The sequence below is a fragment of the Asaia sp. A2 genome (assembly GCF_057319415.1).
The window spans coordinates 1-57554 of record NZ_JBXWTO010000005.1 but is presented as its reverse complement, the minus strand read 5'-3'; the positions used below and the strand labels follow the sequence as shown (position 1 = coordinate 57554).

Below are 57554 nucleotides of genomic sequence, written 5' to 3'. Positions count from 1 at the left end.
CCCACCCGAAAGCTGGCTGAGCGGTTGCCGGGCCAGGGTTTCCGCCCCCGTGAGAGACAGAGCAGCCGCGATACGCGCGTTCAGTTTCCCACCCCAGCCCGGCAGGCCGAAAGAGGCCCCCCGCCATGAGGCCGCCAAGAGCGCATGGCCGGTCATCTGTGGCGCAGGCAGCCGACGATCCTGAGGCATGTAACCGATCTGCCCTCTTATGGCGGCAGGATTGCGGCCCAGTACCTCAATTCGCCCCTGCTGAGGGCGGTGCAGGCCGAGCAACGTGCGCAGCAATGTCGTCTTGCCATGACCGTTCGCCCCGTCCAGCACGGTGAAGCTTCCGGCCGGCAAGGTGAGATTTGCCTGCGCAAACAGGACCCGGCTGCCATGGGCAAGGGTTACATCATGCAGGGTCAGGGCAGCGGGCAGATTAGTCATGGCCAATCAGTTACGAATGTCCAGCGCGGCTGCAAGCCGGTTGAGCCGCACCGTCATCCAGTCCTGCCACAGCAAAGGAGGGGCTGGAAATTCGTCAAAGGCCACGACAGCAATACCGGAGCGATGGGCCAGCGCGATCAGGCGCGAGATGGACGGCGTTTCAACGGCCGGGTTGATGACAAGCGCCTTGACGGTCTTCTGCTGGAGGGCCTCTTCAAGCCGCGCTACATCGCGCGGCGCAGGATCGACATGATTCATGACGGCCAACGCAAAGTCCGGATCGATAATCTCCAGACCAAGCGCGGCAAAAACAGGCCCCCCAACGGGCTCGGTGACAGCAATCTTCATGCCCTGCGTCCGGGGGCGCAAGATTTTCAGCCGGGCATTGAAGCTATCGAGCATCCGGCGAAACCGCGCCTGTGCGGCGGCAATATCGTCTGCCTTGTGGGGAAGCAGCGCGGCAAGGTCACGGGCAAGGGCATCTACCACCCGGCCGACAGCCTCGGGGTCATCGAAGAGATGCGGGTTGTCACCCGACGTCAGCCCGGCAAGATCGAACGCCGATATGATGCGACGCGCGGGATTGGGCTGGGCATCCAGCAGCGGGGTCATCCAGTCATCATAATGACCGCCCGTCATCACCACGAGACTGGATTGCGCCAGAGTACGCGCCATATCAGGCGTGACCTGAAAATCATGCGGGTCGACGCGTGGTGAGATCAGGACACTGGCAGGGCTGACAGAATCCCCCCCCAGCCCTGTGGCGAGATCGCACCAGAGCGCTTCGGCACAGAAAATCCGGACCCTGGGCGGCTGCGTTGCTGCCAGCGTACCGGCAGCAGACTGCGCCCGGCTGGTTCCGGCAAGGCCGTGCAGGGCAAGGGCACAGAGCATGATGAGCAGAAGCTGGCGCAAAAAAGTCGCCTTTAGTTATATTATAACGACTGGGATACGCGATATAGAGGCGGAACTCTGGTCAGGACAAGCCGGAAAAGGAATTTCCAGATGCTCACCCTTACGGCAACGACAGATCAGCCCGGGTTTTCCGCAGACACTCAGGCCCTTCTGGACCGTGCAGCGTCTTTCTGTGCGACGCGTGCCAGCCGTCTGACAGAAACCAGACGTCTGGTGCTCGGCCTTATTCTGGAAAGCAGCAAGCCGGTAGGTGCCTATGAGATACTCGACCATCTCAGGCAGTATCAGCGCAATGCCGCCCCACCCACTGTCTATCGGGCACTCGACTTCCTGCTTGCACAAGGGCTGATCCATCGTATCGAGCGTATGAGCGCCTTCATTGGTTGCGCGCATCGTCTGGAGTGTCATCATGGTCACGGGTGCGGCCATCGCGCCCAGTTTCTAATCTGTAGTGGCTGCGGCATGGTGAGCGAGGTGGAGGATAGCGAAATCTCCCACGCCATTGCGCGTGCTGCCGCAAAGATCGGGTTCAGGCCGCACCAGTCCACGGTCGAGATCGAGGGGCTGTGCGCAACGTGTCAGAAAGGCTGATCGGTCAAAGCCGCTTCTGATGGCCTCCTCGGGAAAGCTCCCCTTTACCGATGGCGAAAGCCGATCGCGCCCTGCCGATCGCCACACACGCAGGACGCCACCCGGACCGACGTTCCCTGACAGCACCCAGCCCGACCTTTTCGATTATGTACCGCCTGTCAGACGCGCCCGTCTCGACCCCGAGGAGGCTCCCCTCCTGCTGGTCACGACAAGGGCCTTTTCCGACCGGGAGAAAGATGATGGCTGGCTTTACTGCCTGACGAGCGCTGAAGCTGGCGAGGCATTGCTTCTGGACGGGCTTCCCCTCAATGCACGCCATCCCCTCCTGCTATGCGCCCGCCCCGCCGTGCTGGCGTTGCTGATCGACCACGCGCAGACAGAAGATGGGACGCAGGTTGTTCTTCTGCGTGTGCGCCATGCCCATGTCGCACCTTGGCTCGAAAATGACCCCGACATGAGTGCGCGTCTGGGCGCATCCTGCTATCTGCTGTCGAGACAGACACCGCTCGGCTGAGTCCGGGCCCTTCCAGCTTTCAAGGAAACCGTCATGGACGATATCGCTATCGCCGAAGTCACACGCGGCGGCCGTGTTGAATCACGTCACCTCGGGCGCATTGCTGTCATGGATGATGCCGGTCGCGTCGTTCATGGTCTGGGTGCCATCGACAAGCCCGTCTTTCCACGCTCGACGGTCAAGGCCCTGCTGGCCCTGCCGCTTGTCGCCACAGGCGCGGCCGATCGTCTTGGCCTGACTGACGCCGAGCTTGCTCTGGCCTGTGCCTCGCATAATGGCGAGCCCCGCCATGCCGAGACGGCGGCTGCCATGCTCGCCAGGGCGGGTCAGGGTCTGACCTGTCTGGAATGTGGGGCGCACTGGCCCACCTATGACAAGGCAGCACAGGCGCTTGCCGCCTCGGGCGGCGTGCCAAACGCGCTGCACAACAACTGCTCTGGCAAACATGCCGGACTGATCTGCCTCGCCATTGACCAGTCTCTCGATCCGAAGGGGTATATCGATCCGTCCCACGAGGCGCAGCGTCAGGTGACCGAGGCACTTGTCATGGCGACCTCGACCCCGCATAACGACGAAAATCGCGGGTTGGATGGGTGTTCCATGCCGACCTACGCCGTTCCGCTGGCGGCGCTGGCCACGGGTTTCGCCCGATTTGGCACAGGCAAAAATTTTTCACAAAGCAATGCGTCGGCAGCGTCACGCTTGCGTTCAGCAGTCGCGTCCAATCCCTTCATGGTGGCAGGGAGCGGACGTTTTGATACGACATTGATGACGCATTTCGGTAACCGAATCTTCTGCAAGATGGGTGCAGAAGGGGTCATGGTCGCGTCTCTGCCCGAGCTGGGGTTGGGAATTGCGATCAAGACCGATGACGGAGCAAACCGGGCAGCCGAAGTGGCACTTGCCGCCCTTCTGCTCAACCTGGAAGGCGTGCACTGGTCTGACCATGACCGCGACGTGCTTGCCGGATTGTCGTATCAGGTCATGAGAAACTGGAATGGACGAGAAGTCGGCACACTGCGTGCCGCCGGTAAAGGATAAGACCTAAAGATGGCGATAGATACAGATGCCGGAAACTCAGATGGCGTGCTGGCGTCGGTTTTCGATGCAACCAAGTTCAAGATCCTCGTAATCGGGGTACTGGCCGCCCTTGCGGGTTTGATGTCAGGTCTTGATATCGGCGTGGTTGCCGGTGCGCTCGATTTCTTCGCCAAGCAGTTCAATGCCTCGACCTTTGCCCAGGAATGGGTGGTGAGTTCCATGATGGCGGGCGCTGCCGTAGGCGCGCTTGCTGCAGGCTGGATGTCTCATGCGCTCGGCCGCAAGCGTTCGCTTATCGCTGGGGCCTCGATCTTCGTGATCGGTTCGATCGGCTGTGCCCTCAGCTGGTCCATTCCTTCCATGATCACCTTTCGTGTGGTCATGGGGCTGGCGGTCGGTATTTCTGCCTTTACCGCCCCGCTCTACCTGTCGGAAATCGCCAGTGAGGCGACACGCGGTGCGATGGTGTCGACCTATCAGCTGATGGTGACCGTCGGTATTTTCCTCGCCTTCCTGTCCAACACCTATTTCTCCTATAGCGGCAACTGGCGCTGGATGTTCGGTGTGGCTGCCATCCCGGCTGGTCTCTTCCTGATTGGCGTGCTTTTCCTGCCCTACAGCCCGCGCTGGCTGATCATGCAGGGGCGTCACAAGGAAGCCCGGGAAGTGCTGCTTTCGCTGCGCGAAGACCCGCTTGAGGCCGCGAAGGAAATCAAGGCCATCCGTGAGCAGCTCGAAATCAAGCAGCACGGCTTTGAACTGCTCAAGACGAATTCGAATTTCCGTCGCTCGATTGCACTTGGCATCATGTTGCAGGCCATGCAGCAGCTCGCCGGCATCAATATCATCATGTATTACGCGCCGAAGATCCTCTCGAGCGCCGGATTCGATGCCACATCGCAAATGTGGTGCACGGCCATCATCGGTCTGGTGAACATGCTCGCAACGTTCATCGCGGTTGGTCTTGTCGATAAATGGGGCCGCAAGCCCATTCTCTATATCGGCTTTTCCGTCATGGCACTGGGTATGGCCGCGCTTGCCATGCTGCTCAACACGGACATGTCCGGAGAGACGTCGAAATTCATCGCCATCTTCCTGCTGCTGCTGTTCTGCACGGGTTTCGCTATGTCGGCTGGACCGCTCATGTGGGTGCTCTGCTCCGAAATCCAGCCCATGCAGGGCCGTAATCTGGGTATCTCGCTTTCGACGCTCACCAACTGGATCACCAACATGGTTGTGGGTGCGAGCTTCCTGACGTTGATGAACACCTTTGGCACCTCAGGTACGTTCTGGCTTTTCGCGGGTCTGAACGCCTCCTTCATCGTGCTCACCTTCCTCTTTGTGCCGGAAACCAAGGGCATGTCGCTGGAAGTCATCGAAAAGCGTCTTATGGCAGGCGAGAAGCTTCGCAAGCTCGGACGCTGAATTCACTTTCCCCAAGGGGTGCCAACGCGCCCCTTAGTCAGGCCAATCGTACGATACCTCATCCCGAACCGGGGAGATTTTCGATTTCTCCTGACCGCTACTGAACGGCACAAGCTTTTTCCTATATCTCTGGAACATGACGCGCACATTTCGGGTGGTATCGCAGTTAGCCGCGGCTCTATCACCCAGAGACAGAGCCATACCGACAAGAACAGAGGACTGATTTGTAAAACGCCCCTTCTCAGACACATGATGCCCGGCGACGGACTGATGATATCAGGGATTGCCTGAAGGACAACGTGCCAACCTCCGGGCAGAACGAATAGAGAATGAGAACGGATCCCGCCGCTGGTACCCGAGCCGAGGCACATAAATCGCCCACGCGAGGCTGCATCCCGTGAGGTGATTAAAGCAGGGTGCTGTCTGGTCCCCTCATGCTGGGCTTTGCAAATGCTGCCGATCCATTATGACCACTGGCGAACGGGCCGTGGCTGGTTCGGGAAATAAGTAGGTGGTTCCTGCACTCTCCATCCACGATGTCGAACTCATCCTTGCTGCAATCCGCAACCGCTGATCCTCGCAAAGCATCAGTTTGCCGACTGGGCTTTTGACCCACTGCAAATAATGGACGAGGAGCTTATATGACCTTCGTCGTCGAGATGACCCGCTGACGGGAAGAAGCGCAGGGCTGCGGGGCTCCACTTTGTCAGGATTGCTATCCCCCTTTCCCGCAATCATGAAGTTTCAGAGAAACCCTGCGTCAAAGTCTTTCACGAAACGCGACGCTGGCAGAGAGTGGGAGCGTCCTGCTGCAAAGGCTTCCTGATCGATGCTTCACTTTGCTCCTTCCTCCACGGAATCGCTGATCATGCTCGCGATCTGCTTCCTGCTTGTCTGCATCTTCGAATTTGCCAATGGCTTTCACGATACGGCCAACGCGGTTGCAACGGTGATCTACACCAACGCGCTCAAGCCCCGTGTGGCTGTCATCTGGTCGGGACTCATGAACCTGCTGGGTGTGCTGCTGGGCGGCATTGCCGTGGCGTACGCACTGGTCGAACTGTTGCCGCCCGATGTGCTGACACCCCCCAATGGCAACCCGGCGGTGCCGATGCTGGTGGCGCTTTTCGGCACGGCACTGGCCTGGAATCTCTGCACCTGGTGGTTCGGGATTCCAAACTCGTCCTCGCATTGCACGATCGGGGCGCTGATCGGCATTGCCATCGGAGATTCGTTTCTGCATGCACGTGATCTGGGTCATAGCGTGGATTGGGGGCAGATCTGGAAGGTTCTGCGCGCGCTGGCCATCTCGCCTCTGCTCGGTTTTTTCCTGGCCGGGCTGCTCTATCTGCTCATCCGCTTCGCTGTGCGGATGCCAGCCCTTTTCACTCCCCCCAAACCTGATGAGAGCCCGAACCCGATTGTCCGGGCGCTGCTGATCCTGACCTGCACCTCCGTCAGCTTCTCGCATGGCAGCAATGATGGGCAAAAGAGCATCGGGCTCATCATGCTGACAATCATCGGCCTGATGCCCGCCACTTATGCCATGAACCCGGACCATCCGACGGATCGCGCGGCTCTGGCCCAGATGGCGCAGGAGGCAAGGCCCCTGATCGCCCAATATGACCGCTACAGCTTCAAACCGGACGCCCTGGCCTCCATCGACCGCCTGAAGATGGTCACCACACCCGCAACGCCGGCCCAGATCCGCGGCGACGTTTATGAAATTCTCTCGGGACTGCGGGATGTCAGTGCCAATCCGGCCTCCTCGTCGCAGGAAAAACAGACGAGCACCCAGCTTGCCAAGGCGCTTCGCCCGACTGTCGAATATGCGCCCTACTGGGTCCGTGTGCTCAGCGCCCTGTGTCTTGGTGTCGGCACGATGGTGGGGTACCGCCGCATCGTCAAGACGCTGGGAGAGGGCATCGGCAAGCAGCATCTGACCCCCGCACAGGGGGCTGCCTCCGAACTTGTCGGCGCTGGCCTCATTGCCTCGGCGGGCTATACCGGATTGCCGGTTTCGACCACGCATATCATCACGTCAGGTGTAGCAGGCACGATGGTTGCCGCCGGATCGGGCATCAACATGCGTATGCTCGCAAAAATCGCCCTAGCATGGCTGCTGACTCTGCCCGTCACAATCACGATTTCGGCTTGCGCCTTCTACCTTTTGAACTGACCGCGTGATCGCAAACTGACTTCGGTCAGGGCGCGATTAGCGTGAACTGCTCCTATCCGTCTGGCACAAGGCGATCGCAGCAGACACGCCCATCGGGCAAGGCGCACATAAACTGCCCGACCCATTCCCTTTTTGCCGGTTGTCACAAAAATAATTGCTCTGCCCGATTCGGAATCACCAACTTGTGAGCATTCCTTGCGTTCGGGATGGCGCGTAGTCGATGCGGGAGGGCAGCGCAATGATGGCATCATTCTGGGGAAGCGGGAAACGCAAGGCGTGCATTGGCTGCAGCGATGGCGCAGGGTTTGATATTCCAATCACCATGGCCTTTCAGCCAATTGTCGACCTGTCGACCCGGCAAATCTTCGCTTACGAGGCGCTGGTGCGAGGCGAGAATGGTGCCAGTGCACAGGAGATCCTGTCACGCGTCACTCCTGAAAACCGTTATGCTTTTGATCAGACATGCCGGGTAACGGCCATCACCCTGGCGTCAGAGCTCGGGCTGGCAGAGCAGGGCGCGCTTCTCTCCATCAATTTCCTGCCCAATGCCGTCTATGATCCAGCGACCTGTATCGGCGCGACGCTTGAAGCGGCGGAGCGCGTCAACTTTCCCACTGACAGGATCCTGTTCGAGTTCTGCGAAAACGAAACGCTGGATACCGAGCATCTCCTGCACATTCTCCAGACCTATGATCGCATGGGATTCAAGACGGCTATCGATGATTTTGGCGCGGGCTACGCGGGGCTTAGCCTGCTGTCACGTTTTCAGCCCGACTATGTCAAACTTGATATGGGCCTGTCCCGTGCCATCGACACTACGCCGGTCAAGCAGGTCATGATGCGTCATACCATCGCCATGCTGGAGGGGCTGAACGTCACTCCGATTTGCGAGGGCGTCGAAACCCCGGGAGAAGCAGGTGCTCTCTCTGATCTCGGAATCTCGCTGCAGCAAGGCTACATCTATGCCAGACCAGCCTTGGCCGAACTGCCGATGCTGCATTGAAAAGGTGCAAGGTGTATCCTGTGAGATATCATCCGCGGTGCACTACTTACATAGGGCGTTTCTGTTTTTCTTCTTTTTGACCACGAACTTACCATAGTCTTACTATCCGTACCGACAGCACGCCACGGCAGTCGAGGGCGATGAGATTGGGCCGGACCACTATCTACGTGACCCCGAGAGCGTTATCGGTCTAACCTCATAAACGTTTTGTCGCTCTGTACGAGCGATGCGACGCAAAGAATAGGGCGTTCGGGCACAAGAACTTATCCAGGTCTGATCATCGTCAGCTATGAGGATTGATGCAGGTATGGATGTCTTGTGCGCAAGGGGAAGACAGGTAGGCCATTGTCTGCAACCGTCCCGAAGAGAGCGGAGAAGTGGCAATCCTGCCCGCTAATCAAGTGCGCCTCATTTGGCGTTTGATTGTCCGCCGCGTCATGGTGCCGGGTGAGGGATTTGAACCCCCGACCTTCGGTTTACAAAACCGCTGCACTACCACTGTGCTAACCCGGCATGGCGCATGAACGGGATGCTTTTCGTCGCTAATCGCAGATTCGTCAAGATCTTTCCCGCGTAACGATGATAACGAACTGCACAGCCCCTCACATCTCCTTGGTGCGTTCCCTTATCGGGGGTCATTGCTTTCGCGGCATGCCGTGAATTTGACAGCAAAGCAAATTGTAGCCCGGCATGTATGCCGATGATGGTGACGCCAGCAACCCGATCTCTGGTGACTCCGTGCCAGTTCCGTCCGCATACAGACGGTCATATCCGACCGCTGAGGGTACTGCCGCAGACTATCTGGTCGCAAACGCGAGCAATGCCTCGACTCTCGCCTCTCGCCTCTCGCCTCTCGGTGAAACTGGTATCCCTCCCAGCACTGCAACGCCCAGAACAGAACCAAGCACCTGTACCTGTACCTGTACCTGTACCTGTACCTGTACCTGTACCAGACTTGCCGACAGATCGCCCGCGCCACCATACCGATAACAGGCATTCTCGGGGCCTACCTCAACTGCGCCATTGATGATTGCCCCCCTGGCCTGGATTCTGATTGTCAGAAAAAGGCCCGCGCTCCTCTTGGCAGCCCATCCAGCCAGTCCTGATGGCTGTTGAGCATCGGGTTGGGCCGGTTGGCCGCCAGTGCCTGGGCGGGTGCCCCGTTCTGGGGCTCCTGCATCAGAACGCGCAGGCGGTTGCCAGCCGACATCTCGACAAGCCAGGCATGATGGCAGTCAAGCCGCGTCTCAGTGCCCTTCTCTCTCGCCCAGCCAGGCCAATCTGCCGGTTCTCCCGTGTTCGGGTGCCACATATTCCATCACGCGGGCCTCAACAGGGAAACCGACGGTTTTGAAAGCAAAGTGACATCCAGCCAGCAATTGCGGGCCATCACTCTTGTGAATACGCGGGGTGGCGAAGTTGGCAGAGTAGCGGGGCCACTCGTCTGGATGGGTCAGAAGTGTCCAAACGCAAAGCAACGGCACGTCAGCCACGATGCACTCATTGGAAACAACATTATCCGCCTGCCCGGGAGGGTACGCGTCAGGCTGGAGAATGGCGTTCATCACAGGATAGGGGGGCGTTGCGGCGTCTCCTCTTTACTGTCTCCTGAACTGTCAAATGTGGTCCATCAGGAAAATCATGGTTGATGACCTGACCGGGGAGGCAGCGCAGGACCATCTTGAACGTGGAACTCTCGACTGGGCGTTGCTTGCCGGCGACGCCTGCACGCCGGCGCTCCATGCGCAAAAGCTTTTTCATGAGACATGGCTCTGTGCGACCCGTCTTGGGCATCCCACCCTCTCCGGAGGCATGACACTCGACCGGTTCTGCAAGGCTGATCATGTGGTGGTATCGCCGGACGGAGGCGGCTTCGAGGCCATGACCGACGCTGCGCTGCGTCGTTTGAACCTGAAACGCCACGTGGCCGTTTCGGCCTCGGGCTTTCTGACCGTGCCCGATCTTCTGACCCGCACAGATCTTGTCGCCGTGCTACCCTCACGCCTGCTGGCGACACGTCATGATCTGGCGGTTTTCGCGCCACCTGCGCCGCTCGTCCTGCCGGGTTTCGACAAATATCTTGTCTGGGGAGAGCGCACCCATCTGGATCCTGCCCACCGCGCCTTGCGTAAGCTGCTATCCGATACGTGCCATGACCTGGCACTTCCCTCTCCCAATCAGCACGGCCACAGCCTGACAACCGAAGTCATGCCAATGCACGCAAGGTGAGAGAAATAGTGCAGACATAAAAAAAGCCCGGCGCGAAGGCCGGGCTTTTTCCTCGGATCAGACCGAGTAGTACATTTCGAACTCGGCCGGGTGCGGCGTGTGCTCGAACTTGTAGACTTCTTTCCACTTCAGCTCGATGTAGCTCTCGATCTGGTCCTTGGTGAAGACATCGCCTTCGAGCAGGAACGCGAAATCGGCTTCAAGGGCCTGAAGGGCTTCACGGAGCGAACCGCAGACCGTCGGGATCTGGGCCAGCTCTTCCTTCGGCAGTTCGTACAGATCCTTGTCCATGGCTTCGCCCGGATGGATCTTGTTACGGATGCCATCGAGGCCAGCCATCAGCATGGCGGCGAAGGCAAGGTAGGGGTTGGCGGTCGGATCCGGGAAGCGGACCTCGATGCGCTTTGCCTTCGGGCCTACCGAGTACGGAATACGGCATGAGGCCGAACGGTTGGCAGCCGAGTAAGCGAGCAGAACGGGGGCTTCAAAGCCCGGGATCAGACGCTTGTAGGAGTTGGTCGACGGGTTGGTGAAGGCGTTCAGCGCCTTGGCATGCTTGATGATGCCGCCAATGTAGAACAGCGCATCTTCCGACAGGCCGGCATACTGGTCACCTGCAAAGAGCGGCTTGCCATCGCGCCAGATCGACTGATGCACATGCATGCCCGAGCCGTTATCGCCAGCGATGGGCTTCGGCATGAAGGTGGCCGTCTTGCCATAGGAATGGGCGACGTTGTGCACGCAGTACTTGTAGATCTGCATGAAGTCGGCCGACTGCACCAGCGTGGCAAACTTTGTGCCCAGCTCGTGCTGCGACTGTGCCACTTCGTGGTGATGCTTTTCGATCGGCAGGCCCATCTCACCCATGGTGGAGAGCATTTCGGCGCGCAGGTCGCCTTCGCTATCGACCGGAGCAACCGGGAAGTAACCGCCCTTGACCACCGGGCGATGGCCCATATTGCCTTCCGGGTAGTCCTTCATCGAGGCGTCGGGGCCTTCGATGCTGTCGAGCTGGTACGTGCCGTAATTCGGGCCCGTGCCGAACTTGACGTTGTCGAAAATGAAGAACTCGGCTTCCGGACCGAAGAAGGCGGTGTCACCCAGGCCTGTGGTCTTCAGATAGGCTTCAGCAGCCTTGGCCGTCGCGCGCGGGTCGCGAGCGTAGAAATTGCCGGTGCGGGGCTCGACGATATCGCAGATCAGGATCAGCTGCGGCTTGGCCGAGAACGGGTCCATGACGGCCGAGGTCGGGTCAGGCAGAAGCACCATGTCGGATTCATTGATGGCCTTCCAGCCAGCAATCGACGAACCATCAAACATGAAGCCTTCGACGAAGGTATCTTCCTCAATGGTGGTGTGCCACTGAGTCGTGTGGTGCCACTTGCCCTTCGGATCGGTGAAGCGCAGGTCAACCAGCTCGACCGAGTGTTCCTGCATCAGCTCGAAGACGCGCTTAACGGCGGCGCTGTCCGGCTTGCCCGGCTTGGGCGCTGCATTCGTGGAAGACGCAGCCTTGGATGCCGCGGCTGGAGCTTTTTTCGCCATTTGTCAAATACCTGTTTCTGCCTCAAGGGGCCGCACTGATCGGCTGCAAAACGATTAGGACAGGATTTGCGAACTGTCGAGTATTCCGAAGGCTTTTTACGCATCCGAGGCAACGAAAAAGACCCTCCGCAGCCCCCATAAACCCTTCATCATCCCTTTCCGGAAGCAAAACGACGCATGACAGACCAACAGAAATAGCATATCGGAGCGTTTCGCTCCCTTATCGTTGTTTTTTTCTGCCTCGCACGCGACTGTGATGAGCCTTGACCGGTGGAGTCCCGGTTTCGATCGGGCTGACAACCAGCAGGACTGCAAGGCCATGCGCCTTTCACACAGCCGGAACCATATCAGGCCCCCACCCTCACCATAAAGGTGTCACAGCGTGCGGGATCTGGCCGATTTTACACTCCGCATTAAGCCGGTATCATGCCCTGTCCTATTCCAGCGCAGGCCCGGCATGAAAAAACCAAACGCGTTTCTCAGCTCTTTGCCAACTACCATTTTTACCACCATGTCCCAGCTTGCCGCTGCGCATGAGGCTGTGAATCTGGGTCAGGGCTTTCCCGATACGGAAGGACCCATCGCGCTGATCGATGCGGCTGCGGATGCGCTGAAAGACCAGCGCAACCAGTATGCTCCCCTGACCGGCCTGCCCGAACTGCGTGAAGCGGTGGCGCGGGCCAATGCTCGTGATTATGGCCTGCAGGTCGATCCGGCGCAGGAGGTGATCGTGACCTCGGGCGCCACGGAGGCGCTTGCCGTCAGCATGATGGCACTCATCGAGCCGGGTGATGAGGTCGTGCTGATCGAACCGCTTTACGACACCTATCTGCCCATGCTGCGTATGCTTGGTGCCGTGCCGCGCTGCGTGCGGGTGGAAGCCCCTGACTGGCACCTGCCTGAGGCCGATCTGCGCGCTGCCTTTTCGGCCAGAACAAAGCTCGTTCTACTCAACTCGCCCATGAACCCCAGCGGCAAGGTCTTCACCACAGACGAGCTCGATCTTATCGCCTCGCTTGTGCTCGAGCATGATTGCTATGCCCTGTGCGACGAGGTTTACGAGCATCTGACATTCGGGGTGAAACATATCCCGCTCATGACACGGCCCGGCATGCGCGAACGCGCCATTCGCATTGGCAGTGCCGGAAAGAGCTTCTCGGTAACCGGGTGGAAAATCGGTTACATCACTGCCTGCCCTGATCTCGCGGCCGTCATTGCAAAGGCTCATCAGATCGTCGCGTTTTCCAGCGCACCGAACCTCCAACGCGCTGTTGCAAAGGGGCTGGATCTGGGAGAGGCGTTCTTCACCGAACTATCCGACAGCCTGCGCGCGCGACGCGACCTGTTTGCCAATGGGCTTCATGCGCTCGGCTTCCCTACCCTGCCCGCCGACGGCAGTTATTTCGTCGTTGCCGACATTACCGCCCATGCCCAAGGACGCGATGACGTAACGTTCTGCCGCGATCTTGTGACCGAGGCCGGAGTCGCCGCGATCCCGGTCTCGGCGTTTTATGACCCCGAGGGTGCGGCCCCGCCGCGCCACCTGATACGCTTTGCCTTCTGCAAGACAGAAGCCGTGCTTAACGAAGCGCTCAGGCGTCTGGCTCTCTGCTACACACCGACCCCACACGAAGAACCAGTTCAGGAGGGCTGATAGGCAGTCATCTTGCGGGTCGGCACACGCTGGTCGAGCGGGGTAGGTTCCACACCATTTCCTTTATCCTCTGACGTTTCTGATGTGACATTTCTGCCTGCCTGATCAGCTTTCGCCGCCGGTTTTGCGGCAGCTCCATCCACGGCACTGGCCCTGGGCACGTCTTGAAGGGTGGGATCCTTTCCCGCATCCTGCTGCGCATGACCGGGTATCGCCGCATCACGGTGCGTCTGGCTCGTGTCAGAGGTGATATTTTGCGGCGCCGCCGGATGAAGAGCTGTTTCCTGAGCGCCGGTTTCGACATCGCCAGCCGGTTTTGCCGGCGCGGGCGCCGGATCATTCGCCTCAGGGCCAACGGCACTATAGGGGTCGCTGGGGGGTAGAACATCAATAGGCGGCTGACTCGCCAACGGGTTGTGCTGAAGGATCCTGCTCGTATCACCGGGATAGCGACGCATCAGCCCCAGCAGGGTGCCATTGGTCCAGCCAAAGCCGATCTGCATGGGATATTCTCCTCCGCCCTTGCCTCCGGTGGCACTGATCGTTGGAGATTCGACATCGTATTTCTCGAGCAGCACACCTGATTTTTCATAGGTGCCAATCACACGTGCCATCCAGCGTCGGGCGATAGTCTCGGCCAGCTCCGTATCGCCGTAATTATTGAGCCCCTTGATAGCCATCCACTCCTCAGGTGCCCAGCCATTGGGGGCGTCCCATTGCTGCCCGCTCTCATGGTCAGTTGCCATGATGCCTCCGGGCCGCAAAAGCTTGCTCCTGATCGTCTCTGCAACGGCCATTGCCTGATCCTGCGAGGCAATACGCAGAAACAGCGGAACGGCTGTCGCGGCTGAGAGCACATCAGTCAGGCGACCCTTGCGCCAGTCATAATCGTAGAAGGCCTGACGATCATCGTCCCAGAACACGCGCCGCATCACACCCACACGCTCATCGGCGCGCTGACCATAAAGACGGGCCAGCTTGCGCTGTCCGGTCAGGGCGTAGGCGTGTTCAAGCGTCTGCTCCAGATGTACCATCAAGGCGTTAACCTCGATGGGTGCCAGATCGGTCGTGTGGATGGTCGCCAGCGTATGGCCATCGGCCAGCCAGCGTGATGAAAAATCCCAACCGGTTTCCGACCCGGCGCGCAGGTCACGATAGACCTCCGCAGGCGCGCGCGATGGGGCGTGGGCAGCCGTGGCAACGTCCTCCGGATAGCTTTCATCACGGGGCGTATCGAGATCATCCCAGTGGCGCAGCAGCAGGGTTCCGTCATTCAGGCGCACTACATGGCGATAGGCCTGACCCGGTTTGAGCGTATCCGCTCCGTCCATCCAGTAAGCGTATTCTTTCTGCAACTGGGGAAGGTAGCGTTTATAGGCCCCTTGCCCGTCATGCTGCGCCAGCAAATCGACCATCAGCGAGAAGAAGGGAGGCTCCGAACGGCTCAGATAATAGGTGCGGGTGCCGTTGGGAATATGGTCATAGCGGTCGATCAACGATGCCATATCGTCGATCATACCGCGTAACAGATCCCACTGTCCGGTCTCATAGAGACCGATCATGGTAAAGTAGGTATCCCAGTAATACAGTTCCGAGAAACGCCCGCCCGGCACGACATAGGCATGAGGCAGGGGCAGAAGGGATGAGTATGACATGGGCTTGTCAGGCTGACGTGTCAGAACGCCCCACATTCCCTGAATATAGTCATAGATGTTCTCATCAGCCTTGCGTCGGTAGGACACGTCACGCCTGATCGGCGGCGAGAAATGCTGCTGATAGAAAGCGCGGAGATTGAAATCCGGATGATGCCGCTGGGTTTCCCAGTCATTCAGGAGAGCCGCCGGGGCCTCGTCAGGACGTGAGTCAGCGACCGTCTTGAAGTCGGGTGCCAGATGCGCCCCGCCGATTGCAGCAAATAGCCCACCCAACGCGATGGAAGGCGAACGCAGATCCTGAGGTACAGAGGCAACATGCAATGATTGTGCAGCCTCGCTCGCCACTGTGACGCGCGGCCCGGATGGCGCACCTGATGATGGCGCACCTTCTGCAGATGTATCGTGGTTCTGATCCGGTGGCAGAGAAGCCATTGTGCTCTGCGCTTTGACCGGGCTCTGCCGCGTTTGTGCACTGTTTCCGGCATCTGTTGCCACATTCGGCGTGGTGCTTTGCGTACTTGCTGCTCCAGCGATCGACGCGTTGGCGGCCGACGCGTTGTCAACCGGACCGTTATCCTGGGCTTGAGCACAACTCCCCCCCAGCACGACAAGGGAGGCCCCCAGACAGAGCATTCTTGATGCCGATGCCCTGCGATGTTGCAGCTGCCGCCCTGATAACGTGGGCAGGAGCGAAAGCAAGGAAACGAAGGGGTGGACCGGCTGCGTCATGAATTCTCCTCGAACACGGTCCCACAAGGGCTTGTCTGTGCTGCTTCATGCCCAAGCACAGACATGTCGCGACATGCTCTTGCCTCGGCCACAGGGCATTGTTTTGTCACGTGCATCCCTGCTGTCCGATGGCATTGGAAAGCGTTCCAGGGACATGCGCCGCGCATGCCGGTGAAGGACGGGTTTTGATGATGAACAGGCCAGAGCTGAAGAGGTTGCAAAACAGCACGCGAACCATCTTCTTTCTGACAGGGGCCATATTTGCCCTCTGGTCATGCCTTGTCCCCATCGTGAAACATCATGCTGGGCTCGATGATGGCAGCCTGGGCATGCTCCTGCTTTGTCTTGGTTGCGGGTCCGTGCTGGGCATGCCTCTTGCCGGATCATGGGTAGGTCGCTGGGGCTGTCGTCCCGTCACCCTTGGCGGGTTGGGCCTTGCCGGCGCGGTCCTGCTGCCCCTGTCATGGCTGAGTTTTCTGCCGGGGCTGGCATTGGGCATTTTCCTGCTGGGCGCAGGGCTCGGTGCGGTGGAAACAGCCATCAACATTCAGGCTGTAGAGGTCGAGCAGCGCAGCGACACGCCCCTGCTTTCGGGGTTTCATGCCTGGTTCAGCATTGGAGGGGCCACAGGCGCTGCGGCTTCTCCTGTGCTCACCCTGACCGGTATGCCGCTCTGGTCCATCATCCTGTCAGGACAGATCCTTGTGTTTGTTCTGGCCCTTCGTGTGTGGCCCGGTCTGCTGCATCAGCCAGAATCGGGCGGTGGCGAAGGTTTCGCGCTGCCCCGTGGACGGGTCTGGGTGCTGGGACTCCTGACGGGCATTGCCTTTCTTGCCGAGGGCGCGGTGCTCGACTGGGGGGCTGTGTTTCTGCAAGGGCGACCCTCGTTCGGCATACAGCCGGGCTGGGGTTATGCGGTGTTTGCGACGGCCATGACCCTTGGGCGACTGAGTGGCGATCGTGTCATTGCGCTGTGCGGGCGTCCGCTCATCATGGGTCTGGGCGGGCTCTGCGCAGGGGGCGGATTTGCGCTGGTCGTGATGGCCCCTGTCGCCCCGCTCTCACTGGCGGGGTTCTTCCTGATCGGGCTGGGCTGCGCCAATATCGTGCCTGTGCTGTATAATTGCGCCGGGCGACAGCAGGTCATGAAAGCCTCGACCGCCGTCGCCGCCATCACCACCCTTGGCTATGCCGGGATTCTGGCCGGACCGGCCCTTGTTGGGGTGGTCGCTCACGCCACCAGCCTCTCCAGCGCCTTCCTCATGCTGGCCGCCCTGATGATTATCGTGGCCGGATTCTGCCGTCTGGCCCGGCAGAGCTGATGCTACCAAACTGACGCCACCAACCCGGCCATCGGAGATGTTTTTTATCCCTGTGTCGGGTTTCCCCTCGCATTTGAAGGGCGGAGAGGCCATGTGTCTGGGTTCAAGAAGGAGCCTTTGGGAATCATGACCTCTCACGCCGACGCCACGCCCCTTTCTGCCCTTGCTGTGACCGATCGCCTGTTTTTCGAACGGGCAGACAGCACCCTGACGCGGGATGAGGCGGAGAAAATCGTCAGCCGGTCACTTGAGGGCATCGAGGATGGCGAACTCTTCCTCGAATATCGCGAAAGCGAGTCCATTGTGCTCGATGACGGCGTGATACGCTCCGCCAGCTTCGATACGTCGTCGGGGTTCGGTCTGCGTTCCGTCATCGGTCCCGAAACCGGCTTTGCCCATTCCGACGAGATCAGCAAAAGCGCTCTGGAGCGCGCAGCAGGTGCGGTTTCGGTCGTGCGTCAGGGGCGCAGCGGTACGCTTGCCGCGCCGCCGCAGGCCACGAACCGACGTCTTTACGCGCCCGAAAGCCCCCTGAGCGATACGGATTTTGCCGCACGCGCCGCCGTACTGGGCGAGATCGACACCTATGCGCGTGGTCTCGGGCCCGAAGTGGTGCAGGTTTCAGCCAGCATCGCGACAGAATGGCAGGCGGTACAGATCATGCGCGACTCAGGCTTTCGCACAGCCGATCTGCGCCCCCTTGTCAGACTCAATGTGTCCGTGGTGCTTGAGCGCGACGGACGTCGCGAGAGTGGCAGCCGCGGTATGGGCGGACGCTACAGCCTGTCACGCCTGCTAGGGCGCGAGACATGGCAGGAAGCGGTGGACGAAGCGGTACGCCGCGCCAGGGTAAGTCTTGAGGCTGGCCCGGCACCCGCTGGCGAAATGGATGTCGTGCTCGGCCCGGGCTGGCCCGGCATTCTTCTGCATGAAGCGGTCGGGCACGGGCTGGAGGGTGATTTCAACCGCAAGGGGACGTCGAGCTTCAGCAATATGGTCGGCAAGCGCGTGGCAGCCCCCGGCGTGACCGTGGTGGATGACGGAACGCTGGCTGAAGGGCGCGGCTCGCTCACCATCGACGATGAAGGTACCCCCTCGGGTCGCACGGTCATGATCGAGGATGGCATCTTGCGCGGCTTCATTCAGGACCGGATGAATGCCCGGCTGATGGGCGTGGCGCCGACCGGCAACGGGCGTCGCCAGTCCTATGCCCATGCGCCGCTGCCACGCATGACCAACACTCTCATGCTGGGCGGTGACGCCACGACAGAAGAAATGATCCGCTCGACCAGAAAGGGCCTCTATGCGGTCGATTTCGGGGGCGGACAGGTGGATATCACCTCGGGAAAATTCGTCTTTGCCATGTCGGAGGCCTATCTGATCGAGGATGGCGAGGTGTCGCGCCCCGTCAAGGGCGCTACCCTGATCGGCAATGGGTTCGATGCCATGAACAGGATTTCCATGATCGGTCAGGACGTGGCGCTGGACCCCGGTATCGGCACATGTGGCAAGGCGGGTCAGGGCGTGCCCGTGGGTGTGGGTCAGCCCACGCTGAAGCTGGCCGGGCTGACAGTTGGCGGAACAGCCTGACAAAGGCTTGTGGCAGGTATGCTCCCGTCATGTTCTCGCGCCCCGCCTGATTGCAGGCGAGGCGGGGGCGTTCTGATGAGCGTTGGCTCAGTTCTTACGGCGGCGTGTCACGCCAAAAGCCATGCCCGTCACCATGGCCGTATAAATCAGCGTCATATCCTGCTTTGAAAAGACCAGCTCCCAGCCGGGGGTGAAACGCTTTGGGGTTGCCTTGTAGTCAACCAGGGCTGAGACCGGACCGAGAGCCAACGTGACGACCAGCGCCCTCAGCAGGCCCGGCTGTTTTCCAAGTGCGCGATCGTACAGCACAGCCCAGAACAGCACGGCTGCCACATTGGTGGCAGCACCGGTGCCTGAATGAAGCAGGTCCACCTCGTCAAACGAGGCAGCCTCATCTCCCTTTAACCAGTGAGCGGTGCAATTGACCCCTCTGACAGCCCTGCCGGTCCTGACTTTTCCAAGCGCCAGCAATGCTGCATTGCAGGCGAGGGAACCGTAAAGCGTGATGGCAGGCAAGCGAGAGCGCATGGGCGTCATTCCTTTGAGACTGGCAGATGTCAGGGCGTTCTGATCACAAATTGGCTCAGTAAAGAATCAGGCAGATCGCCCCACCGATGATTCCCATTACCCAGAACACCGAAATAACGATCTGATGGCGTATGGCGCGTAACGCCAGAACACGCATCAGCGGATCAAGTGGATAAGGCAGAGGGCGAGACGGGTACGGCAACGAGGGGGCAGGCATGGCCTCGGTTTCGGTCGGATGGCTCAACCTGTCCTCGGCCCGAACAAGAACAGACGCACACCAGTGCTCGCGCAACCTGTCCAGTTCACTACGGCGATAAAGACGCCGGGAGCGGATGTTCAGCGCAGGAGGCCCGCAACGGAAAACATGCAATGCCCTGAACAGTCCCAGCGTAATGCCGAGATGGGCCGCAGCCTGAGCGGTGTTGAACAGTTCCTGCCTCGGGAGCGCCCTTATCACGGCAACACTGTTAACCTGATCATAACGATCCACGGCTTTTCCTCCCTCGCAGGAGCGTGAACGGTGGGGGCGAAAACAGGTTCGGCATATTTCGAGCCCCATCACACTTTGTGCGCCAACGGCTTGCTGTGCCAGAGCAGGCCCTTGAAGCTGGGATTCGCTGCACCCAGCGCCGCGAGCCTTTCGTCTGGCCCCGCATGATGAAAGACAAAGGCAGTCGCGATCATATGGCGCCACCGGACCAGACGACACAGACGTCAACGATACGGGCAGGTCGAGAACAGCCATGCCATGAGTACGCAAGACAACATGGCTTGCTCAAAGCTTGTTCTGTATTGACTATCAATACAGGGGTAATGTGATGTCGGGTTGCTGGAATAAATGGTTCTTACCAGGTTCCGCGATCGCAGAAGCAAGGATAATTCATAGCGATGAAGACTATTCTGCTTTCAATATTGGGTACAATGCTGACGGCGGACGTCTTTTTGACACCGGTTCGGGCCCAGCCTGTTTCGTGCGTTCTCGGCGCATTGACCCTGCCGATCCTCGGTGGGCCGGGCGATGCCCCTATCCTTCCTGCCGCGATGCAGGGAAAACCGGTTGCATTCTATTATTCCACCACCGTGGACGGGTTTTATGGCGGCGATATCATGCCCTACGGTGGGAGCGACACCGGCAAACGCAGCACAATCACTCTCGATGGCAGTAAGATCGACGACGCCCCACTCATGCGGACCGGACAGCTCAAACTGGGCGATCTTAATCTGGGCACCCCTTCCTTGATCAGGCTTCCCCAATTCTCCTTCCGTTATATCAATCAGCGCCCTGTGATTGGCGTGATTGGCGCACACCAGTTCGAGCACCTTGCAGTCCTGATGGATTTGCCTCACGGCGTTTTCGCTCTCATGCGGTTCAGAAATGACAAGGCCTGTGACAATGCTGCGGCAGCGTTCCTTGGTCCTGGTGAGACGGCCTTTCCGCTCGATGCGGAGCATCGCGCTGAAATCCCCCTGAACAGGGTCAAACGGTCGCTGGCGCTGGACCCTAACACGCCAGTCAACATCTTGCCCGCCATATGGGTCGCAACATCCGATGGACGAGCTGTAACTGGATACAGGCCCTCAGACAGACGGCGCGATACGCCTGCCCTGAAGGACGGGACACTCCCCCTTTCGGTGCCCCCTGGCATTGCCGGGACTGATTTTCATCTGCAAGGCAGCCCCGGCGCTTCAGGGCAGGGAACGGCCAGCGGGATTCTCGGGCTGGCGTTCTTCGAGCACAATGTCATCCTCTTCGATTATCCAAACCATACAGTCCATTTCCTGCCCTCACGTCATCAGCGATTGGGAAAGAGGGATCGCTGCGCTTTCCTCATACTCTTGAAAATGACGGACAGGACTTTGTTATCAGACCCATTACAGGGACATGGCCGCTCACACCCATCTACGCAGGTGGAGGAACCCAGACCGGCATGAAATGAGCGATCGGGCATCGTGGTCTGATTGCCCCCGACCATTCCACTCGTGGTATTAGATGCCTTTTACCTATCGGCTACCCCCTCGACACGGCGAACAACACATATCGGCGGGACCTCCTTGAGAGCGGGGGATAGAGTACCAACATCTGTCTTGTTCAGAACAAGAGGATGAGGCTGATGGCAACGGGTTGGGCTCCCGATGGAGCCGTTCAGGATCAGATCGATGATACGATCGCTGATGCGGTAAGCCGTGCACGTGCGGCCATGCCGCATGGCGAGAGCTGCGCCGAATGTGTGAATTGCGGAGAGGACATACCTGTTGCCCGGCAAAAGGCACTGCCGGGTGTGCGGCTTTGCATTGATTGCCAGTCCGAGCGCGACAGAAGGCCGGTTTTTACAGGAATCAACCGTCGCGGAAGCAAGGACAGCCAGCTCCGATGAGCGTGGCAGGCGCCATACTGCATCCACTGGCGCGGTGTTCCTTCATTCGTCATGTAACGCGTTGGGTCTTCTGCCTTGTCCCCCCGCTCTGCGTTGTCTCCTGTCTTGCGGGAGAGGCTTCTGCCCAGGGGCAGCCGGTTCCGCCCGACTGCATAGACGGCGCGGTCACCTTGCCTCTTCTGGGTGGATCGGGCGATTCCCCGATCATCCCTGCCACGCTGAATGGCCGCCCCATCGCTCTGTATTTCTCTCATGGCTTCGACAAGCTTTATGTCGGGAATATGGACGGCTTCGACACTTACGACACCCACCGATCCGGCATGATCACGACAAACGGGATCTACACTGACCCTCAACCCATCATTCAGGCAGGGCAGCTGGCCATAGGCCCCCTCGATATGGGAACGCCGGACATGATCCAGCTTGAGGATTATCCAACCCAGAGGATCGGCTCACGGCCTCTGATCGGGGTGATCGGGCGCGAGGCTTTCTCCCACCTCGCCGTGCTGGTGGATATGCCCCATAGCGCCTTCGCACTGATCCGGTTCAGCCGTGATGCGGCGTGCCGCTCTGCACCCGCCGCTCTGATCGGCGCTGGGGCCCAAGCCCTGCCTTTACATGGAAAAGGGCTGATCCCGGTCAGCATTGATGGGGTGGCCCGTGATTTCGTGCTCGATGCCGATACACCGGTCACGACGATACCGGCGATATGGCTCGACCCGGTAAAGGACGATCCTGCCGACCCGGCAGGAAATTCCGGCGTTGCGCTTTACGGCACCATTCACTCGCACCTCAAGCGCACAACCGTGAAGTCGATGCGTATGGGGGCGATATCACTCGATCACATGTCGGTCTATGCTCAGGATGATCTCGGCATGGGGTTGCTCGGAACCGATTTCTTCCAGAACCATATTGTCCTTTTTGATGATCCGGATGACCGGGTTTATCTGCTGCCCAGCGCATCACAGCCCAAAAAACCGGGGGAAAACCTCCATTTCGACCGGTTTCGCACCGGTCGAACGAGCGTGGAGGATCTCTCGGGCAGGGCGCGCCGTATCGATCGTAAAAACCGGGCCGGTCAGAGCACGGGCGTCAGAAGCGGCTTGCCCTGAAAGAATGCGGCAAGGTTGTCGAACACCAGACGCCCCATGGCGTGACGCGTCTCAACGGTCGAACTCGCGCGATGGGCCTGAAGCACCACGTTATCCAGCGCCCAGAATGCTTCATCCATCCTGGGCTCGTGCTCGAAAACATCCAGCCCGGCACCGCGAATGGCCCCGGTCTGCAAGGCCTCGAGCAAAGCGGCCTCATCCACCACGCTGCCGCGTGCCACATTGATGAGGAAGCCGGTCGGTCCAAGCGCCTCAAGCATTTCTCGATCAATCATGTGGAAGGAGCGCGCGCCGCCCGAGACACACAGCACCAGCACATCGGCCCATTCGGCCAGAACGCGCAAATCTGGATAGAACGGGTATTGGGGTGTGTCACTCTGCTCGCGCGAGCTGAAATAGGCGATGGTCATGTCAAAGGCGGCAGCGCGCTTGGCCACGGCCTTGCCGATGGCCCCAAACCCGGCAATGCCCAGCTTGCGCCCCTTGAGCGTCCATGAATTCGGTACGGTTTCATGGCCCCAGCGCCCGGCGCGGACGAAACGATCACTGGTCGTGATGCCCCGCATCGTATCGAGCATCAGACCCATGGCCATATCGGCAACATCTTCAGTCAGCACGCCCTGTGCCGTGGCCAGACGGATCTGTCGGCGGCGACATTCATCCAGGTCGATCCTGTCATAACCCACGCCATTGACCGAGATGATTTTAAGATTGGGCAGGGCATCCATGATGGCGCGTGGCAGGCCACTGCCACCACCGGTTGTCACGCCCTCTATCCGCTCAGCCAGCGGCCCGAGCGCCTCCAGCGTGGTGAACTGATGCAGATGAAAAGGCGACCCGAGCTGCTCGTTGAAGCTGTCAGGCATCGGGTCGATCATCAGAATATCTGTCTTGCTGGCCATGATACGTCCGTCATGCGGGTTGCAGATCCTGCAACCCTAGGAAGAACCCGACCACTTTGTGCATCACCTTGGCGTGACGCAAAGAATACGCCGATGATGAGTCCATGCGTGGCCGGTATGATCCATGCCAACGCGCTCAGCTGCGAAAAGGCGCACCGATGCGGGTTTCGACCGGGAAAAGCCCCTCGAAGGCAACACAGATTTCGGCCGGATCTTCGAGAAACAGCGTGCCCATGGTCGAGCCTGTCGTGACCACATCGCCAGCCTTGAGCGGGCGTCCGCGTTCGATAGCGTGATTGGCCAGCCAGGTGAGCAGACGAAGCGGGTCGCCAGCCTTGTTGCCGCCTTTCTGATCGTAGCGCTTCTCGCCATTCACCAGCATGGTCATGGGCAGGGTGGTGGGGGTGAAGTCGCGCCACTCGGTAACGCCACGCCCGACCACCAGCACGCCATGGCTGCCCTGATCGGCCAGATGCGACAGATTGTGCTGTGTATCGGGTGCGACGAAACGCGTATCGAGCAATTCGATGGCAGCGTGAATGGCCCCGATGGCCTCAGCCACTTCTTCCACGGTCCAGGGCGTATCACGCGCAGGCAGATCTTTCGCGAAGGAATAGGCAATCTCTGCCTCAACGCCATGAAAGCGGCAAAAGGACGGAGACAGATCATGCCCGCTTTCGAACACCGTTGCCCGGTGCAGCGGTGCACAGGAAGGAGTCGCTGTGGGTGTGGCTGCGCCCACCTTCCATCCCACGATCTCCCCCTTGCCCGACGCGCTCAATGCGCGTGCCACAACGTCCTGCACCGCATAGGCGGCCTTGGGATTGATGGGAACGATGGTCTCGGGGACGGTATGCAGCGGCTTGTTTGTGCGCCGGGCATCGAGAAGGAGCGAGGCCAGATGTTCATCCGGCGCTGTTTCCCGTGCGGTATCCTGTATCGAAGCGGTCATGAAATCGGTCATTTCCAGAACAAGGTCGTCAGCAAGATGGCATGGGTCATGATGCGCCATCCTTCCGTTCAGTCAGCAGAATGGGGGACAATCTGACCACCGGATAAAGATGACACAAATGTAAGAATTTGGCCATCTCTGGTTTTGGGCTCATGAATGCCCGAAAAGATTGCCTGTCCCGGTTTGTTCGGGCCGGTCGAGCGCGAGGGCCCGAAAAAACCGCAGATCGAAGCTGCGGGAGACGACATGCTGTGCTGCAGCAATCAGGGTCGCAACCACAAGACATCCCTCTATCAGATACGTGCCGGGGGGAAAGCTGGCGGTGATTTTCCCCACCAGAACGGTCGCCAGAGCGGAAGGCATGGCCAGGACGACATTCCAGAACACGTAGCTCCAGACATGCCCTTTCATCGCCTCGAAACTGCGCCTGATCCGAAAACCTGCATGCCCGCTTTCCCACGCAAGATAACTCATCGTGAGGCAGCGCACGATCAGCCAGATATAGAAAGCGCCCAGCAGACACAGGAAAAGAATACCCCCTGCCTTCGCCGAGAAACCCGCGTTTCCATTGACATAATCGCTCAGGCTGGAAGCCGCCAGCAGGGTCAGTACGGTCGGAAGCCCCTGAACGATCACGTTGACACCCAGAGACTGCAATGCGCCCCGGTCCAGCTGCCAGAGGCTGACACCTTGCCAGGGCGTCAGACTGGCCCGGGTAACGGTGAGCGTCAGAAACCACATCGCGATCGTGTCGAGACCACGCAGCATCAGCGGCTCGAAATGCGCCGAAACGCCATGACCTGATATCCCGTCCGGCCAGTTCGTCTGTCTGATCACCGCAAACAGACAATCTGCGACGATCAGACCGCCTGACAGCGTCAGGACATCCGGGCGGTTGAGGAAGCCCAGTCGGAAACTCTCGCGCATGAGTCGGCCAGCGTCCGAAAAGGAGATCTTTTTCATTCCCGCAGATCCTGTTTCTGAAGGGCCCGGTGACGGGGAGAGGGAGTCACGAACGAAGATCGCTCAACGCTTTTTCACGAGGGAGATAATTTCGCTCGGACACTAACCGGGCGGCAGGGTCATCGGGCGCAGGCGCGGTTTGCGCGCCTTGTTGACCAGCGTATCCAGCGCGGAGAGGAAGCGAGAGCGATCGGCCTTGCCAAAAGCGGCACCACCCGGTGTCATCATCCCCGCCGAACGCAGATCGGTCATGAGGTTACGCATGGCCAGCGCCATGCCGATGGCATTGCCATCGAGCACACGCCCCTTGGGGTCGAGAACATGCACGCCTTTTTCGACACAACGTGCGGCGAGCGGAATATCGGCGGTGATCACGATATCATTCTCGACGGAACGCTCGGCAATCCAGTCATCGGCCACGTCAGGGCCAGCCTCAACCACCACACGTTCGATCAGGGGAGAGTCGGGCAGGGCAATCATGCGATTGGCCACAACCAGCGTGTGCAGGCCATAGCGCCCGGCCACGCGATAGACCTCGTCCTTGACCGGACAGGCATCGGAATCAATGAAGATACGGGTCATGCCGCTACTGTGCCGCAGCCCGGTCATCGTCGCAAATCCTGCGCGGCCGGCCCTGACCCTGCCACTATGAAAAAAGGGGCAGGGTTTGCTCACCCCGCCCCTTTTTCAGTCTTTCACAGCCTCACGAGGCCTTTCTCCCCATGCCGCTCTGGCATGGAGAATCTCACGCACTCAGTTGCCGTCATCATTGCTGTCGTCATCGCTGTCGCTTCCGCCCGGAGCGATGGCAATGAAGATCTGCTGACCATCGCGCAGCACACGCAACAGCACGGGCTGCTTGTTCTTGAGCACACCACGCACGGCAGTCAGCACAGCGCGGGGGTTGTCGACGGCCGTGTTGCCAACACCCTGAATGATGTCACCCGGACGTACACCAGCCTGCTCGGCAGGTGACCCGGGAACGATCTGGCTGATCACCGCCCCCTTGACGGTGTCATCCACACCAAGCTGCTGGCGCATGTCACGCGAAAGCGGTGCGAGAGAGATACCGATCTTGCCGCCATTGGTCTGGCCGTTATCGTCTCCAGCGCCGGAGTCTGCTCCCTCGCCATCCTTGGGCATATTGCCGATCTTGGCGGTGATGGTCTGGCTCTTGCCGTCACGCAGGATAGTCAGCGTCGCATCCGTGCCGGGTTTCATCGAGACGGTATGCACGACCAGATCGTGAACGCTCTTGATCTTGGCCCCGTTCAGCGCCGTTACGACGTCACCACTCTTCAGGCCAGCCTTGTCGGCCGGGCCGCCCTTGGTGACCTGCGCCACAAGAGCCCCTTCAGGCGGCGCCCCCGGCTCGCTCGGCTTCAGGCCGAGAGCCTGCGCCAGCGTGGGCGAAATGCGCTGCATCAGCACACCCAGATAGCCACGCGTGACGTGACCGGAGGTGCGGAGCTGGTCCACCACACTCTTGACCGTGTTGGACGGAATGGCAAAGCCAATGCCGATCGACCCGCCTGAGGGCGAGATGATCGCCGCATTCACGCCAATCACCTTGCCGTTCTGGCTGAAGAGCGGACCACCCGAGTTGCCATGATTGATTGGCGCATCGATCTGGATGAAATCGTCATACGGTCCGGCATTCAGATCGCGACCGCGCGCCGAGACAATACCCGCCGTGACCGTGCCACCGAGACCGAACGGGTTACCCACGGCCACGACCCACTCACCGGGCTGCACATTGTCTGAATCGCCCAGCTCGATGAAAGGCAGCTTGCCGTTGGGCTTGATCTTGAGCAGGGCCACATCGGTCTTGGGGTCACGACCTATGATCTTGGCAGGCAGGGTCGTGCCATCGTCCAGCGTGACCGAAACCTTTGTAGCCCCGTTCACCACGTGGTTGTTTGTAACGATGTAGCCGTCATTGGAGATGATGAAGCCCGAGCCGCGGGCCTCGACAGTGCGACGGGGCTGCTGCTGCTGCGGCATCATCTGGAACGGGAAGGGGAACGGGAAGGGCATGCCCTGCGGCATCTGCTGGCCGCCACCGCCGCCGCCTTCTTCCTGCTCGGCCACATCAGCGCGGATGTGGGAGGTGATGGAAACGACAGCAGGCTTCACCTGCTTCACCAGATTGACGAAATTCGGCAGCGTCTGAAGCTGGGTCTGGGGCGTGATCGGCCCTTCTGCCCAGGCGGGAGACGAGGCACCAACCCCGATGGACAGCGCAGTGGCTGCAACCAGAGCCAGTGAACGGAATTTGCGTGAAGGCGTCAAACGAACAGGCATGGCGTCAGTCATGATCTTTCCAGCTTTGGCACCATCAGGGTGCGGTGTGATCAAGAGAACTTATGAACCGACCTTCGGTTCGTCCAGAATAGGGGCGCGTAAAAACGTGGTAATCCGTTTCAGGACGCGCGCGATTCCCGCAATGTCATGAAAAACTTCTTCAGAAATTCAGCATTTTCGTGCTCGCGTACCCCGCCAATCACTTCAGGCCGATGCAGACAGGCAGGTTGCTCAAAAATGCGTGGTCCGTGATCGACCCCGCCCCCCTTCGGGTCGTAGGCACCATAAATCACCCGTCCAAGGCGAAAATGCGTCATGGCGCTTGCACACATGGGGCAGGGCTCCAGCGTCACGACCAGGGTGCACGAGGCGAGCGACCGCGACCCGAGCACCCGCGCAGCCTCCCTCATTGCGAGAATTTCCGCGTGGGCACTGGGGTCGAGCCTTTGCTCAACCTCATTCGAGGTACAGGCCAGAACCTGTCCGTCTGCCCCAAGCACGACTGCACCCACAGGCACCTCCCCCCTTGAGGCCGCTTCGCGGGCGGCCTCAAGAGCACAGCTCATGGCCTCGGACGGGTCCAGACGCGGCGGGCTGGTGCCATCGCCACGCCTATCAGGGGGGGCGCTTTCATCCCCTCTCCGGCTAAGGGGGGAAGAACCATGACTGTGCTTCTGCCTCATGCCGTATGACCCCCCTCTCATCGTTCGTCGTGCTATCCTGCACGTCTGCCTTCTGTTTGCCGGAAAACCCTGCTTACATCCACCTCATGACACGCGCGCCCCTCATCGGCCTCACCCTCGATATCGAGCCGGGTGGCCCACAGGATTTTTCCCGCTGGCCCTATCACGCCCTGCGGCAAAACTATTTCGATGCCATCCGCAACGCAGGCGGGCTGCCGGTGGGGCTGCCCCACGAGCCCGATCTGGCGCAGGCCTATATGGAGCGTCTTGACGGGCTGGTTGTCACCGGGGGCGCGTTCGACCCCGACCCTGCACTTTACGGTGAAGCCCCGCACCCGCGTACGACTCTCAAGCCGGGACGCACGGACGCCGAACTGGCCTATATTATAGCCGCCCGCCATCGTAGCCTGCCGGTACTCGGCATCTGCGGCGGTATGCAACTGATGGCCATTGCCTGGGGTGGGACACTGCACCAGCATCTTCCCGATCATGCACCGGGGCCGATCGCCCATGAACAGCCGAACCCACGCGACGAAGCCGGTCACGATGTGATCCTCGTTCCCGGGTCGCGTCTGGCCCACTACACCGGATGCGCGACCATGCGGGTCAATTCCTCCCATCATCAGGGCGTGCGCGACCCCGGGGGGCTATTGGTAAGTGCCCGTGCCCCTGATGGCCTGATCGAGGCCATCGAAGCCCCCGGTACCGACAACGACACCAGCAACGACACTGGCAACGGAATTTTTTATCTGGGGGTGCAGTGGCATCCGGAATTCGCTATCGATCCAGGTGACGCGCGTCTATTGGCTGGTTTCATCGACGCGGCCCGACACGCGACACCACAGGACAGACGAGCATGACCGAAGAACAGAAGGGCGAACGCATCGCCAAATGGATGGCCCGCGCAGGCGTGGGCAGCCGACGCGACATCGAACGCATGATCGAGGCCGATCGCATCCGCATGAACGGCTCTTCGGTCAAGCATCCCGCCACCTTCGTACAGGATGGCGACATCATTCAGCTCGATGGCAAGGTGATCGGGGGCAAGGAACACACCCGTGTCTGGCGCTATCACAAGCCGGACGGGCTCATGACCACCCATCGTGACCCGCAGGGACGACCCACCGTGTTCGACTCCCTGCCTGAGGGCATGCCGCGCGTCGTCAGCGTCGGGCGTCTGGACATCAATTCCGAAGGGCTGCTTCTGCTCACCAATGACGGTGAGCTTGCCCGCCGCCTTGAGCTGCCTTCCAATGCCTGGATACGCCGCTACCGTGTGCGCGTGTTCGGTGTTGTGGACGAGCGCAAGCTGGCCGCTCTGGCTCATGGCTCGGAATTCGATGGTGTGCGCTATGGTCCCATTGAAGCCGGTCTGGACTCGCAGAAGGGCGATAACGCCTGGCTGACCGTCAGCCTTCAGGAAGGCAAGAACCGCGAAATCCGGCGCGTCATGATGGGTCTCAACCTGCATGTCAGCCGTCTGATCCGCGTCTCCTATGGCCCATTCCAGCTTGGCACGTTGCAGAAACGCGAGATCGAGGAGGTGCAGGGCAAGATCCTGCGCGAGCAGATCCCGGGCCTTGCAGCGGCCCCACGTCGGGTGCGTCGGGTGGTCAGGGATACGACCCCCGACACAACCAGCCCCGATGCCGAAGAAGAATAATGCGTATCGTCGGCGGTGAACGCAAAGGCGTCGCCCTTCAGGCGCCACGGGGCGAGACCACCCGCCCCACCTCTGATCGCGCCCGTCAGGCCGTGTTCGACATGCTGGCCCATGCCCCCTGGGCTAGTTCGGACTTCCTGAGCAGCGCCCATGTGCTCGATGCCTTTGCCGGCACTGGCGCTCTGGGGCTTGAAGCCTTGTCACGCGGTGCCGCTTCCGCCGTCTTCATGGAGCAGGACCGCAGTGCACGCGCCACGATTTCGGCCAATATCCGCGCCTGCCGCTTCGAGGATCGCGACCTGTCCGTGCTGACCTGCGATGTCACGCGTGCGCCACGCGCGCCGCGCCCTTGCACGCTCGTCTTTCTAGACCCGCCCTATGGCAAGGACCTTGTCCCGGCGGCCCTCAAGGCTCTGGCCCGCTCCGGCTGGATTGCCCCTGAAGCCATTATCGTGGCTGAAACCGCAGTCAAGGACGAACTCGCCATCGAGCTTCCCTTGTTGACCGAGCGGCGCTTCGGTGTGGCCCAGGTCAGGATCTGGCGCGCATCGTAACTCTGAACCATCACCGCAGGATACTGACCGGCGCTCAAGAAGGAAGAGTGTCCTCGCCCAGCATCTGAGATCAGACAGGTTCGTAAAAAGGAACTGTCTTTTGGTGGCGTATGGCGCAACACCTCAACGCCACCTCCCCCAAGGCTCTGCCTGGATCCGGGCCAGAGAAAACCCCTCTTATTCCCGGCGCGGACTTGAAAACCCCCAGCGGAGACGCGTTCTCTGGCGACGAATGGAGCCGCCCCCTGTCTGGCATGGCGACGTCCCCCGAATAACGGCGGATTACAGCCTTTTTTGCTCTCGTCTCTACACAACGTTCCGCTATAGTTCTGCCACACGACACGTATAGATCCAGACGATGCTCGATGCCCCATGCGCGGGGTATGATGTATTGCGCAAAGACAGGAAGACGCGAATTTGGCTTCGTTCAGCCGCTTCTTTTCATCAGGCACAACAGCGCCACGGCAGCGCGGCCCGTTTCAGGACAGGCTGACGGAGCTTGGTGGCTTCATCCTGCTCGCCCTTGCTCTGGCGCTGGGCGTGGCCCTGTGGAGCTACAATCCGCAGGATCCCTCATTCGACACAGCCACGACAGCGGTGCCGACAAACCTGCTGGGTCAGCCCGGCGCGACGCTGGCCGATGCCCTGGTGCAATGGCTGGGTCTGGCCAGTGCATTGCCCATTATCGTGATGCTGTGCTGGGCCTGGCAGATCGTACGTCACCACGCGCTGAGCGTGCCGATCCTGCGGTTCATCGCCTTTTTCTGTCTTTTGCCTGTTGCGGCCGCGCTGATTGCCACCTTGCAGGTCCTGATACCGGCATTGACCACAAGCTGGCCGTCGCGCGCGGGGCTGGGGGGACAACTCGGGCTTGTTCTTGCTGATCACCTGGTTTCTGCGGGCCATGCGGCCATGGGACGTGCAGGCGGTATTGTGTTTTCGCTGCTGGGCCTGTTGCTCACGATCCTGCTCGTTCCTCTGGCTGTTGGATTGCGTCGCAGCGAGTGGCGTGCCCTGTTCCGCGGCGCCCGTTCCGTTGGCCGCGGCTCCGAAAATCTGGCACGGCGTATGGGGAACAAGGCCCGCCAGTCTGCGCCGCCGGACTGGAGCAGCTATGAGCCGGTCGAGGCCAATGCCTATCGTCATGAGCACCCCTATCCCACACCAAGACGTGGCCAGGAGGCTGCGCGCGCGCCGTTCATTCCGGCCAATACCGGGTGGTTGCAACCGCCTGACAAGATTGATGAGCCGGCTTCGGCGCCGCGCCCTCAGGCGGTGACCACACAACCGGCGCCAGCCCCTGAGCCATCCCCTTCAAACCCCTATGCGGTGCAGCTGGCCCAGATCGCCCGCGATCAGGACAGCGTATCGAAAACAGCGGCGATAACCCGTTATGCCGAAATCGAGGAGGCTGCGCCGTTTCCTGAAGAACCGGCTCCAGTGCCTCAACAGGAAGAGGAGCCCAGACGCGGATTCTTCGGCTTTGGCCGCGCACGCAGTGAACGCAGCAACCAGCCCCAGCCTGCACCCGCCGCCCGTCAGGGATGGGAAAGCGCGGGCTGGCAACCGCCATCGCTGGGCCTGCTGCGCAAGGCACCCGCTCATGGTGGCAATGGCCCGTCCAATGAGGTTTTGCAGGCCAATGCCCGCCTGCTGGAGCAGGTTCTGTCCGATTACGGTGTGCAGGGTCAGATTGGCGATATTCACGCTGGCCCGGTGGTTACGCTTTACGAGCTCGAACCGGCACCCGGTATTCGCTCTGCCCGCGTGATCGGTCTGGCGGATGATATTGCGCGCTCGCTTTCGGTGCTGAGTGTGCGTATCGCCACCGTGCCGGGGCGCAATGTCATTGGTATCGAAGTCCCCAACGCCTCGCGCGAAACGGTGTATTTCTCTGAACTGCTGGATACACCCGAATTCCATGAGCCGGGGGCGCAACTGCGTCTGGCGCTTGGCAAGGATATTGCGGGCAATCCGGTTTATGCCGATCTGGCCAAGATGCCGCATCTGCTGATTGCCGGTACCACAGGCTCGGGCAAATCGGTAGGCGTCAATGCCATGATCCTGTCGCTGCTCTACCGGCTCACGCCGGAAGAGTGCCGCCTGATCATGATCGACCCGAAAATTCTCGAACTCTCGATCTATGACGGGATTCCGCATCTGCTGACGCCTGTCGTCACCGAGCCGAACAAGGCAGTGGCCGCGCTCAAATGGACCGTGCGCGAAATGGACAAGCGCTACCGCTCCATGGCGCATCTGCAGGTGCGCAACATCACGGGCTATAATCAGCGCGTGCGTCAGGTCCGCTCGACGGGAGAACTGGTGACGCGTCGCGTGCAGACCGGTTTCGACCCCGAAACCGGCCAGCCGGTTTTCGACGAACAGCAGCTTGCGCTCGAGACGATGCCGCATATCGTGGTGGTGATCGACGAAATGGCCGATCTGATGATGGTGGCAGGCAAGGAAATCGAAGCTGCGGTGCAGCGTCTGGCTCAGAAAGCCCGTGCGGCCGGCATCCATGTGATCATGGCCACGCAGCGTCCCTCCGTCGATGTGATTACCGGCACCATCAAGGCCAATTTCCCGACACGTATTTCCTTTCAGGTGATCAGCAAATTCGACAGCCGCACCATTCTGGGTGAGCAGGGTTCCGAGCAGCTTCTGGGCCAGGGCGACATGCTTTACATGCAGGGCGCGGCCCGTATCACCCGCGTGCATGGACCTTTCGTGGCCGATAGCGAGGTCGAGGATGTGGTGGCCGATCTGCGCAGCAAGGGCGAGCCTGTCTATAACGACGAGGTGATTTCCAGCCTCGAGGATGAAGGTGGAAGCGCCTCTTCGAGCGGAAACGGTATGGGTGGCGGCAATTACGATGCCGAATCCAGCCTGTTCGATCAGGCTGTCGATCTGGTAACGCGTGAGGGCAAGGCCTCGACCTCATTCATCCAGCGTCACCTGTCGATCGGCTATAACCGCGCGGCCAAGATCATCGAGCAGATGGAGAAAGAGGGGATCGTGAGCGCTGCCAATCATGTGGGCAAGCGCGAAGTCCTTGCCCGCCGTCAGCGCGACGAGGACTGACCCCCCTCCCCTGCCCTGACGCCGTTTCATGCCCAGCCTGTACGATGACTGACCGCCCCAATGCCTGACCGCCCGATGACCGACCATGCGATAAGCGACCGCTTTCCCTATCCGGTTCTTTATGAGAGCCCGCGCCTGGTCGTGATCGACAAACCTGCCGGGCTTCCGGTCCATCCAGGGCCCAAGGCACGCCATTCTGTCGAGGCGCTTTTTCCCCTGCTGTCGCGTCGCAAGGATGGCCCGTGGCTGGTTCACCGCCTCGATACAGACACCTCCGGCTGTCTGATGATTGCCCTGCGCAAGCAGGCCCTTGTGGAGGCACAGGCGCTCTTTGCCTCAGGCAACGTCCGCAAGACCTACTGGGCGGTCGTCCATCGCGGTCCGACGGAGAATGAAGGTCTGATCGACGCTCCCCTGCGCAAGGTAAGTACGCAGGCTGGCTGGCATATGGAAACATACCCCGAAGGACAAAGCGCCCGCACCTCATGGCGGGTTCTGTCCCGTGGCAGGACGCATGCCCTTCTTGAACTGACCCTGCTGACAGGGCGCACTCACCAGGCGCGCGTCCATTGTGCGCTGCTGGGTTGCCCCATTCTGGGTGATGAACGCTATGGCGGCGGACAGGGTGCCCTGCACCTCATGAGCCGCTCGCTCGATCTGTCTTTGCGCGATGATCAGGTGAGTGCACGGGCAACCCCTCCTGGTTTCATGCGCGAGAGCTGTCAGGCTTTCGGACTGGAATTGCCGTAAAGCAGGAACCACAACCGGAACAGCCACGTTTCGGCCATACGCTGGCGCACAAAGCCGCGTTCCTTGATCAGAAAGCGCAGTCGTTCCCTGATCCCGCCACCCAGCGCCTTGCGCAAACGCAGAAGAAATACCCGTGATTCCGGCTTGAGGTGCACCGAAAGATCGGGTTGCAGAAGATGCGTCATCAGCGCGACATGAAGGGCCATGAACGATTTGGGGCCGCGCCGTATGGCACGCAGGCCACGGGTCAGGATCGAGCGTTCGACCCCGACTGCATTGCGACGATGCTGCCGGTAAAGCGCCACACAGCGCTCATCAAAGATGAATTGTCCCCCCATACCCAGAACGAGAGCGTAGCTCCACCAGTCATGGAGTATGCCCTCGGGTAGCAGGGTGGAACGTATCAGCGCAGCCGCCGCCGGGTTGAGCAGAACGGTATGGCCCGTGGCCAGATTCTGGATGAGAGCCGTACGAAAATCAGGCTGACGACGAAGCGGTAGCGAAGGTCCCAATACCGTAAGAGACTCATCGGTCAGAAACTGACGCGCACAATAAAGGGCAGGTCCCTCGCAGCCGCTCAGGGCCTGACGGCCCCATTGCAGTTTTTCGGGAACCCAGACGTCGTCCTGATCTGCAAATGCGATCAGCGCATCCGGAGGCGCCGCATCGAGCAGGAGCGCATAGGAACGGGCAACACCGATATTGCCGGGTTCAGCGTCAATCTCGATGCAGCGCCCCTGACCGCGATGTTCCTGAAAGGAGAGCATGATGGCGCGTGAGGCGTCTTGCGAGCCATCGTCACGCCAGTAGAGGCACCAGCTGCTTTCTGTCTGTGCCAGAAAACTGTCGAGCTGCTGGTTGAGAAACACCTCACCATTATAGACGGACAATAGAATCGCAACGGGCGGCACCGAGGCCGCCCGCTCCGTATCACGCCCCCCCACCGCATAAAGATGCGGTGGTGAGGTCAGAATACTATTGCCCTGCGCCACGCTCAGGCCGGCTGCGCCGCAAAATGCTCGTCCACAGCGCGGGCGACGCCATCGCGCCATTCAGGTAGGCGGATACCAAAGACCTGTTCGAGCTTGCTGCAATCGAGGCGTGAATCCTGCGGGCGCTTGGCCGGGGTAGGCCAGTCCAGCGTGCGGATAGCGGTCACCTCGACCGGCATGGTCTGACCATGACGCACGGCCTCTTCAAGGGCAGCCACCGCCAGTCCGTGCCAGCTTGTCTCACCTGTGCCACAGGCATGATAGATCCCGGCAAACCTGTCCTGCCAACCAGCCTGGATCTGGTCCGCAATGCCCAGAATAGCCTTGGCCAGATCATCGGCATTGGTGGGGCAACCATACTGATCGCCCACAACCTTCAGATGCGTGTTCTTCGCCCCGGCATTCACCATGGTCCGCACGAAGTTCTTGCAATGCCCGGAATAGACCCAGGCCGTACGCAGGATCACGCTCTTCGGCTGCGCCTTCAGCACGGCCTGCTCACCTGCCGCCTTGGTGCGACCGTAAACCGTCTGTGGCGTGACAGGGTCGGTTTCGACATAGGGCGAGCCCTTGTCACCGGCATACACATAGTCGGTCGAGACATGAATGAGCGGCATGTCCTGCGCCGTGCAAAGACGTGCCAGCTCGGCCGGACCGGTCTCGTTGGCGGCTTCTGCGCCCGCGATCTCGCTTTCCGCCAGATCCACAGCCGTCCAGGCTGCCGCGTTCACCACCAGAGAGGGCGTGTAACGCGCCAGCGTCGCTGCCATGGTCTCCGGGTTGGCGAGATCGAATTCGGGACGACCGACAACGATCACACGATCTCCGCCAAGGGTCTTCAGCGACGTGGCGAGCTGACCTTGCCCACCCGTGACAAGGATCGTTTTTTCAGATGCCGTGCTCATGAATACTGGAACCATCCCTTGGCTTCAGTGAAATGGGGCGCAACCTGATCCTTGTCGGACAGAACGACCTCATCTGCGCTGATTGGCCAGTCAATGGCCAGATGCGGGCAGTTCCAGATAACCGCGCGTTCCGAGGCCTTGTCGTAAAGCGATGTGCACTTGTACTGAACCTCGGTGTTTTCCTGCAGGGTCACGAACCCATGCAGGAAGCCTGGCGGGACCCAGAGCTGCGACCAGTTTTCCTCTGACAATTCCGCTGCAACCCACTTGCCGTAGGTGGGCGAGCCGGTGCGGGCATCGATTGCCACGTCCCAGATCGCGCCCTTGGTGCAACGCACGAGCTTGCCCTGAACATAAGGTGCAACCTGGCAATGCAGACCGCGCACCACGCCCTTCTGAACGGAAAGGCTCTGATTGTCCTGCACAAAGGTCAGATCAATCCCGGCCTCGACCATCTTCTGATGGTTGTAGGTTTCCGAAAAGAACCCGCGTGAATCGCTGAAGCGCTGCGGCGTGACGAGGATGACGTCAGGAATGGCGAGACGTTCGACTTTCATGAACCTGCTCCTAGTTGCGGGCTGAATGAGACTGGTTTGCCAGCTCAAGCAGCATACGGCCCAGCTCGGTCTTCTTCTTCGCGTTACCCTGAATCATGAGCTGTTCGCGATCAATGAAGCCCATGCGATAGGCGACTTCGGTCGGTGAGCCAACCAGCATGCCCTGACGGGACTGGATTGTCTGAACGAACAGACCTGCCTGCATCAGGCTGTCCGGCATACCGGCATCAAGCCATGCACAGCCGCGACCCAGACGATCGACCTGCAATGTGCCTTCTTCCAGATACATCTGGTTCAGATCGGTAATCTCGAGTTCACCGCGCGGGCTCGGCTTGACCCTCTTGGCAAATTCCACAACGCGATGGTCGTAGAAATAGAGACCGGTCACCGCCCAGTTCGACTCCGGCTCCGTGGGCTTCTCGACGATGCCGAGGGCACGGCCGCTCTCATCGAAGCTGACCACGCCATAACGCTCGGGGTCACGCACCTGATAGGCGAAAACCGTCGCCCCTTCGGGACGCGACGCTGCTGCGCGCAGCAGCACGCCCAGATGATCGGCAAAGATCAGGTTGTCACCCAGCGCCAGAGCGCAGGGCGAGCCATCGATCCAGTCTTCTGCAATGAGAAAGGCCTGGGCCAGACCATCGGGAGAAGGTTGCTCGCGATACTCGAAACGCACACCAAACTGCGACCCGTCGCCAAGCAGGCGTTTGAACTGCGGCAGGTCATGGGGCGTGGAGATGATCATGATATCCTGGATGCCAGCCAGCATGAGCGTGGTCAGCGGATAATAGATCATCGGCTTGTCATAAACCGGCAGGAGCTGCTTAGAAGTCGCCAGCGTCATCGGGTACAGGCGTGTGCCTGACCCACCGGCCAGAAGAATGCCCTTCATTGGCTTGGATGCAGCGATGGCGTTCATGCTTTTGTTCCCAGTCTCTGTCCGGTGTAGCGGCGGGCGCGAATGCCTTCCCACCAGTTGCGGTTATCAAGGTACCATTGAACCGTGCGGCGGATACCCGTTTCGAAATCGTGCTTTGCCTTCCAGTCCAGAGCCTTTTCGGCATGGCTGGGGTCGATCTCGTAACGGAAATCATGGCCGGGTCGATCCATCACAAAACGGATCAGACGCTCGCGCGGACCTGCCGGATCGGGCGACAGCTCGTCGAGTACGGCGCAGATGGTCCTGACGACATCGAGATTGGTGCGCGGCTGACGGGCACCAATGGCATAGGTCTCGCCCGGCTGGCCCTGTTCCACCGCCTTGACCAGCGCCTCGGCGTGATCCTCGACAAACAGCCAGTCACGAATGTTCTCGCCCTTGCCATAGACGGGCAATTCCTTGCCCTCGAGCGCGTTGATCGTCACCAGCGGGATGAGCTTCTCGGGAAAATGCCAGACGCCGTAGTTATTCGTGGTGTTCGTCACGAAGGTCGGCAGGCCATAGGTGTGATACCATGCGCGCACGAGATGGTCCGAAGCAGCCTTGGATGCCGAATACGGGCTGCGCGGATCGTAGGGGGTCGTCTCGGTGAACGGCGGATCATCGAGCTCGAGATGCCCGAAGACCTCATCGGTCGAGATGTGATGAAAGCGAAAGGCTCTCTGCGCTGCAGCATCAAGACTCTGCCAGTAGCGACGGGCGGCTTCGAGAACCGTATAGGTGCCTGTTACGTTGGTCTCGACAAACACGCCAGGCCCATCGATGGAGCGATCGACATGGCTTTCAGCTGCCAGATGCATGACGGCGTCGGGACGGTACTCGTCGAACAGCTTCTGCAGCTCGACACCATTGACGATATTGACAGCCGCATGGCGATAACGCGGGTCCGCCGAAACTTCACCCACGGTCTCCTCCGAAGCTGCATAAGTCATGCAATCCACGTTAAGAACTTCATGTGTGGTCTGGCGGATCAGATACCTGACCACAGCAGATCCGATGAAACCACACCCACCTGTCAATAATATACGCATCGCCACTCTCAGTCACAACATTCAACACAGGCAGCATTTGGGCCAATCCGCCCCACGCCGAGGGTTACTGATTACAATCTGAAGGGGCAGTGTGGAAAGATGATATATATAACAAAATGCGCTAGAGTGGCATCATATTGCTTATCTATAACAAATGTGCGCCAGAAGTCATAGTAGGACATATATTCAAATAAACATGGTTATATATTTAGAAAATGTATATATTTATTCAATAATTTTTCATTTATATATTTATATTGTGGATTGTGTGTAGATTTACCTGAGTTTTATAAATCAATGTATAGATAATTATGTAATTTTTATTTTCTTTCTTTGAGATTGATAACTCCAATACTTTATTCTTGGATCATCCTTGCTGGGACTGTCTCCAATTTTCGCTTGTGGCAATCGAAATAACCCGTGTGAGGTTACCCCCGCGGAGGTCAACAGCGCGTGATTGTCACCCGATAGTTAGATCCGCCTGATCACCTTGAAGGCTGTCAAGGCAGCGAAACTGCCAAACAGCACCACACCAAGAGACTGCCCGACCAGAATACCTATCGGGCCATAATGCGCCCCAATCCAGACAAACGGGATCGTTCCCAGCGTCGCCCGGCCCCAATTGAACGCGGTCGAATAGAGCGGATGACCCAGATTATTGAAGGCCGTATTCGAGACGAACAGCAGCCCCACAAAGAAGTAACTCGCTACCAGCCAGCAACAGAACAGCGTGACAATCCGGATCGCCACCCCTTTGGCGGCGAACAGGTGCAGGATAGGGGTATGAAATGCCGCTAGAATGGCCCAGGTAAGCAGAACACAAAGTCCGGTCAGCTTGAGCGAGGCATAAAGCGTTTCGCGCACCCGGTCTTTTTTCCCCGCCCCAAGATTCTGCGACATGATCGGCCCGACCGATCCCGTCAGGGCAAACACGAATGCAAAGGCGACCGGCACGATGCGATCAATCGTCGCCTGCCCCGATATCGCCTCCAGCCCGAACCCGGACATGAAATGGGTGGTGAACAATCCGCCAACAGGGGTTGCCAGATTTGTCGCAATGGCAGGCAAGGCCACAGCACCGATCTGACGCGTTGCAGGAGCAATGGCCCATAGGCGTGGCCATTCGAGCATACGGTGCTCACGCAGGCTCACGAAGCCAAACAGCACCACGGCGCTGCGGGAGAGAATTGTGCTGATCGCCGCCCCGGTCAGCCCCATATGGAACCCGAAAATCAGAATAGGGTCGAGAATGGCCGAGACAAAAGCGCCTACCAGGGTCACCTGCATGGAGCGGCGGGCATCTCCCACGCAGCGCAGCAACGCCGATTGCGCCATGCCGTAACAGACCAGGGGCAGGAATGGTGAAACCAGATGCAGGAACCCGGTTGCCTGCGCCAGAGCCTCCCCGCGTGCACCCAGCAGGGCCAGAAACGTTGAGGCGAAAACCGCTGTCAGACAGCCGAGCACAGCCGTCACTGCGATCATGACGACCATAAACGCCGAGGCAAACCGCCGCGCTCTGATGATCCGGCGCGCACCGATGAGCCGGCCAATGACTGCCCCGAGCCCAATGGTCATGCCAATCGACACCGCCACCTGAACATAGCCCAGCGCAGCAGCGAAACCGATTGCCGCTGTCAGGGCCGGATCATGCAGATGCGAGATATACCAGAAATTGAGCAGATCGACCGCAAAGACGGCCATCAGTCCGATAGCGCCTGTGCCCGCCATCACGATGACATGGCGCATGATGCTGCCATGAACGAAACGCGCGGGTCGGGTAGCCTTCAGATCAATTGCAGGCTCCGTGTCCTGAACCGTTGATGCATCAGGGGATATCTTGGCGGGGGAAGGAGCAGTCAGAGACATATCCTCCCGATCCTGCCCGTTTCCCGCCCTTCTGGAAACGACAGAAATCCCGAAAGATCCTTTTTTTGAAAGCCGTCCTGCGGATCAGAGCGCTCAGGGATGAGTGCGAGGCCCTGCCCTACCCTCATCCCGGCTCATGACGCGTCGCTTTCACAGGAACGACCACCCACTATCAAGGCGAGTGCCCGCGCCTCCAGGGTCTTACTTTTCGCTCTTCACTGCCTTGATCCAGTCATCCACCCGGTCGGCAAGGAGGTTGAGCGGCAGGGCGCCACCGGAGAGAACGACATCGTGGAACTTGCGAATGTCGAATTTCGGCCCCAGTTCAGTTTTTGCCTTTTCGCGCAGGCGAAGAATGGTCTGCTGGCCAAGCATGTAACCCAGAGCCTGACCGGGCCAGGCAATATAACGGTCGGTCTCGGCCTGCATGTCCGGCTCGCTGGTGGGCGGATGAGCATGAAAGAATTCCAGCATCTGGGCGCGGGTCCAGTGCAGGTCATGCACACCGGTATCGAGCACCAGACGATCGGCACGCAGCAGCTCACCATTCAGGCGGCCATAATCGCTGTAGAGATCCTTGTAGAAGCCCAGCTCCTTGCCAAGACCCTCGGCGTACAGCGCCCAGCCTTCAATATAGGCATTATAGGAGCCCTGCTGGCGAAAAGGCGGCAGCGGCAGGGATTGAGCGGTGGAGATCTGGAAGTGATGACCCGGAACACCCTCATGATAGGCGGTATCCTCGATCGTGTAGATATCGCGCTTGGCGAAATCGCCGGTGTTGACGAACACGATGCCGGGGCGTGAACCATCGGGCGTTCCCTGATGGTATTCGGCACCGGCAGCCTCAGCCTCGCGATAGCGCTCGACGGGGCGTACTTCCAGCTTCGTGGTCGGGATCTTGTCGAAATCGCGGGTAAGGGCGGGCTCCATCTGCGCGATATACTTGCGGTACAGATCGATGATCTGCTCGCGCGACGTCGCGTAGAGCTTGGGATCCTTCGCTACCGAAGCGCGTAGGGCTGCAAGGTCGGCAAAGCCGAGCTTATGAGCGATCTCGCCCATTTCGCCCTCGATCCTGGCAACCTGATCGAGCCCGAGCTGATGGATTTCCTTGGGGGACATGGTGGTGGTGGTCAGGGTACGGATGTCGTAGCGGTAAAGCGCATCACCACCGGGAAGCGCCCATACACCATCCTGAGCCCGGCCATGCGCCGTGTAGCCCTGCTTCATGAAGGCCGCGAGACGCTGATAGGCCGGGCGTACGTCGTGATCGATCGCCGTCAGGATAGCCTTGCGGAGTCGCGCCTGATCGGCGGCGGGCACAGCGGCCGGGAATTTCGTGACGGGTTCGCCAAACGGGCTCTTTTCGCCAGCGGGCGCTGCAATCTGCTCCACCTGCTGCTCGGCCTTCTCAAGGAGGAAGCGCGGCGGCATCAATCCGTCTTTCTCGCCAAGACGCGCCAGGGCAATCACCTGATCGATCGCCTTGGGGATGGCGCGCAGGCGAGCAAGATAATCCTCATACTGCTTCGTGGTGTCGAAGGGGATGCTCGAAACGAAACCCGGATATTCCAGCTGGGCACCATTCATCTGGTCGATCGGCATCTCATAGGTCTTGAGACGGATCCCTTCGAGCGTGTCCTGGATCTGCTGGATGATCATTGCACGGCTGATCTGTCGCTGGTCATCGAGTGACGCTGGCGCGATAGCCTCGAACTTCTTCAGAAAGCCCGTCAGAACAGGCACGGACCCCTTGATATGGGCGAGGGACAGATCGCTCCAGCGATCGTTGTAACGGTAATCGCCAATCGACGTCGCCATTTCAGGCGCGTCTTTGAGCTCGTACTGCCACTCCTCTTCCAGAAGGCGATCGAACGCGGCCGCCGCCTTGTTGTCCGACAGTGCAGCAGGGGCCGCGAGAGCCGTTGTCGAGGCAAGAAGGCAGCCAAGCCCCATCAGGGCGAGGCGTGAGGAGCGGGGGAATCTCATAAGCGTCGGATCTCCTGAAGCGCGCCGGGCGCACGGAAATCCGAACCGGGTCAGAACGCCGCGTGCCAGTCTGTCGAGGGAACCTTCATAGCGGTATCGTTACGATGCCACCACCCTCCCCCGAGAGCCTGAAACAGGGCGACGCTATCGGTGAAGCGCGTGGCTCTGGCCTGAATCAGGTTGAGCCGCGCCTCAAGTTCGATCTGCACCGCCGCCTGGAGCAGCACCGGGCTGATATCGCCGTAGGACATCTGGCTTTGTGAAATGCGCAGACTGCGCACAGCCGCATCCTCATTGGCTGCGCTGATGGTAAGCGCTTCAGAATCATCCTGAAGGGCATGCAGCGTGTCGGCCACGTTCTGCATCGAGGTCAGCACGGTGTTCTTGTACTGCTCGGTGGCCGCCAGAAGATTGGCGCGCGCCTGACGCTCCAGATGCATCAGCTCAAAACCCTGAAAGATCGGCTGGGCCACCATCGCGCCGATCGACCAGTTGCCATAGCCGGGGGTGAAGAACTGGCTCATGGCATTGATGGCCTGACCCGGTGTCGCGGAAAGCTGCACATTGGGCAGGCGGTTGGCAATGGCAACGCCCACCTGCGCACTGGCGCTGTGCATCTGCGATTCCGCAGCGCGTATGTCGGGGCGCTGGGTCAAAAGCGCGCTGGGCAGGCTGACCGGCAGGGTCGCGGGCAGGCGATAGGCCTCAAGCGGAATCTCGGGCAACATCTCGTCGGGCGTCGTGCCGACCAGTGCAGCGATCTGGTCGTGAGCCTGCTCGGCCTGCAGATGCAAGGGGGGCAAGGTTGCCTGCGCCTGGGTCAACGCGGCTTTCTGGGCCAGAAGCTGGGCTTCCGAAATATCCCCAAGCCGGAACTGCTTTTCCATCACACCAAGAAGTTTCTGCTGGTTGGCAATGATGTCGCTCGTGGCGTTGATCTGGGCGTTGAGGCTCGATTGCGTGATGAGCGAGACAATCAGCGTATTGATCAGCGTATTGGTAGTGGCGATCAGCTGGAAGCGCTGCATTTCTGCCTGCGCCGCCTGGGATTCCACCTGACGGCGTAACCCGCCCCACAGATCGGGCTGGTAGGAAATGTTCAACTGCAGCGTGTGCAGATTATACAGGTAGTTGTTATTGCCCGGCACGGGTGACAACGCCTTGGACGTCTTGTTACGTGTCGGGTTGAACGAAGCCGAGATGCTGGGCAGCAAGGGTGCGCCCGCGACCTTGGTCTGTTCATAAGCTGCCTTGAGCGTCGCCTGTGCTGATCTGAGTGACGGATTGTTCTGCAATGCCCGTGTGACCAGGGCATCGAGTTGCGGCACGCCCAGCGCCTGCCACCAGGCGCCTGACAGATCGGCCCCGGCGGTCAGGGTCTGGGCGGCTCCCGCAGAGCCGGTTCCGGTCGTGCCATGAATGGAGGCGGGGAGGACCGTACTCTGGTAACCGCCCGTTCTGAGCATGTCAGGACGATGGAAATTCGGGCCAATGGCGCAGCCCGAGAGCGCCAGACTGGCGGCGCAGGTCAAAAGCACGCGGCGTTTCATGACACACCTCCCGAACGGCGCGCCTTGCGGCGTTCGATGTAATGCTCCAGCTCGAAAAAGAAGACCGGCAGAACAAAAAGGGTCAGCAGGGTTGCAATGCCGAGCCCGCCCACGACGACCGTCGCCAGACCGCGCTGCACGTCGGTGCCGACGCCTGTTGCCAGTGCTGCCGGCAGCATGCCAGCGCTGGCAACCGTAGCCGTCATCAGCACGGGGCGGAAACGTTCGGCCGCACCGGCCAGCACGGAATCATGGATGCTCAGCCCTGCGCGATGATGACGGTTGATGGCCGCAATCATGATGATACCGTTCTGCACCGCCACGCCAAAGAGCGCGATGAAGCCCACAGCCGTCGCGATATTGAGTGTCTCGCCGCGCAGATGCAGCGCGATGAGTCCACCCAGCGTGGCCAGCGGCACAACGCTGAGCACCAGAACAGCATGACGGAACGTCCCGAACTCCATGAAAAGCAGCAACAGCATGATCGAGAACATCACGAGCAACGCCACGCCCAGACGGGCCTGCGCACGCTGCTCCTGCTCGAAGCTGCCAGCCCATTGCAGACGATATTTGCGGGGGTCGAAATGCACCTGTGAGGCGATGCGCTTTTGTGCGTCCTCCAGATATTGCGAGAGCGGGCGCACACCATTATCGACGCGAATGGTGATCTGACGCTCCCCCATCTCATGGGCAATATTGCTCTCACCCATATGCAGCCCGACATCGGCCACCTCTGCCAGTGTCACCGGGGCGCCTTCGGTCGAGCGCAGGGGAAGCGCGCGTATGGAAGCCAGATCGGTCAGATCATGCGAGCCGACATGCAGCGTCGCGTTATACACGCGGTCTTCCACATAGACCTGTGTGATGGCGCCATCACCAATCGCGTTCTGCACAACGGTGCTGATATCGGACACGTTGACGCCATAGCGAGCCGCCTGCTCGCGCCTTGGTGTCACCATGAGCTGCGGAATCTGCGGCTCCTGAAAGATCGAGGCATCAGTCGTGCCAGGCACCTCACGCAGGATGTTCACGATCTGACGGCCAATGCGGCGCAGTTCATGGAAATCATTGCCATAGACACGCAGCACGAGCGGCGAATGGGCACCGCCTACCAGATCGTTCATGCCATCCTGAATCGGCTGGCTGATTCCGAAGCTGATGCCGGGTATCTGATAGAGACGCTCGCGCAGGCGGGCGATGAACTGGGCCTTGGTCTCGCCGCTGGCCCACTGGTCATAGGGCTTGAGACCGACCGGCATTTCGATGTGCGAGAACGTCCACGGATCGGTGCCGTCATCGTTACGACCAAGCTGGGTGATGGCATAGGAGGTCTCGGGGAATTCGCGGACGGCAGAGCGAACCTCGCTTGCGATACGACTGCCTTCATCCAGCGAAATGCCGGTGGGCAACTGCACCTGAAGCCAGAGCGCGCCTTCGTCCAGATCGGGCAGGAACTCGCGCCCGACCGTCGCCCCCAGAATGACCACCGAGAGCAGCGCCGCACCACCCCCGATATAGGTCACGAGCGGGCGGGCCAGCATGTGATTGAGCCCGCGCTCATAGGCATGATGCAGGGCCTCTAGCGGGCGGTTATGCCAGATGCGTCTTGGCTTGTACAAAGCCAGATAGCTCAGCGTCGGGATCAGGCAGAGGGCACAGGCCAGCGCCCCCATGAGCGCAAAACTCACCGTATAGGCCATGGGCCGGAACAGCTTGCCCTCGCTTCCCTCGAAAGCGAAAAGCGGCGAATAGGCCACGATGATGATGAGCGTGGAGGAGAAAATCGAGCGTCCCGCAATACGTGCCACGCTCAGAACTTCGGTGCTGGTCAGGGTGGCCTTGGGTGATTCCTCGCGCAGGCGCAGGATCGCCTCGGTAATCACGATGGCCCCGTCCACGATCACGCCAAAATCGATGGCCCCGAGCGAGAACAGATTGGCCGCCATGCCAAAGAAATGCATGAGAACGAAAACGGTGGAAAGCGCGAGTGGAATGGTGACGGCAGTAACGACCGCACTGCGCGGGCTGCCGAGGAAGAGGGTCAGGATGACCAGAACGAGGCCGATGCCCTCGACCATGGTCTCCCCCACCTTGTGGGTGGTAGCCTTCACCAGATTATCGCGGTCGATATAGGGTACGAGCCGCACATCGAGCGGCTTCAGGCGCTCCTGAAGCCCGTCCACCACATGATGGACATTGTCCAGAACGAGAGACGGGTTGGCACCTGACAGCATGGTCACGATGCCCTCGATAGTATCGGGGTTATTATCCTTGCCCAGGATACCTTCGCGGATCTGATGCCCAAACTGCACCTGCCCCAGATCGCTCAACAGCACCGGCGTGCCGTTATGCTGCGCCACGACGATACGCTTCATGTCGTCCAGCGTGTGGATCATGCCCACACCACGCACGATGTAGGATTGCTCACCGCGCGTGATACGCCCGCCCGCCGCATTGGCGTTGTTGTTCTTGATGGCATTGACCACGTCATCGGTGCTCAGCCCGTAACGCAGCAGGGCGTCTGGCTTGAGCACAAGCTGATACTCGCGCGTCAGACCGCCAAAATTATTGACGTTGACGATGCCCGGCACACGCTGAAGCGTAGGGATGACAATCCAGCGCTGCACGTCCGAAAGCTGCATCAGATCCATCGAATCCGATTCCAGCGTGTAGCGGAAAATCTCGCCAGCAGGGCCTGTGATCGGGCCAAGCTGCGGGGTCACGCCATCAGGCATGCTCGCCGTACCGAGCAGTTCCAGAACAAGCTGGCGCGCCGTGAAGACATCAATGCCGTCATGGAAGATGAGCGTGATCAGCGACAGGCCGAACGTGCTGCTTGATCGGCTTTCGGTCACGCCCGGCACAGCGGCCAGAGCGCGTTCGAGCGGCACGGTAACCTGCTGCTCCATTTCCTCGGCAGCCAGACCAGAGACCTGGGTGGTAACCTGCACATTGACCGCCCCGAGATCGGGATAGGCCTCAACGGGCAGCACACGCCAGGCATAACCGCCCGCAAGGGCCAGAAACACGGCGCAGATGAAAACGATATGGCGGCGCGCAAAGCACCAGGAAATCAGGGTCGCAATCACGGATTAGGAAGCTCTCATCTGCGGCGCTGACAAATCAGTCGTTATCGTTGAGAAGAATGGCGCCACGCGTGACGATGTGCTCACCACCCTGCAAGCCCGAGAGAACGCGAACGCTTTCCCCCTCGTCATAGCTGACCGTTACGGCGCGACGGCGGAAATGCATGGGAGCACCATCCTGCACGAAGACCGTAAGGCGGTCGTTGTTCATCAGAAGGGCGGTCTTGGGGATGATCACCATATCCGGCTGCTGAACCGCAATCTCGACATCGGCAAACATGTTGGGACGCAGGGCTCCATCAGGATTATCGCACAGAATATGTGCGATCACCCGGCGCGTATCACTGTGCAGGGCAGGGTCGATCGACTGGACGGGCGCCACACAATGCCGGCCCGGCAGGGCGCTGATGGCAGCATTCATTGGCTGACCAACGGACACCATACCTGCGGACTCCTCGGGAATTTCAGCGTCAATCTGCACCTGGGAAATATCGAGCAGGACCGCCTGAACGGCTGTGGCATCCGTGATATTCACACCCGGAGCCAGTGTGGTGCTGGCAATCAGCCCGTCAACAGGGGCCACCAGTCTCACCAGACCCTCACCATCCTGATCGGTGCGGCTGTTGAGGGATTCAAGACGACGTTCGGCACGCTGGCGCTCGGCACGGGCCTGAGCCAGATCGTTGCTGGCAGAGTCCAGATCCTTGCGGGCATTGCCCCCGACGGAGAGAACCTCCTGGGCGCGTTTGACGACCTGCGCCTGATAGGTCTCCTGCGCCCGCGCCTTGAGCAGATCGGCATAGGCCTGATCGAGATCGCCAGAGGCCAGAACCGCCAGAACATCACCCTTGTGCACGATCTGACCGGGCTGAAGGCTGGTTGCCGTTACATGGCCTGTAACCGGCGTCAGGATGTTGATGCTGCGTGTCGGCTGCGTCTGAACCAGGCCAGGCACACGCAACCCGTGGGCCAGCCTGCTCGTTGTGACAGGTTCGACATGCAAACGCTTCATGAGCGGGGAGTCATCGGTCACGATAACCATGCCGTTCTCACGGGCGAGCTGGGCTCTGGGCCGATCGGAATGCGATGCTCCATGTTCATGGATGATCGTGATAACGATCCCGAGAAGAACAATGGCGATGAGCGCTGCCAGACCAAGGCGGCGTAGGAAAGGTGCCTGCATGGTCAGGCAAGGCCGTCATGGGAGCGCATCAGAACCTCGGCTCAGGATAATTTGAAATACTTTGTTGCGGTTGATAGCCGCTTGCCCCTGCTTCGCCAAGCGGGCCTGGAGGCGGGAACCATGTTCTAATAGGCGATGGATACGAAATGCGCATGATAATTTCATGTCACACCCATCCATGACGATCATTTGACGATCGTCTTGTTAAGGCGAGCATTGTTGGATGGCGAGCCCCTCGTCAGAGACCTGAGACGACGACCGTGCGGGAAGACCGGATTGAGTCGGTCAATCAGGCAGAATGCCTGCGCCGGCACGGCTGAACCGGCCGACATGTCCTGTTTAGCCTGAGGTCGATTCCGGTGTGACTTCGGGACCGAGCGTGCGGAGCGATCGTGGGCGCACTGGCCCGCCCAGCACGTGCCCGATGGGTGAAAGTCCCTCGATATGGTCGCAGAAGATCTTGAACACAGCGAGCATCGGCACGGACAAAAATGCCCCGCCAATCCCCCACATCCAATCCCAGAACAGAAGGGAAGCCATGACCAGCACGGGGTTAAGTGTGAAGCGCTTGGCCAGCAGCATCGGGGTAATTGTCTCACCTTCCAGGATGTGGATGCACAGATAGATGGCGGGCGGCAGGAGCGACATCAGGAAGGATGGAAAGCTGATCAATGCCACGCAGAAATAGACGACAACGCCAGTCAGCGGCCCGATGATTGGCACGTAATTCAGCAGGAAGGCCAGAACACCCCAGAGCAGCGGGTTGGGCATACCGGTCAACCAGCATTGCAGCAGGTTCAGCAGCCCAACGAGAACGTTCATGATGGTGATGGTGGCAAGATAGAGCGAGACATTGCGCTCGATCTGCGTCGTGATCTGCACCAGCCGTCTCTTGTCAGAGTAGGTCGGCATGATCTCGACGATACGGCGCAGCAGGCTGTCACCTTCCGTCATCAGGAAGAACAGCATCAGCAACATGGTGAAGAACTCACCCATGAAAGCCCGCGTCCCGATCAGGAAGGAGGACCCCCAGACGCGCAGCGTTTCAGCGCCATTTGATGTCGATGAAGCCGCAGCCGAGGCGGCGGTCAGGTGATGATGCCCACCACTGGACATCAGGGCGATCACGCGCAGATAACCGCGCTGGACCGAGTCAATCGGCCCCTGAAGGAAGGCGAGTTTCTGCTGAAGCGCGGGAAGGCTCTGCGGTACCTTGGTCAGCCACGCAGCGGCCGGCACCGAAATGGCCGTGCCGATGCCGACAACCAGCAGGAACATGGCGATGATTAGCAACAGCGCCGAGATGGGCTTAGGAATGCGCAACCGCCCATGCAGGAAGCGCATCGGACCAATCATCAGCAGATTGACAACCATCGCAAAGACAAACGGCAGCACGATATCAGCGGCGAAATAGAGGGTGTAGAACACCGCCAGAAGCGAGAGAATGAGGATGCCAACATCACGCAGGCCAAGGCGATGGCGCAGCATGGCCTTACGGATCATGCCAGCTTGCTGCTCGTCATCCTGCGCTTGCGGACCAACGCTATCAGAGCGCACCTCCGGCATGACTCTGGCCTCAGAATCAGAATGAATTGAACGAGGCGCAGCCCCCTCAGCCCCGGTTTCAGGCTGGGGTATGTCCGAAGTCAGTGACGGGCCTGACATGGCGAGCGTTTCTTTCCTGAAGGCGGGTTGCTGCGCGGGAAAAGGCGCTGTCATGAACGTCGATCAACCGCCCGGGACCACAAACGTTGCCATCAACGTGATGCACGTTACATTTTATTGGGTTGAATCACGTTGGCTTGCAACCCATTTTCGGGTTCTATCTTTAAGCTGATACAGCACATTGTTTCATTGAAGGATATCGTCATGGCCTGGAACACCCCGAAGGTTACCGAAATTCCGCTCGGCGCCGAAATCAACTCCTATGTCTGCGGCCAGAAGAAGTAAGTTCTTCGCAGGACCGTCTACCTTCAACAGCCGCACCCCATGTGCGGCTGTTGTCGTTTCTGGCCGGGCTGAACCGCCCTCTGCCAACCGATCACGAACAGACCGACCCTGACCATGCTCGATATCATCGTTCTTGGCAGCGGCGCCGGTGGCGGGTTTCCGCAATGGAATTCAAACGCCCCGGCCTGCCGCGCCGCAAGAGAGGGCAGAATTCCCTCTCGCAGCCAGGCCTCTCTCGCCGTCAGCGGCGATGGCAAGCACTGGTTTCTGCTCAATGCCTCGCCTGATCTCAGAGCCCAGATCCTGGCAACGCCAGAACTGCATGCGCAGGACGCGCTGCGTTCCACGCCAATACAGGGCGTTATCCTGACCAATGGCGAAATCGATTCCATCACCGGGCTGCTGACTTTGCGCGAGCGCGAGCCCTTCCGGCTCTATGGCACGTCCGCCACGCTGGCCCAGCTCGATGCCAATCCGATTTTCGAGGCCGTGAACCGTGAGATTGTGCCACGCCTGCCGCTTGATGACGAAACACCCCTCGCCCTGCCCAACAAGGACGGTACAGATTCCGATCTGACGCTCACCGCCTTTGATGTACCCGGCAAGGCACCGCTCTATGCCGAGCATCTGCCAAGCCAGAAGGGCGAGACAATCGGGCTCGAAATTACCGACGGAAAGCACACGATGGTCTTCCTGCCAGCCTGTGCCGATCTCACCCCTTCCATACGCACACGCATTCGCGCGGCCGATGCACTGTTCATGGAAGGAACGCTCTGGCGTGATGACGAGATGATCCGTGCCGGGCTCAGCCCAAAAACCGGTCTGCGCATGGGGCATATCTCGATGTCCGGCCCGGGAGGCATCATCGAGACCTTGCATGATGCGCCCTCCCATCGCGTCTTCATTCACATCAACAACTCGAACCCCGTCCTCGTACCGGACTCGCCGGAACGCCAGATGGCGGAAGAAGCAGGCTGGATCATCGGTGAAGATGGCCTGCGCCTGACCCTTGGAGAAAGATCATGACGGTTCTGTCCCCCGATGCCCTCGAGGCCCGCCTGCGCGAAATCGGTGCCGAGCGCTATCACAACCGTCATGCCTTCCATCGTGCCCTGCATGACGGCAAGCTGAACCGCACACAGGTTCAGGCCTGGGCCCTCAACCGCTACTATTATCAGGCGTCCATTCCGGTGAAGGACGCCACCCTGCTCGCCCGCCTGCCCACGGCCGAACTACGCCGCGAATGGCGACGCCGCCTTGAGGATCATGACGGCAACGAACCCGGCACGGGCGGCATTGCACGTTGGCTGAAACTGACCGACGGGCTTGGTCTGTCGCGTGATTATGTCGAGAGCCTGCAAGGCATGCTGCCCGCGACCGGCTTCGCCGTGGAAGCCTATGTGCATTATGTGCGCGACCGCTCCGTTCTGGCGGCCATTGCGTCATCGCTCACCGAACTTTTCTCGCCCACCATCATCAGTGAGCGCGTCTCCGGCATGTTGCGCCACTATGATTTCATCTCGGAAGAGACACTGGCCTATTTCGCCCCACGCCTCACCCAGGCGCCGCGTGATTCCGATTTCGCGCTGGCCTATGTGAAGGAACACGCCCGCACTGCCGAGCAGCAGAAAGAGGTCATCGACGCGCTGATCTTCAAATGCAACGTGCTCTGGACCATGCTCGATGCGCTGCAGCATGTGTATATGGAAGGCCATCCAGCCCCCGGCGCCTTTGCCGGCGCCCATACCCCGGAGGCTTTCAGCGCGTGAGCGTTTCGGAAGACAGCATTCCTAAATTTACCCGCGGTCATCGCCTGCAGCATGACCGCGTGCGCGATGTCTGGCTCGTTCAGGCCCCTGAAAAGGCCTTTATTGCCGATCCCATTGCTGCGGCCATCCTGCGCCTCGTCGATGGCGCCCGCCCCTTGAGCGCCATCATCGACGACCTCGCTGCAACCTATCATGCCCCCCGCGAAACCATCGCAACCGATGTGCAGGTCCTGCTTGCTTCGCTGATGGAGCAGAAAGTTCTGGTCGAACAAAGCCCTCAGAACGGGCAAACTCCCGCGTCATGAGCTTCACCCCGCCTCCCATGAGCCTGCTGGCCGAGCTGACCCATCGTTGCCCGCTCGCCTGCCCCTATTGCTCCAATCCCATCGATCTGGAGCGACGTGCGTCTGAAATGACCACGGCCGACTGGTTGCGCGTGCTGGACGAGGCTGCGGCACTCGGGGTGTTGCAGGTTCACTTCTCAGGCGGTGAACCTATGGCGCGGCATGATCTGCCCGAACTGGTGCGTCATGCCAGTGCGCTCAATCTCTATACCAATCTCATTACCTCAGGCGTGCTCATCAACGAGGCGACCCTCTCCGCCCTTGATGACGCTGGCCTCGATCATGTCCAGCTTTCCTTTCAGGATGTCGAGGAAGCGGGCGCAGAGCGTATCGGCGGCCTTCGTGGTGCGCAGGCCAAAAAGCTCGAAGCCGCCCGCCTGATCAAGGCACGCGGTATTCCCCTCACGCTCAATTTCGTCGTGCATCGCGAGAATGTGGCGCGCGTGCCTGCCATGCTCGATCTTGCCCATGAGCTCGGTGCCGGACGTGTGGAGATTGCTCATACCCAGTATTATGGCTGGGGCCTGAAGAACCGCGATCTGCTCATGCCATCGGCCGCGCAGCTCGAAGCCTCGACGGAAGCGGTCGTCAAAGCCCGTGCCCGCTTCGGCAACAGCCTCGCCATCGATTATGTCACCCCGGATTATCACGCTGACCAACCCAAGCCCTGCATGGGGGGGTGGGGCCAGCGCTTCGTCAACATCACCCCCTCCGGCAAGGTGCTGCCCTGCCATGCCGCCGAGACCATTCCAAATATCACCTTCCCCAGCGTCACAACCGACTCTCTGGGCGCGATCTGGCAGGATTCCCCCCTGTTCAACCTGTTTCGCGGCACGGACTGGATGCCCGAACCCTGCCGTGGTTGCAGCCTGAAGGAAGTCGACTGGGGCGGTTGCCGTTGTCAGGCCCTCGCCCTGACAGGCGATGCGGCGGCCACCGACCCCGTCTGTGTCCGCTCGGACCGTCATGCTCTGGTCATGGAAGCCGCAAGGGCCGGGCATGATGGTGATTTCACCTATCGGCGATTTTCCAAGGCGTAAGATACGCGGGATGCGGCTTTAGACCCCGCCAAGGGACAGTCGTCCTTCTGGACCCTGATGGACATAACGGAGCTGCCCCCTCCGCGAGTGCAGGACTTGACCCGTTATCCCGAGAAAGGCCGGGCCACGATCATGATGACGATAATGATCATCAGCAGTGTCGGCACCTCATTGGCAATACGGTAGTAGCGCTCGGTATGAAGCCGCAGGTCATGGGAAAACTCGCGGCGCCACCGGGCACAGAAGCCGTGGAAACCGCAAAGCAGCAGAACCGTGACCAGCTTGATCCACCACCAGGGGGCGGACCAGTCGATGACACCGGGAAGCGAGGCGAGGAGACCACCAGAAATCAGGGTGGCGATCATGGCCGGTGTCATGATGGCACGGAGCAGACGACGTTCCATGATCTGGAAACGGTCACTCTCAGGCGTACCGGGCTGAACCTGTGAATGATAGACGAAAAGCCGTGGCAGATAGAAATTGCCTGCCATCCATGAGGTGAAGGCGAGGATATGCAGCACCTTGAGCCAGGGAAACCAGGGGAAAAGGGCGCTCATCGGTTCTGCTCTTCCATAACGCTGGCCAGCATGGGGGCAAGTTCATCGAGATGGGCGATACGGCGTAACCCTGGCCAGTCGAGCGGGGGCGATGGCCCTTCGGCACGCAGCAGGATGCAGGCCATACCGGCATCATGTGCCGCCTGCACACCGGTATCGGAATCCTCGATCACCACGCAGGCAGAGGGTGCAACGCCTTCCTGCTCTGCGGCATGGAGGAACACATAGGGGTCTGGCTTGGGCCGCATCATATCGCGAGCCGAATGGACCCTCTCTTTCGGAAAGAAAGCCTCAAATCCGACACGGGCGAATTTGACCTCCATCTCGGGCCATGAGGAATTCGAGCCGACGCGAAAAGGCAGACCGAGCGCCTGCACGGCTGACAGCATGGCAGCAGCGCCCTTGATCAGCGCCGCTTCATTGCGCATCAGATCGACCAGCCGGTTCTGCATGATGGCGACGTAGTCATCGCCCAGATCGAGGCCAGTCTCGGCTTCGAGTTCGCGTTTGACCTGCCCCAGTGCCTTGCCAGCAAAACGGTGCAGGGCCTCAGCATCGCTCAGGGCAATGCCATGATCACGGGCGGCGCTGGCCACCAGACGGCAGGAAGGCCCCTCACTGTCGATCAGTACGCCATCACAATCGAAGATCACGAGACGAAGCTGACCGGAGGCACAAAGGGCTGAAGGACGCGTATCGGACATGACGAGCGTCAGCCGATATCGAGCACGGCATCGACCAGTGCGCCGACATGCTCGGGTGGGGTATCGGGCATGACACCGTGACCGAGATTGAACACATGCGGCCGCCCCTTGAGGGCATCGCGGATGGTGCGTGCCTCGTCAATCAGACCTTGTCCGCCATTGCGCAGAATGATCGGATCGAGATTCCCCTGAAGGGCCAGTGTATCAGGGCAGAGCGTCGCCATCTGCGCCAGATCGACCGACGTATCACAGGCCAGCGCATCGACACCGGTCTCACGGGCATATTCGAGGGCCATCAACCCGGCAAGACGGGGGAACCCGATGATCTTCACACCGGGTCGGGCGGCGCGAATGCCCTGCACAATGGCGCGTGTCGGGGCAATTACGTGCTGGCGGAACTGGGAGGGAGGCAGCAGACCGGCCCAGCTGTCGAACAGCATGACGGCCTCGGCACCGGCATCGATCTGGCCGATCAGCATGTCGGTCGTTGTCCGGGTCAGCAGGGCGATGAGATCGCGATAAAGCTCCGGGTCCTGCAACGCCATGGCACGGGTGACACCGAACTCCCGCGAGCTGCCGCCATCGACCATGTAGCAGGATACGGTGAAGGGGCTGCCAGCAAAGCCCAGAAGCGTGGTGGACTGAGGCAGTTCGCGCGCCAGAATCCGCAATGTTTCCTGGATTGGTGCGACGGTTTCGGCTACGCGGGCAGGAGACAGGGCCTCAAGCGCAGACCTGTTGCGGATCGGCTCCATAACGGGGCCGCGCCCTTCGATGAATTTGAGATCCTGACCCATGGCCCAGGGCAGGACGAGGATATCGGAAAACAGGATGGCGCCATCCATGGCAAAGCGCCGGATTGGCTGAAGGGTCAGTTCGGCTGCGATGTCCGGGGTGGTACAGCGCGTCAGGAAGTCTGCCCTGGCACGCTCGGCGCGGAATTCGGGCAGATAGCGTCCGGCCTGACGCATGAGCCATACCGGAGGCGGCCAGACGGCCTCACCGTGGAGGACACGCAGGAGCGGTTTTGCAGGCGCTGACAGGGGTGAATTTTCGCTATCCATACCGACCAATAACCATAAAAGAAAAAAGATAGATATCCTGTCGGATAGGTTGATCCCTGTGAATGACGGGGTACCCAACTTTCCAAAAACGTACCCCGACTTACCAACACTGTGTACAAACGATAAACCCTTTGGTTTGAGGCATTTGCGCAGGTTATCCCGAAATACCCACAGAAGGCCTGTGTACAACCCACTGGTTCTGCCGAAGAAAGTACAATCCACGGTACTCGGTACGCCCTCTCTCCCAGGCTCGTACAATCCCCATGTACCCCAGTACTGACGGTACTCATTCACCCCTGATTTCAAAGGAGACTCGAGATGGAGTCGAAGCATGCGAATCCCGGAACGCCAAGGCTGGTTCTGGCCAGTGGATCAACGGCCCGGCTTGAATTGCTGCGTGGTGCTGGTCTCGATGTGGTGTCCTGTCCGGTGGCGCTGGATGAGTCTGTACTGCGTGACAGGATGCGGGCGGAAAACGAGGGTCAAAACGCCATCGCACTGGCGCTCGCAAATGCCAAGGCTCTAGAGTTTTCAACGAATCCGCAATTTATGAGCGCCGATTTCGTGATTGCGGCAGACCAGATTCTGGAGTGCGATGGCGCCGGTTTCGACAAGCCGGAAAACAGGCAGGCGGTCAGGGAACAGCTCATCACCCTGCGCGGGCGTACGCATCGGCTTCAGACGGCTGTCGTGCTGTACAGAGGCGGAAAGAAGCTCTGGGAGCATCTGGCGACACCCGAACTCACCATGCGCGATTTCAGTGATGGCTTTCTGGAGGCCTATATGGAGGCAGAGGGAGACGTACTTCTATCCTGCGTGGGTGCGTACCGGCTTGAGGGGCCGGGTGTACAGCTTTTCAGTACGATCAGGGGTGATCATGACGCCATTCTCGGTTTGCCCCTCCTGCCATTGCTGGCTGTACTGCGTGATTTCGGTATGGCGAAAAAATAGTGCCTGGGGGGGTTGTCAGAGGCATAGCCCCCCGCTATACCCGCGCCACTGGCCTGACCCAAGGGGCCGGTTTTGATACGGCGGGGCCATAGCTCAGTTGGGAGAGCGCCTGAATGGCATTCAGGAGGTCGTCGGTTCGATTCCGATTGGCTCCACCATCATCTTCCTCAAAATTCGACTTACGATGCTGCGTCAGGCACGAATACTGACGCAAGTGCATTCCTCATGCGAACCAATGGCGTAAGATTATCGTGTTAGAGCGTTTTCCTCTCAATCTGGCTTGTATCCAGCGGCGGTGAAGAAGTTGGCGCATTCTGCGGGCGCGACCTGATCGATGAGTTTGCCGATCCTGTTCCAAAGCCCGTCTCGGGTGCGTTCGGCG

General features: G+C 59.9%; 51 protein-coding genes, 2 tRNA genes and 1 pseudogene (1 of these 54 running past the window's edge). 25 read left to right on the top strand and 29 right to left on the bottom strand.

The window, feature by feature from the left end; genetic code table 11:
- Both ACWNRM_RS05745 and ACWNRM_RS05740 read right to left on the bottom strand, forming a co-directional pair.
- Positions 1–429: the 5' portion of a metal ABC transporter ATP-binding protein gene (locus ACWNRM_RS05745; RefSeq protein WP_485170001.1), read on the bottom strand. 249 nt of this gene lie to the left of the window's left edge; only the first 429 of its 678 coding nucleotides appear in the window; it begins with the start codon at positions 427–429; its stop codon lies off the left edge, out of view.
- A gap of 6 nt (positions 430–435) precedes the next feature.
- Complete coding sequence (locus tag ACWNRM_RS05740) at positions 436–1344, bottom strand: metal ABC transporter solute-binding protein, Zn/Mn family (protein ID WP_485170002.1); 909 nt, start codon at positions 1342–1344, stop codon at positions 436–438.
- A gap of 90 nt (positions 1345–1434) precedes the next feature.
- Here ACWNRM_RS05740 and ACWNRM_RS05735 point away from each other — a divergent pair, with 90 nt between their 5' ends.
- The 6 genes from ACWNRM_RS05735 to ACWNRM_RS05710 all read left to right on the top strand — a co-directional run bounded on the left by ACWNRM_RS05735 (position 1435) and on the right by ACWNRM_RS05710 (position 8097).
- Positions 1435–1935 (top strand): Fur family transcriptional regulator, encoded by a 501-nt coding sequence (locus ACWNRM_RS05735; RefSeq protein WP_485170003.1) that lies wholly within the window; start codon positions 1435–1437, stop codon positions 1933–1935.
- Positions 1936–1954: 19 nt separating this feature from the next.
- Complete coding sequence (locus ACWNRM_RS05730) at positions 1955–2449, top strand: hypothetical protein (RefSeq protein ID WP_485170004.1); 495 nt, start codon at positions 1955–1957, stop codon at positions 2447–2449.
- Positions 2450–2482: 33 nt separating this feature from the next.
- Complete coding sequence (locus ACWNRM_RS05725) at positions 2483–3490, top strand: asparaginase (RefSeq protein ID WP_485170005.1); 1008 nt, start codon at positions 2483–2485, stop codon at positions 3488–3490.
- Positions 3491–3499: 9 nt separating this feature from the next.
- Positions 3500–4915, top strand: coding sequence for a sugar porter family MFS transporter (locus ACWNRM_RS05720; protein WP_485170006.1), 1416 nt, complete (start codon positions 3500–3502; stop codon positions 4913–4915).
- 829 nt (positions 4916–5744) lie between these two features.
- Entirely contained in the window at positions 5745–7094 is a 1350-nt protein-coding gene (locus tag ACWNRM_RS05715; protein ID WP_485170007.1) for an inorganic phosphate transporter, read from the top strand.
- 238 nt (positions 7095–7332) lie between these two features.
- Entirely contained in the window at positions 7333–8097 is a 765-nt protein-coding gene (locus ACWNRM_RS05710) for an EAL domain-containing protein (RefSeq protein WP_485170008.1), read from the top strand.
- A 438-nt stretch (positions 8098–8535) separates the two neighbouring features.
- On the opposite strand, the gene ACWNRM_RS05705 is transcribed toward ACWNRM_RS05710, so the two are convergent.
- A tRNA-Thr gene (locus ACWNRM_RS05705) sits at positions 8536–8610 on the bottom strand.
- 544 nt (positions 8611–9154) lie between these two features.
- On the bottom strand, positions 9155–9409 hold the full coding sequence (locus ACWNRM_RS05700) for a hypothetical protein (RefSeq protein WP_485172167.1): 255 nt from the start codon (positions 9407–9409) through the stop codon (positions 9155–9157).
- A gap of 329 nt (positions 9410–9738) precedes the next feature.
- Here ACWNRM_RS05700 and ACWNRM_RS05695 point away from each other — a divergent pair, with 329 nt between their 5' ends.
- Entirely contained in the window at positions 9739–10326 is a 588-nt protein-coding gene (locus ACWNRM_RS05695; protein WP_485170011.1) for a LysR substrate-binding domain-containing protein, read from the top strand.
- 57 nt (positions 10327–10383) lie between these two features.
- On the opposite strand, the gene glnA is transcribed toward ACWNRM_RS05695, so the two are convergent.
- On the bottom strand, positions 10384–11871 hold the full coding sequence (gene glnA / locus ACWNRM_RS05690) for a type I glutamate--ammonia ligase (protein ID WP_485170012.1): 1488 nt from the start codon (positions 11869–11871) through the stop codon (positions 10384–10386).
- Between the two features lie 457 nt (positions 11872–12328).
- Here glnA and ACWNRM_RS05685 point away from each other — a divergent pair, with 457 nt between their 5' ends.
- The gene (locus ACWNRM_RS05685) at positions 12329–13525 is read left to right on the top strand and encodes an aminotransferase (protein WP_485170013.1); all 1197 of its coding nucleotides are present in this window, start codon (positions 12329–12331) and stop codon (positions 13523–13525) included.
- On the opposite strand, the gene treF is transcribed toward ACWNRM_RS05685, so the two are convergent.
- On the bottom strand, positions 13513–15909 hold the full coding sequence (treF, locus tag ACWNRM_RS05680) for an alpha,alpha-trehalase TreF (RefSeq protein ID WP_485170014.1): 2397 nt from the start codon (positions 15907–15909) through the stop codon (positions 13513–13515). The two genes, ACWNRM_RS05685 and treF, sit on opposite strands and share 13 nt — an antisense overlap.
- A 188-nt stretch (positions 15910–16097) precedes the next feature.
- Between treF and ACWNRM_RS05675 the strand changes: the two genes are divergently transcribed.
- Positions 16098–17231, top strand: coding sequence for an MFS transporter (locus tag ACWNRM_RS05675; protein ID WP_485170015.1), 1134 nt, complete (start codon positions 16098–16100; stop codon positions 17229–17231).
- 126 nt (positions 17232–17357) lie between these two features.
- Positions 17358–18821, top strand: coding sequence for a metalloprotease TldD (tldD, locus tag ACWNRM_RS05670; RefSeq protein WP_485170016.1), 1464 nt, complete (start codon positions 17358–17360; stop codon positions 18819–18821).
- Positions 18822–18908: 87 nt separating this feature from the next.
- On the opposite strand, the gene ACWNRM_RS05665 is transcribed toward tldD, so the two are convergent.
- Together ACWNRM_RS05665 and ACWNRM_RS05660 are read right to left on the bottom strand one after the other, a co-directional pair.
- Positions 18909–19349 (bottom strand): hypothetical protein, encoded by a 441-nt coding sequence (locus tag ACWNRM_RS05665; protein WP_485170017.1) that lies wholly within the window; start codon positions 19347–19349, stop codon positions 18909–18911.
- 55 nt (positions 19350–19404) lie between these two features.
- Positions 19405–19839: a hypothetical protein gene (locus tag ACWNRM_RS05660; RefSeq protein WP_485170018.1), complete on the bottom strand. Its 435-nt coding sequence runs from the start codon at positions 19837–19839 to the stop codon at positions 19405–19407.
- Between the two features lie 398 nt (positions 19840–20237).
- On the opposite strand from ACWNRM_RS05660, the gene ACWNRM_RS05655 reads away from it, so the two are divergent.
- The 3 genes from ACWNRM_RS05655 (at position 20238) to ACWNRM_RS05645 (ending at position 22836) form a co-directional block, all read left to right on the top strand.
- Complete coding sequence (locus ACWNRM_RS05655) at positions 20238–21281, top strand: hypothetical protein (protein WP_485170019.1); 1044 nt, start codon at positions 20238–20240, stop codon at positions 21279–21281.
- Between the two features lie 179 nt (positions 21282–21460).
- Positions 21461–21724 carry a DksA/TraR family C4-type zinc finger protein gene (locus ACWNRM_RS05650; RefSeq protein WP_122038400.1) on the top strand — a complete coding sequence of 88 codons (264 nt, stop codon included), beginning with the start codon at positions 21461–21463 and terminating at the stop codon, positions 21722–21724.
- Entirely contained in the window at positions 21721–22836 is a 1116-nt protein-coding gene (locus tag ACWNRM_RS05645) for a hypothetical protein (protein WP_485170020.1), read from the top strand. Before ACWNRM_RS05650 ends, ACWNRM_RS05645 begins: the two co-directional genes overlap by 4 nt.
- Here the strand turns inward: ACWNRM_RS05645 and ACWNRM_RS05640 are convergent.
- The 6 genes from ACWNRM_RS05640 to ACWNRM_RS05615 form a co-directional block, all read right to left on the bottom strand.
- Entirely contained in the window at positions 22803–23738 is a 936-nt protein-coding gene (locus tag ACWNRM_RS05640; RefSeq protein WP_485170021.1) for a 2-hydroxyacid dehydrogenase, read from the bottom strand. The genes ACWNRM_RS05645 and ACWNRM_RS05640 overlap by 34 nt on opposite strands.
- 136 nt (positions 23739–23874) lie before the next feature.
- Positions 23875–24750: a 2-keto-4-pentenoate hydratase gene (locus ACWNRM_RS05635; RefSeq protein WP_485172166.1), complete on the bottom strand. Its 876-nt coding sequence runs from the start codon at positions 24748–24750 to the stop codon at positions 23875–23877.
- A 90-nt stretch (positions 24751–24840) separates the two neighbouring features.
- Positions 24841–25653 (bottom strand): hypothetical protein, encoded by an 813-nt coding sequence (locus tag ACWNRM_RS05630; RefSeq protein ID WP_485170023.1) that lies wholly within the window; start codon positions 25651–25653, stop codon positions 24841–24843.
- A 102-nt stretch (positions 25654–25755) separates the two neighbouring features.
- Positions 25756–26235, bottom strand: coding sequence for a YaiI/YqxD family protein (locus ACWNRM_RS05625; RefSeq protein WP_485170051.1), 480 nt, complete (start codon positions 26233–26235; stop codon positions 25756–25758).
- A gap of 171 nt (positions 26236–26406) precedes the next feature.
- Entirely contained in the window at positions 26407–27969 is a 1563-nt protein-coding gene (locus ACWNRM_RS05620) for a Do family serine endopeptidase (protein ID WP_485172165.1), read from the bottom strand.
- A gap of 107 nt (positions 27970–28076) precedes the next feature.
- The gene (locus ACWNRM_RS05615; RefSeq protein ID WP_485170052.1) at positions 28077–28523 is read right to left on the bottom strand and encodes a nucleoside deaminase; all 447 of its coding nucleotides are present in this window, start codon (positions 28521–28523) and stop codon (positions 28077–28079) included.
- A gap of 203 nt (positions 28524–28726) precedes the next feature.
- Here ACWNRM_RS05615 and ACWNRM_RS05610 point away from each other — a divergent pair, with 203 nt between their 5' ends.
- The 5 genes from ACWNRM_RS05610 to ACWNRM_RS05590 all read left to right on the top strand — a co-directional run bounded on the left by ACWNRM_RS05610 (position 28727) and on the right by ACWNRM_RS05590 (position 34688).
- Complete coding sequence (locus tag ACWNRM_RS05610) at positions 28727–29500, top strand: gamma-glutamyl-gamma-aminobutyrate hydrolase family protein (protein WP_485170025.1); 774 nt, start codon at positions 28727–28729, stop codon at positions 29498–29500.
- Positions 29497–30303 carry a pseudouridine synthase gene (locus tag ACWNRM_RS05605; RefSeq protein ID WP_485170026.1) on the top strand — a complete coding sequence of 269 codons (807 nt, stop codon included), beginning with the start codon at positions 29497–29499 and terminating at the stop codon, positions 30301–30303. Before ACWNRM_RS05610 ends, ACWNRM_RS05605 begins: the two co-directional genes overlap by 4 nt.
- Positions 30303–30857: a 16S rRNA (guanine(966)-N(2))-methyltransferase RsmD gene (rsmD, locus tag ACWNRM_RS05600; RefSeq protein ID WP_485170027.1), complete on the top strand. Its 555-nt coding sequence runs from the start codon at positions 30303–30305 to the stop codon at positions 30855–30857. The genes ACWNRM_RS05605 and rsmD overlap by 1 nt, the downstream gene beginning before the upstream one ends.
- Positions 30858–31274: 417 nt before the next feature.
- The gene (locus tag ACWNRM_RS05595) at positions 31275–33938 is read left to right on the top strand and encodes an FtsK/SpoIIIE family DNA translocase (protein ID WP_485170028.1); all 2664 of its coding nucleotides are present in this window, start codon (positions 31275–31277) and stop codon (positions 33936–33938) included.
- A 60-nt stretch (positions 33939–33998) separates the two neighbouring features.
- Positions 33999–34688: an RluA family pseudouridine synthase gene (locus tag ACWNRM_RS05590; protein ID WP_485170029.1), complete on the top strand. Its 690-nt coding sequence runs from the start codon at positions 33999–34001 to the stop codon at positions 34686–34688.
- Here ACWNRM_RS05590 and ACWNRM_RS05585 read toward each other — a convergent pair.
- The 11 genes from ACWNRM_RS05585 to ACWNRM_RS05535 form a co-directional block, all read right to left on the bottom strand.
- Entirely contained in the window at positions 34661–35680 is a 1020-nt protein-coding gene (locus ACWNRM_RS05585) for a glycosyltransferase (protein ID WP_485172164.1), read from the bottom strand. The genes ACWNRM_RS05590 and ACWNRM_RS05585 overlap by 28 nt on opposite strands.
- 2 nt (positions 35681–35682) lie before the next feature.
- Complete coding sequence (gene rfbD, locus ACWNRM_RS05580; protein ID WP_485170031.1) at positions 35683–36585, bottom strand: dTDP-4-dehydrorhamnose reductase; 903 nt, start codon at positions 36583–36585, stop codon at positions 35683–35685.
- The gene (gene rfbC, locus ACWNRM_RS05575) at positions 36582–37142 is read right to left on the bottom strand and encodes a dTDP-4-dehydrorhamnose 3,5-epimerase (RefSeq protein ID WP_122038388.1); all 561 of its coding nucleotides are present in this window, start codon (positions 37140–37142) and stop codon (positions 36582–36584) included. The genes rfbD and rfbC overlap by 4 nt, the downstream gene beginning before the upstream one ends.
- A gap of 10 nt (positions 37143–37152) precedes the next feature.
- The gene (gene rfbA / locus ACWNRM_RS05570; RefSeq protein ID WP_485170032.1) at positions 37153–38064 is read right to left on the bottom strand and encodes a glucose-1-phosphate thymidylyltransferase RfbA; all 912 of its coding nucleotides are present in this window, start codon (positions 38062–38064) and stop codon (positions 37153–37155) included.
- Positions 38061–39116: a dTDP-glucose 4,6-dehydratase gene (gene rfbB, locus ACWNRM_RS05565; protein WP_485170033.1), complete on the bottom strand. Its 1056-nt coding sequence runs from the start codon at positions 39114–39116 to the stop codon at positions 38061–38063. The genes rfbA and rfbB overlap by 4 nt, the downstream gene beginning before the upstream one ends.
- 471 nt (positions 39117–39587) lie before the next feature.
- Positions 39588–40865 carry an MATE family efflux transporter gene (locus ACWNRM_RS05560; protein WP_485170053.1) on the bottom strand — a complete coding sequence of 426 codons (1278 nt, stop codon included), beginning with the start codon at positions 40863–40865 and terminating at the stop codon, positions 39588–39590.
- A gap of 321 nt (positions 40866–41186) precedes the next feature.
- Entirely contained in the window at positions 41187–42974 is a 1788-nt protein-coding gene (locus ACWNRM_RS05555; RefSeq protein WP_485170034.1) for a DUF885 domain-containing protein, read from the bottom strand.
- 50 nt (positions 42975–43024) lie between these two features.
- Positions 43025–44524: an efflux transporter outer membrane subunit gene (locus ACWNRM_RS05550; protein ID WP_485170035.1), complete on the bottom strand. Its 1500-nt coding sequence runs from the start codon at positions 44522–44524 to the stop codon at positions 43025–43027.
- The gene (locus tag ACWNRM_RS05545; RefSeq protein ID WP_485170036.1) at positions 44521–47613 is read right to left on the bottom strand and encodes an efflux RND transporter permease subunit; all 3093 of its coding nucleotides are present in this window, start codon (positions 47611–47613) and stop codon (positions 44521–44523) included. The genes ACWNRM_RS05550 and ACWNRM_RS05545 overlap by 4 nt, the downstream gene beginning before the upstream one ends.
- A 34-nt stretch (positions 47614–47647) precedes the next feature.
- Positions 47648–48793 carry an efflux RND transporter periplasmic adaptor subunit gene (locus ACWNRM_RS05540; RefSeq protein WP_485170037.1) on the bottom strand — a complete coding sequence of 382 codons (1146 nt, stop codon included), beginning with the start codon at positions 48791–48793 and terminating at the stop codon, positions 47648–47650.
- A gap of 339 nt (positions 48794–49132) precedes the next feature.
- The gene (locus tag ACWNRM_RS05535; RefSeq protein WP_485170054.1) at positions 49133–50296 is read right to left on the bottom strand and encodes an AI-2E family transporter; all 1164 of its coding nucleotides are present in this window, start codon (positions 50294–50296) and stop codon (positions 49133–49135) included.
- 366 nt (positions 50297–50662) lie between these two features.
- Between ACWNRM_RS05535 and pqqA the strand changes: the two genes are divergently transcribed.
- The 5 genes from pqqA (at position 50663) to pqqE (ending at position 53896) form a co-directional block, all read left to right on the top strand.
- Positions 50663–50743: a pyrroloquinoline quinone precursor peptide PqqA gene (pqqA, locus tag ACWNRM_RS05530; protein WP_023978294.1), complete on the top strand. Its 81-nt coding sequence runs from the start codon at positions 50663–50665 to the stop codon at positions 50741–50743.
- A 114-nt stretch (positions 50744–50857) separates the two neighbouring features.
- Positions 50858–51769 (top strand): pyrroloquinoline quinone biosynthesis protein PqqB, encoded by a 912-nt coding sequence (pqqB, locus tag ACWNRM_RS05525; RefSeq protein WP_485170038.1) that lies wholly within the window; start codon positions 50858–50860, stop codon positions 51767–51769.
- Positions 51766–52512, top strand: a complete 747-nt coding sequence (pqqC, locus tag ACWNRM_RS05520; protein WP_122038379.1) for a pyrroloquinoline-quinone synthase PqqC — start codon at positions 51766–51768, stop codon at positions 52510–52512. Before pqqB ends, pqqC begins: the two co-directional genes overlap by 4 nt.
- Positions 52509–52817, top strand: a complete 309-nt coding sequence (gene pqqD / locus ACWNRM_RS05515) for a pyrroloquinoline quinone biosynthesis peptide chaperone PqqD (protein ID WP_485170039.1) — start codon at positions 52509–52511, stop codon at positions 52815–52817. The genes pqqC and pqqD overlap by 4 nt, the downstream gene beginning before the upstream one ends.
- Positions 52814–53896, top strand: a complete 1083-nt coding sequence (pqqE, locus tag ACWNRM_RS05510) for a pyrroloquinoline quinone biosynthesis protein PqqE (protein WP_485170040.1) — start codon at positions 52814–52816, stop codon at positions 53894–53896. Before pqqD ends, pqqE begins: the two co-directional genes overlap by 4 nt.
- A 104-nt stretch (positions 53897–54000) precedes the next feature.
- Here pqqE and hemJ read toward each other — a convergent pair whose 3' ends face one another.
- Genes hemJ through hemE form a run of 3 tightly spaced genes read right to left on the bottom strand, consistent with a single transcriptional unit; the run spans position 54001 to position 56200 of the window.
- Entirely contained in the window at positions 54001–54453 is a 453-nt protein-coding gene (gene hemJ / locus ACWNRM_RS05505; protein WP_485170041.1) for a protoporphyrinogen oxidase HemJ, read from the bottom strand.
- A complete protein-coding gene (locus ACWNRM_RS05500) occupies positions 54450–55157 on the bottom strand; it encodes an HAD family hydrolase (protein WP_485170042.1) in 708 nt (235 codons plus the stop codon). The genes hemJ and ACWNRM_RS05500 overlap by 4 nt, the downstream gene beginning before the upstream one ends.
- An 8-nt stretch (positions 55158–55165) precedes the next feature.
- Positions 55166–56200, bottom strand: coding sequence for a uroporphyrinogen decarboxylase (hemE, locus tag ACWNRM_RS05495; protein ID WP_485170055.1), 1035 nt, complete (start codon positions 56198–56200; stop codon positions 55166–55168).
- A 339-nt stretch (positions 56201–56539) separates the two neighbouring features.
- Here hemE and ACWNRM_RS05490 point away from each other — a divergent pair, with 339 nt between their 5' ends.
- Both ACWNRM_RS05490 and ACWNRM_RS05485 read left to right on the top strand, forming a co-directional pair.
- On the top strand, positions 56540–57172 hold the full coding sequence (locus tag ACWNRM_RS05490; protein ID WP_485170043.1) for a Maf family protein: 633 nt from the start codon (positions 56540–56542) through the stop codon (positions 57170–57172).
- An 82-nt stretch (positions 57173–57254) separates the two neighbouring features.
- A tRNA-Ala gene (locus ACWNRM_RS05485) sits at positions 57255–57330 on the top strand.
- A gap of 112 nt (positions 57331–57442) precedes the next feature.
- On the opposite strand, the pseudogene ACWNRM_RS05480 reads toward ACWNRM_RS05485, so the two are convergent.
- Positions 57443–57554, bottom strand: a pseudogene (locus ACWNRM_RS05480) (IS630 family transposase); the annotation flags it as partial.

Excerpts from the sequence above, each read along its gene's own strand:
- ACWNRM_RS05735 (WP_485170003.1), top strand. The coding sequence starts at position 1,435 with ATGCTCACCCTTACGGCAACGACAGATCAGCCCGGGTTTTCCGCAGAC.
- ACWNRM_RS05730 (WP_485170004.1), top strand. The coding sequence starts at position 1,955 with ATGGCCTCCTCGGGAAAGCTCCCCTTTACCGATGGCGAAAGCCGATCG.
- ACWNRM_RS05725 (WP_485170005.1), top strand. The coding sequence starts at position 2,483 with ATGGACGATATCGCTATCGCCGAAGTCACACGCGGCGGCCGTGTTGAA.
- ACWNRM_RS05720 (WP_485170006.1), top strand. The coding sequence starts at position 3,500 with ATGGCGATAGATACAGATGCCGGAAACTCAGATGGCGTGCTGGCGTCG.
- ACWNRM_RS05715 (WP_485170007.1), top strand. The coding sequence starts at position 5,745 with ATGCTTCACTTTGCTCCTTCCTCCACGGAATCGCTGATCATGCTCGCG.
- ACWNRM_RS05710 (WP_485170008.1), top strand. The coding sequence starts at position 7,333 with ATGATGGCATCATTCTGGGGAAGCGGGAAACGCAAGGCGTGCATTGGC.
- ACWNRM_RS05700 (WP_485172167.1), bottom strand. The coding sequence starts at position 9,409 with ATGTGGCACCCGAACACGGGAGAACCGGCAGATTGGCCTGGCTGGGCG.
- ACWNRM_RS05695 (WP_485170011.1), top strand. The coding sequence starts at position 9,739 with ATGGTTGATGACCTGACCGGGGAGGCAGCGCAGGACCATCTTGAACGT.
- glnA (WP_485170012.1), bottom strand. The coding sequence starts at position 11,871 with ATGGCGAAAAAAGCTCCAGCCGCGGCATCCAAGGCTGCGTCTTCCACG.
- ACWNRM_RS05685 (WP_485170013.1), top strand. The coding sequence starts at position 12,329 with ATGAAAAAACCAAACGCGTTTCTCAGCTCTTTGCCAACTACCATTTTT.
- treF (WP_485170014.1), bottom strand. The coding sequence starts at position 15,909 with ATGACGCAGCCGGTCCACCCCTTCGTTTCCTTGCTTTCGCTCCTGCCC.
- ACWNRM_RS05675 (WP_485170015.1), top strand. The coding sequence starts at position 16,098 with ATGATGAACAGGCCAGAGCTGAAGAGGTTGCAAAACAGCACGCGAACC.
- tldD (WP_485170016.1), top strand. The coding sequence starts at position 17,358 with ATGACCTCTCACGCCGACGCCACGCCCCTTTCTGCCCTTGCTGTGACC.
- ACWNRM_RS05665 (WP_485170017.1), bottom strand. The coding sequence starts at position 19,349 with ATGCGCTCTCGCTTGCCTGCCATCACGCTTTACGGTTCCCTCGCCTGC.
- ACWNRM_RS05655 (WP_485170019.1), top strand. The coding sequence starts at position 20,238 with ATGAAGACTATTCTGCTTTCAATATTGGGTACAATGCTGACGGCGGAC.
- ACWNRM_RS05650 (WP_122038400.1), top strand. The coding sequence starts at position 21,461 with ATGGCAACGGGTTGGGCTCCCGATGGAGCCGTTCAGGATCAGATCGAT.
- ACWNRM_RS05645 (WP_485170020.1), top strand. The coding sequence starts at position 21,721 with ATGAGCGTGGCAGGCGCCATACTGCATCCACTGGCGCGGTGTTCCTTC.
- ACWNRM_RS05640 (WP_485170021.1), bottom strand. The coding sequence starts at position 23,738 with ATGGCCAGCAAGACAGATATTCTGATGATCGACCCGATGCCTGACAGC.
- ACWNRM_RS05635 (WP_485172166.1), bottom strand. The coding sequence starts at position 24,750 with ATGGCGCATCATGACCCATGCCATCTTGCTGACGACCTTGTTCTGGAA.
- ACWNRM_RS05630 (WP_485170023.1), bottom strand. The coding sequence starts at position 25,653 with ATGAAAAAGATCTCCTTTTCGGACGCTGGCCGACTCATGCGCGAGAGT.
- ACWNRM_RS05625 (WP_485170051.1), bottom strand. The coding sequence starts at position 26,235 with ATGACCCGTATCTTCATTGATTCCGATGCCTGTCCGGTCAAGGACGAG.
- ACWNRM_RS05620 (WP_485172165.1), bottom strand. The coding sequence starts at position 27,969 with ATGACTGACGCCATGCCTGTTCGTTTGACGCCTTCACGCAAATTCCGT.
- ACWNRM_RS05615 (WP_485170052.1), bottom strand. The coding sequence starts at position 28,523 with ATGAGCTGTGCTCTTGAGGCCGCCCGCGAAGCGGCCTCAAGGGGGGAG.
- ACWNRM_RS05610 (WP_485170025.1), top strand. The coding sequence starts at position 28,727 with ATGACACGCGCGCCCCTCATCGGCCTCACCCTCGATATCGAGCCGGGT.
- ACWNRM_RS05605 (WP_485170026.1), top strand. The coding sequence starts at position 29,497 with ATGACCGAAGAACAGAAGGGCGAACGCATCGCCAAATGGATGGCCCGC.
- rsmD (WP_485170027.1), top strand. The coding sequence starts at position 30,303 with ATGCGTATCGTCGGCGGTGAACGCAAAGGCGTCGCCCTTCAGGCGCCA.
- ACWNRM_RS05590 (WP_485170029.1), top strand. The coding sequence starts at position 33,999 with ATGCCTGACCGCCCGATGACCGACCATGCGATAAGCGACCGCTTTCCC.
- rfbD (WP_485170031.1), bottom strand. The coding sequence starts at position 36,585 with ATGAGCACGGCATCTGAAAAAACGATCCTTGTCACGGGTGGGCAAGGT.
- rfbC (WP_122038388.1), bottom strand. The coding sequence starts at position 37,142 with ATGAAAGTCGAACGTCTCGCCATTCCTGACGTCATCCTCGTCACGCCG.
- rfbA (WP_485170032.1), bottom strand. The coding sequence starts at position 38,064 with ATGAACGCCATCGCTGCATCCAAGCCAATGAAGGGCATTCTTCTGGCC.
- rfbB (WP_485170033.1), bottom strand. The coding sequence starts at position 39,116 with ATGCGTATATTATTGACAGGTGGGTGTGGTTTCATCGGATCTGCTGTG.
- ACWNRM_RS05560 (WP_485170053.1), bottom strand. The coding sequence starts at position 40,865 with ATGCGCCATGTCATCGTGATGGCGGGCACAGGCGCTATCGGACTGATG.
- ACWNRM_RS05555 (WP_485170034.1), bottom strand. The coding sequence starts at position 42,974 with ATGAGATTCCCCCGCTCCTCACGCCTCGCCCTGATGGGGCTTGGCTGC.
- ACWNRM_RS05550 (WP_485170035.1), bottom strand. The coding sequence starts at position 44,524 with ATGAAACGCCGCGTGCTTTTGACCTGCGCCGCCAGTCTGGCGCTCTCG.
- ACWNRM_RS05540 (WP_485170037.1), bottom strand. The coding sequence starts at position 48,793 with ATGCAGGCACCTTTCCTACGCCGCCTTGGTCTGGCAGCGCTCATCGCC.
- ACWNRM_RS05535 (WP_485170054.1), bottom strand. The coding sequence starts at position 50,296 with ATGATCCGTAAGGCCATGCTGCGCCATCGCCTTGGCCTGCGTGATGTT.
- pqqA (WP_023978294.1), top strand. The coding sequence starts at position 50,663 with ATGGCCTGGAACACCCCGAAGGTTACCGAAATTCCGCTCGGCGCCGAA.
- pqqB (WP_485170038.1), top strand. The coding sequence starts at position 50,858 with ATGCTCGATATCATCGTTCTTGGCAGCGGCGCCGGTGGCGGGTTTCCG.
- pqqC (WP_122038379.1), top strand. The coding sequence starts at position 51,766 with ATGACGGTTCTGTCCCCCGATGCCCTCGAGGCCCGCCTGCGCGAAATC.
- pqqE (WP_485170040.1), top strand. The coding sequence starts at position 52,814 with ATGAGCTTCACCCCGCCTCCCATGAGCCTGCTGGCCGAGCTGACCCAT.
- hemJ (WP_485170041.1), bottom strand. The coding sequence starts at position 54,453 with ATGAGCGCCCTTTTCCCCTGGTTTCCCTGGCTCAAGGTGCTGCATATC.
- ACWNRM_RS05500 (WP_485170042.1), bottom strand. The coding sequence starts at position 55,157 with ATGTCCGATACGCGTCCTTCAGCCCTTTGTGCCTCCGGTCAGCTTCGT.
- ACWNRM_RS05490 (WP_485170043.1), top strand. The coding sequence starts at position 56,540 with ATGGAGTCGAAGCATGCGAATCCCGGAACGCCAAGGCTGGTTCTGGCC.